The 57671-nt window shown below is 44.9% G+C and carries 50 protein-coding genes and 1 pseudogene (1 of these 51 only partly in view); 31 read left to right on the forward strand and 20 right to left on the reverse strand.

The annotated features are described in order from the left end of the window. Nucleotides 1–62, forward strand: partial view of an ACP phosphodiesterase gene (locus tag CIK04_RS18565; protein ID WP_039466508.1) — the 3' portion only. 532 nt of this gene lie to the left of the window's left edge; the window shows 62 of its 594 coding nt (coding positions 533–594); its start codon lies off the left edge, out of view; the stop codon is at nt 60–62. A gap of 55 nt (nt 63–117) precedes the next feature. Then, a complete protein-coding gene (locus CIK04_RS18570; RefSeq protein WP_039466506.1) occupies nt 118–1374 on the forward strand; it encodes a DEAD/DEAH box helicase in 1257 nt (418 codons plus the stop codon). A gap of 100 nt (nt 1375–1474) precedes the next feature. Here CIK04_RS18570 and CIK04_RS18575 read toward each other — a convergent pair whose 3' ends face one another. Further along, the gene (locus tag CIK04_RS18575) at nt 1475–2278 is read right to left on the reverse strand and encodes an EAL domain-containing protein (RefSeq protein WP_011081203.1); all 804 of its coding nucleotides are present in this window, start codon (nt 2276–2278) and stop codon (nt 1475–1477) included. 295 nt (nt 2279–2573) lie between these two features. Further along, nucleotides 2574–3205, reverse strand: a pseudogene (locus CIK04_RS18580) (hypothetical protein). A 361-nt stretch (nt 3206–3566) separates the two neighbouring features. Between CIK04_RS18580 and CIK04_RS18585 the strand changes: the two are divergent. Continuing rightward, on the forward strand, nt 3567–4106 hold the full coding sequence (locus CIK04_RS18585) for a cytochrome b (protein WP_017422875.1): 540 nt from the start codon (nt 3567–3569) through the stop codon (nt 4104–4106). Then, nucleotides 4103–4672, forward strand: coding sequence for a YceI family protein (locus CIK04_RS18590; protein ID WP_038941020.1), 570 nt, complete (start codon nt 4103–4105; stop codon nt 4670–4672). The genes CIK04_RS18585 and CIK04_RS18590 overlap by 4 nt, the downstream gene beginning before the upstream one ends. Nucleotides 4673–4776: 104 nt before the next feature. Here the strand turns inward: CIK04_RS18590 and focA are convergent, their stop codons facing one another. After that, complete coding sequence (gene focA / locus CIK04_RS18595; protein ID WP_017422873.1) at nt 4777–6228, reverse strand: formate transporter FocA; 1452 nt, start codon at nt 6226–6228, stop codon at nt 4777–4779. Nucleotides 6229–6479: 251 nt separating this feature from the next. Between focA and CIK04_RS18600 the strand changes: the two genes are divergently transcribed. Next, a complete protein-coding gene (locus tag CIK04_RS18600) occupies nt 6480–7385 on the forward strand; it encodes a LysR substrate-binding domain-containing protein (protein ID WP_011081208.1) in 906 nt (301 codons plus the stop codon). 196 nt (nt 7386–7581) lie between these two features. Then, nucleotides 7582–8055, forward strand: a complete 474-nt coding sequence (locus CIK04_RS18605) for a DUF1097 domain-containing protein (RefSeq protein ID WP_026050850.1) — start codon at nt 7582–7584, stop codon at nt 8053–8055. Nucleotides 8056–8257: 202 nt separating this feature from the next. Here the strand turns inward: CIK04_RS18605 and CIK04_RS18610 are convergent, their stop codons facing one another. Continuing rightward, entirely contained in the window at nt 8258–9889 is a 1632-nt protein-coding gene (locus tag CIK04_RS18610) for an ATP-dependent endonuclease (RefSeq protein ID WP_097352650.1), read from the reverse strand. Nucleotides 9890–10127: 238 nt separating this feature from the next. On the opposite strand from CIK04_RS18610, the gene CIK04_RS18615 reads away from it, so the two are divergent. The 6 genes from CIK04_RS18615 (at nt 10128) to CIK04_RS18640 (ending at nt 16730) form a co-directional block, all read left to right on the forward strand. Then, the gene (locus CIK04_RS18615; protein WP_176463372.1) at nt 10128–11873 is read left to right on the forward strand and encodes a bifunctional UDP-sugar hydrolase/5'-nucleotidase; all 1746 of its coding nucleotides are present in this window, start codon (nt 10128–10130) and stop codon (nt 11871–11873) included. Nucleotides 11874–12398: 525 nt separating this feature from the next. Then, the gene (locus CIK04_RS18620; protein WP_097352652.1) at nt 12399–13421 is read left to right on the forward strand and encodes a TerC/Alx family metal homeostasis membrane protein; all 1023 of its coding nucleotides are present in this window, start codon (nt 12399–12401) and stop codon (nt 13419–13421) included. 274 nt (nt 13422–13695) lie between these two features. Beyond that, complete coding sequence (locus tag CIK04_RS18625) at nt 13696–13887, forward strand: hypothetical protein (RefSeq protein WP_038941024.1); 192 nt, start codon at nt 13696–13698, stop codon at nt 13885–13887. 153 nt (nt 13888–14040) lie between these two features. Beyond that, complete coding sequence (locus tag CIK04_RS18630; protein WP_039538014.1) at nt 14041–14937, forward strand: DMT family transporter; 897 nt, start codon at nt 14041–14043, stop codon at nt 14935–14937. A gap of 260 nt (nt 14938–15197) precedes the next feature. Next, nucleotides 15198–16331 carry an arginase family protein gene (locus CIK04_RS18635; RefSeq protein WP_097352669.1) on the forward strand — a complete coding sequence of 378 codons (1134 nt, stop codon included), beginning with the start codon at nt 15198–15200 and terminating at the stop codon, nt 16329–16331. A 33-nt stretch (nt 16332–16364) separates the two neighbouring features. Continuing rightward, nucleotides 16365–16730, forward strand: a complete 366-nt coding sequence (locus tag CIK04_RS18640) for a nuclear transport factor 2 family protein (protein WP_097352653.1) — start codon at nt 16365–16367, stop codon at nt 16728–16730. 51 nt (nt 16731–16781) lie between these two features. On the opposite strand, the gene CIK04_RS18645 is transcribed toward CIK04_RS18640, so the two are convergent. The 3 genes from CIK04_RS18645 to CIK04_RS18655 all read right to left on the reverse strand — a co-directional run bounded on the left by CIK04_RS18645 (nt 16782) and on the right by CIK04_RS18655 (nt 21231). Continuing rightward, nucleotides 16782–17339, reverse strand: a complete 558-nt coding sequence (locus tag CIK04_RS18645; RefSeq protein WP_017422863.1) for a PhnA domain-containing protein — start codon at nt 17337–17339, stop codon at nt 16782–16784. Between the two features lie 183 nt (nt 17340–17522). Then, entirely contained in the window at nt 17523–19961 is a 2439-nt protein-coding gene (locus CIK04_RS18650; RefSeq protein WP_097352654.1) for a VolA/Pla-1 family phospholipase, read from the reverse strand. A 22-nt stretch (nt 19962–19983) separates the two neighbouring features. Then, nucleotides 19984–21231, reverse strand: a complete 1248-nt coding sequence (locus CIK04_RS18655) for a porin (protein ID WP_011081219.1) — start codon at nt 21229–21231, stop codon at nt 19984–19986. A gap of 375 nt (nt 21232–21606) precedes the next feature. Between CIK04_RS18655 and CIK04_RS18660 the strand changes: the two genes are divergently transcribed. Then, the gene (locus CIK04_RS18660) at nt 21607–22689 is read left to right on the forward strand and encodes a site-2 protease family protein (protein ID WP_038941029.1); all 1083 of its coding nucleotides are present in this window, start codon (nt 21607–21609) and stop codon (nt 22687–22689) included. Between the two features lie 71 nt (nt 22690–22760). Here the strand turns inward: CIK04_RS18660 and CIK04_RS18665 are convergent, their stop codons facing one another. Continuing rightward, complete coding sequence (locus tag CIK04_RS18665) at nt 22761–23564, reverse strand: M48 family metallopeptidase (RefSeq protein WP_017790897.1); 804 nt, start codon at nt 23562–23564, stop codon at nt 22761–22763. Between the two features lie 55 nt (nt 23565–23619). Here CIK04_RS18665 and CIK04_RS18670 point away from each other — a divergent pair, with 55 nt between their 5' ends. From CIK04_RS18670 to CIK04_RS18685, 4 genes are all read left to right on the forward strand, one after another. Further along, a complete protein-coding gene (locus CIK04_RS18670) occupies nt 23620–24054 on the forward strand; it encodes a hotdog fold thioesterase (protein ID WP_011081222.1) in 435 nt (144 codons plus the stop codon). Nucleotide 24055: 1 nt separating this feature from the next. After that, a complete protein-coding gene (locus CIK04_RS18675) occupies nt 24056–24292 on the forward strand; it encodes a DUF3389 domain-containing protein (RefSeq protein ID WP_026130863.1) in 237 nt (78 codons plus the stop codon). 73 nt (nt 24293–24365) lie between these two features. Next, nucleotides 24366–26057, forward strand: a complete 1692-nt coding sequence (locus CIK04_RS18680; protein ID WP_097352655.1) for an SgrR family transcriptional regulator — start codon at nt 24366–24368, stop codon at nt 26055–26057. Continuing rightward, nucleotides 26057–26308, forward strand: a complete 252-nt coding sequence (locus CIK04_RS18685) for a hypothetical protein (RefSeq protein ID WP_017790901.1) — start codon at nt 26057–26059, stop codon at nt 26306–26308. The genes CIK04_RS18680 and CIK04_RS18685 overlap by 1 nt, the downstream gene beginning before the upstream one ends. A 42-nt stretch (nt 26309–26350) precedes the next feature. Here the strand turns inward: CIK04_RS18685 and CIK04_RS18690 are convergent, their stop codons facing one another. Continuing rightward, a complete protein-coding gene (locus CIK04_RS18690) occupies nt 26351–27985 on the reverse strand; it encodes an alpha-glucosidase (RefSeq protein ID WP_097352656.1) in 1635 nt (544 codons plus the stop codon). A 217-nt stretch (nt 27986–28202) separates the two neighbouring features. Here CIK04_RS18690 and CIK04_RS18695 point away from each other — a divergent pair, with 217 nt between their 5' ends. Further along, a complete protein-coding gene (locus CIK04_RS18695; protein WP_097352657.1) occupies nt 28203–29117 on the forward strand; it encodes a LysR family transcriptional regulator in 915 nt (304 codons plus the stop codon). Beyond that, nucleotides 29110–29451, forward strand: coding sequence for a divalent-cation tolerance protein CutA (cutA, locus tag CIK04_RS18700; RefSeq protein WP_011152092.1), 342 nt, complete (start codon nt 29110–29112; stop codon nt 29449–29451). The genes CIK04_RS18695 and cutA overlap by 8 nt, the downstream gene beginning before the upstream one ends. Here cutA and CIK04_RS18705 read toward each other — a convergent pair. Next, complete coding sequence (locus tag CIK04_RS18705; RefSeq protein WP_176463373.1) at nt 29407–30003, reverse strand: DUF2238 domain-containing protein; 597 nt, start codon at nt 30001–30003, stop codon at nt 29407–29409. The two genes, cutA and CIK04_RS18705, sit on opposite strands and share 45 nt — an antisense overlap. Nucleotides 30004–30303: 300 nt before the next feature. Between CIK04_RS18705 and CIK04_RS18710 the strand changes: the two genes are divergently transcribed. After that, nucleotides 30304–31143 carry an isopenicillin N synthase family oxygenase gene (locus tag CIK04_RS18710; RefSeq protein ID WP_017422854.1) on the forward strand — a complete coding sequence of 280 codons (840 nt, stop codon included), beginning with the start codon at nt 30304–30306 and terminating at the stop codon, nt 31141–31143. A gap of 159 nt (nt 31144–31302) precedes the next feature. After that, entirely contained in the window at nt 31303–31917 is a 615-nt protein-coding gene (locus CIK04_RS18715; protein ID WP_038941035.1) for a DNA-J related domain-containing protein, read from the forward strand. A gap of 30 nt (nt 31918–31947) precedes the next feature. On the opposite strand, the gene CIK04_RS18720 is transcribed toward CIK04_RS18715, so the two are convergent. From CIK04_RS18720 to tesA, 5 genes are all read right to left on the reverse strand, one after another. Continuing rightward, the gene (locus CIK04_RS18720) at nt 31948–32505 is read right to left on the reverse strand and encodes a GNAT family N-acetyltransferase (protein WP_045613630.1); all 558 of its coding nucleotides are present in this window, start codon (nt 32503–32505) and stop codon (nt 31948–31950) included. A gap of 84 nt (nt 32506–32589) precedes the next feature. Continuing rightward, nucleotides 32590–34245, reverse strand: coding sequence for an ABC-ATPase domain-containing protein (locus tag CIK04_RS18725; RefSeq protein WP_097352659.1), 1656 nt, complete (start codon nt 34243–34245; stop codon nt 32590–32592). Nucleotides 34246–34363: 118 nt separating this feature from the next. Beyond that, the gene (locus CIK04_RS18730) at nt 34364–36280 is read right to left on the reverse strand and encodes an EAL domain-containing protein (protein ID WP_176463374.1); all 1917 of its coding nucleotides are present in this window, start codon (nt 36278–36280) and stop codon (nt 34364–34366) included. A gap of 172 nt (nt 36281–36452) precedes the next feature. Next, on the reverse strand, nt 36453–37655 hold the full coding sequence (gene fabV, locus CIK04_RS18735) for an enoyl-ACP reductase FabV (RefSeq protein ID WP_097352661.1): 1203 nt from the start codon (nt 37653–37655) through the stop codon (nt 36453–36455). Between the two features lie 78 nt (nt 37656–37733). Then, nucleotides 37734–38336, reverse strand: coding sequence for a multifunctional acyl-CoA thioesterase I/protease I/lysophospholipase L1 (tesA, locus tag CIK04_RS18740; protein WP_038941043.1), 603 nt, complete (start codon nt 38334–38336; stop codon nt 37734–37736). Between tesA and CIK04_RS18745 the strand changes: the two genes are divergently transcribed. The 3 genes from CIK04_RS18745 (at nt 38335) to CIK04_RS18755 (ending at nt 43220) form a co-directional block, all read left to right on the forward strand. Further along, nucleotides 38335–39012 carry an ABC transporter ATP-binding protein gene (locus tag CIK04_RS18745; RefSeq protein ID WP_020480158.1) on the forward strand — a complete coding sequence of 226 codons (678 nt, stop codon included), beginning with the start codon at nt 38335–38337 and terminating at the stop codon, nt 39010–39012. The genes tesA and CIK04_RS18745 overlap by 2 nt on opposite strands. A gap of 1 nt (nt 39013) precedes the next feature. Further along, on the forward strand, nt 39014–41455 hold the full coding sequence (locus CIK04_RS18750; RefSeq protein WP_176463375.1) for an ABC transporter permease: 2442 nt from the start codon (nt 39014–39016) through the stop codon (nt 41453–41455). A gap of 319 nt (nt 41456–41774) precedes the next feature. Beyond that, the gene (locus CIK04_RS18755) at nt 41775–43220 is read left to right on the forward strand and encodes an FAD-dependent oxidoreductase (protein WP_097352663.1); all 1446 of its coding nucleotides are present in this window, start codon (nt 41775–41777) and stop codon (nt 43218–43220) included. 13 nt (nt 43221–43233) lie between these two features. Here the strand turns inward: CIK04_RS18755 and CIK04_RS18760 are convergent, their stop codons facing one another. From CIK04_RS18760 to CIK04_RS18770, 3 genes are read right to left on the reverse strand one after another with little or no spacing between them, the layout of a single operon-like run. After that, entirely contained in the window at nt 43234–44169 is a 936-nt protein-coding gene (locus CIK04_RS18760; RefSeq protein ID WP_097352664.1) for a biotin-dependent carboxyltransferase family protein, read from the reverse strand. After that, nucleotides 44166–44849 carry an allophanate hydrolase subunit 1 gene (locus CIK04_RS18765; RefSeq protein WP_039449912.1) on the reverse strand — a complete coding sequence of 228 codons (684 nt, stop codon included), beginning with the start codon at nt 44847–44849 and terminating at the stop codon, nt 44166–44168. Before CIK04_RS18765 ends, CIK04_RS18760 begins: the two co-directional genes overlap by 4 nt. A gap of 9 nt (nt 44850–44858) precedes the next feature. Continuing rightward, the gene (locus CIK04_RS18770) at nt 44859–45617 is read right to left on the reverse strand and encodes a 5-oxoprolinase subunit PxpA (protein WP_045612635.1); all 759 of its coding nucleotides are present in this window, start codon (nt 45615–45617) and stop codon (nt 44859–44861) included. Between the two features lie 149 nt (nt 45618–45766). Here CIK04_RS18770 and CIK04_RS18775 point away from each other — a divergent pair, with 149 nt between their 5' ends. Both CIK04_RS18775 and CIK04_RS18780 read left to right on the forward strand, forming a co-directional pair. After that, nucleotides 45767–46354 carry a YfiR family protein gene (locus CIK04_RS18775; protein ID WP_017422841.1) on the forward strand — a complete coding sequence of 196 codons (588 nt, stop codon included), beginning with the start codon at nt 45767–45769 and terminating at the stop codon, nt 46352–46354. Continuing rightward, nucleotides 46342–48330, forward strand: coding sequence for a diguanylate cyclase (locus CIK04_RS18780; RefSeq protein ID WP_097352665.1), 1989 nt, complete (start codon nt 46342–46344; stop codon nt 48328–48330). Before CIK04_RS18775 ends, CIK04_RS18780 begins: the two co-directional genes overlap by 13 nt. 278 nt (nt 48331–48608) lie before the next feature. Here CIK04_RS18780 and CIK04_RS18785 read toward each other — a convergent pair whose 3' ends face one another. Continuing rightward, nucleotides 48609–50747 carry a TonB-dependent hemoglobin/transferrin/lactoferrin family receptor gene (locus CIK04_RS18785; RefSeq protein WP_097352666.1) on the reverse strand — a complete coding sequence of 713 codons (2139 nt, stop codon included), beginning with the start codon at nt 50745–50747 and terminating at the stop codon, nt 48609–48611. Nucleotides 50748–50975: 228 nt separating this feature from the next. Here CIK04_RS18785 and CIK04_RS18790 point away from each other — a divergent pair, with 228 nt between their 5' ends. Further along, complete coding sequence (locus tag CIK04_RS18790; RefSeq protein ID WP_039449923.1) at nt 50976–51863, forward strand: LysR family transcriptional regulator; 888 nt, start codon at nt 50976–50978, stop codon at nt 51861–51863. Nucleotides 51864–51911: 48 nt separating this feature from the next. Here CIK04_RS18790 and CIK04_RS18795 read toward each other — a convergent pair whose 3' ends face one another. Further along, a complete protein-coding gene (locus tag CIK04_RS18795) occupies nt 51912–54590 on the reverse strand; it encodes a bifunctional acetate--CoA ligase family protein/GNAT family N-acetyltransferase (RefSeq protein WP_095429826.1) in 2679 nt (892 codons plus the stop codon). A gap of 224 nt (nt 54591–54814) precedes the next feature. On the opposite strand from CIK04_RS18795, the gene CIK04_RS18800 reads away from it, so the two are divergent. From CIK04_RS18800 to yciH, 4 genes are all read left to right on the forward strand, one after another. After that, nucleotides 54815–55390, forward strand: coding sequence for an SPOR domain-containing protein (locus CIK04_RS18800; RefSeq protein WP_017422835.1), 576 nt, complete (start codon nt 54815–54817; stop codon nt 55388–55390). Between the two features lie 166 nt (nt 55391–55556). Next, nucleotides 55557–56552 carry a D-alanine--D-alanine ligase gene (locus CIK04_RS18805; RefSeq protein ID WP_097352667.1) on the forward strand — a complete coding sequence of 332 codons (996 nt, stop codon included), beginning with the start codon at nt 55557–55559 and terminating at the stop codon, nt 56550–56552. A 296-nt stretch (nt 56553–56848) separates the two neighbouring features. Then, on the forward strand, nt 56849–57223 hold the full coding sequence (locus tag CIK04_RS18810; protein WP_017790922.1) for a DUF3319 domain-containing protein: 375 nt from the start codon (nt 56849–56851) through the stop codon (nt 57221–57223). A 2-nt stretch (nt 57224–57225) separates the two neighbouring features. Next, nucleotides 57226–57537, forward strand: a complete 312-nt coding sequence (yciH, locus tag CIK04_RS18815) for a stress response translation initiation inhibitor YciH (protein ID WP_017422832.1) — start codon at nt 57226–57228, stop codon at nt 57535–57537. Nucleotides 57538–57671 lie beyond the last annotated feature (134 nt).

Here is a 57671-nt window from a genome sequence, read left to right on the forward strand (position 1 = left end):
AAACGCTTTATGCCGACACATTACAATTTAGCTGCAACCAACAGAAAGAGTTTGGCTTGTAGATAGAGATATTTATCTGCCTCTGCTACAATCCGCGCTCATTTTTTGGGGGCCGTAATGACAAATACTTTCATTGAGCTTGGACTTGACTCTTCGTTAAGCGATCATCTTTCTCAGCTAGGATTTAACACACCAACACCGATTCAACAGCAAGCGATTCCGCATCTTTTGCAAGGTAGAGATGTGCTGGCTGCTGCTCAAACAGGAACTGGAAAAACCGCCGCTTATGGCTTGCCTCTGATCCAAATGTTGTCACAACAGTCGCGAGAAGAAACGGCACCCAAACATCCTAGAGCACTGATCTTAGCGCCAACCCGAGAGCTGGCGCAGCAAGTGTTCGATAATTTGAAACAGTATGCGCAACATACTGATTTGGCAATCGTTACTGTATACGGTGGAACCAGCATCCGTGTTCAACAAGAACAATTGGCGAAAGGTGTTGATATCCTCATTGCGACGCCTGGGCGTCTATTGGATCATCTTTTTACCAAGAAAACCTCATTGAACCAGTTGCAAATACTGGTGTTAGACGAAGCCGATCGCATGTTGGATATGGGCTTTTTGCCCGACATTCAGCGCATTATGAAAAGAATGCCTGAAGAGCGTCAAACGCTGCTGTTTTCCGCTACGTTTGAGACGCGTGTTAAAGCACTGGCTTATCGTTTAATGAAAGAGCCTGTCGAAGTTCAGGTTGCCGCGGCCAACAGCACCGCCGACACCGTTAAGCAGATGGTGTATCCGGTCGACAAAAAACGCAAAAGTGAGTTGTTGGCGTATCTCATTGGCTCTCGTAATTGGCAGCAAGTGTTGGTGTTTACCAAAACTAAACAAGGCAGCGATGCTTTGGTGAATGAACTAAAGCTCGATGGCATCAAGGCTGCGTCCATCAATGGCGATAAATCGCAAGGTGCACGTCAGAAAGCACTGGATGATTTTAAATCGGGTAAAGTGCGCGCGTTAATCGCCACCGATGTCGCCGCGCGCGGTTTGGATATTGCGCAGCTAGAGCAAGTCGTAAACTTCGATATGCCTTATAAGGCGGAAGATTACGTGCACCGAATCGGCCGAACGGGGAGAGCAGGGCAAACGGGTCTCGCAGTGTCGTTTATGTCACGAGATGAAGAATACTTGCTGCAAGCGATTGAAAATCTTCTGGATACCCGTTTACCCCAAGAATGGTTAGCGGGATTTGAGCCCAGTGAAAAAGAGAACTACGTTGAAGATACCTCTAGCAAGCGTACCAGTCGTTCAGCAGAAAAACGTAAGCTTAAGCAAAAGTTAAAAATTCACCAAGGCCGTGGTAAAAAGCGCTGATTACCGTTCGGGCTCACCGCTTAAGTTAAAGCACAAAAGTTAGAGAACAAAGAGTTAGGTCGGAACGGGCACACCATTCCGACCTGTTTTATTACTAGCCCTAGCCAAAGGAGGCCAAAGAAAACGCGGGTTCTTCTTCAAGTGATTGCGGCATCGCCAAAAAGTAACCTTGGTACATATCCAGATTCAACAATTTCATTAGGCTAAGCTGCTGCTCGGTTTCAATCCCTTCAATCACGGTTAGCGATTCCATTTCTCGGGCAAAAGCCAATGCGCATAACAGCAAGTTGGTATCGCCTTCTTCGTAGCGCTGAAGCAAAGAGCGGTCAAGCTTAATGATGTTGGGCAGTATATTGCGTGTGCGCTCCTGAGTGGAGGCCGCAATGCCAAAGTCGTCAATGGCCCACCAAAAGCCGTTTTTACTCAAAGAGCGAGTCGCGCATTGAAGCTCTTGCTCACAGTTCACTTTGATTTCAATCAGTTCCATGACAATTTGCTCTGGGCAAAGATCGACTTCTCGGATGGTTTTTAGCAAAAAATGGTAGCTCAGCTCTTCTAATGCCAGTCTTTCAACCGCATGCGGTAACACATTGAGAAAGAGTTTCTTATCTCGATAACTGGATTGAGCAAAATTGCGTATGTGCATGATGCGGCTCAAACGTTCAACGTTGAGCTTATCGATTGGTGAGATCTCATCGGAATGAAAAAAATGGTCGGGACGGATAATACTTCCGTCATCACACTGGATTCGGACCAGTGCTTCAAGGCCCACAACAGTCAGGTCTTTTTTGTAAATTGGCTGAAAAACACTTCGAAGTGTCATTTCCTTATAGCGTGAAACAAACTGTCCACCCTGCTCAGAAAATATATACTCGTTCAGCTTCTCTGCAGTTAACGTGTTCATCTTACGGCTCGAATTAGTGGTAGAACAGCTCCTTGTTCCTACCATGCGAAAAACAGTGTTCTGTGCTGAGTCAAATCTTTGTCTAACTTTCTAATGGATGCACAGCCACATACTTTGGTTCAATGAACCTTTAGGTCAACTGACCCTAATTAATACTTCTAAAGTTAATATCTAACCCGCGCTTGTTTTGCTTATCAAGTAAAGTTGCATGCCAAACTTATAATTGTCGAAGCAGCTCAAATTTTGTGTTGCATAAGCGTTAAAACTTGGGGGTAATTTGCGCAGTTAGATCGATTTACCACTGGAGTACTGCGTAAAATTGAACATATTTACGCACCATCTGTTTGTTCCCTGAGCGCCTTAGCGGGTGGCCAAACTTTAGGTAACAAGGAGAAATGTTGAAACGGCTTTCCAATGATTGAGTCAGCTGTGAATCACTGGTGTAGAGCGAAATTCCTTGTTCACTGTACTCGTTGATTTGGTCCGGTAGCTCACCCATCCACCAATAAAGAAGTTCACGGCTTGTTTTACTACGGCTGATCCAGTGATCACCGATAAGGAACAATAAATCATTGGGTTGTATTGCAAACCCGTACTCACTTTGCCATTCAGTGACATCGGCCAATAAATTGTCTCGGCATGTTTTGCCCGCGCTGACCATATGGTGAGATAACACCCAAACCGTGCCGATTTCTGATGTTACCCGGTATTGGTGTGGCAACTCGCCCACATCCACTTTTCCAGCGGCTCAATCACGCTTTCATGAGCAAATTGCTTAAACGTGTTCTGCATGCGGCGCGCAAAAGCCAATCCTAAGTGGTGCTCACTCATACCTTGGTTATGTACGGCGGGATAGTGCTTTTCACACAGTTTTAAACAATCGTCCTGAAAGTTGTTGACGCTTTTAATCACAAGGTCGAGTAGCAAGATATGTCCTTATAGAAATCGAAACAGTCATCACGTTTTTGAGGTTAGCATGTTTAAAAACAGGCAACTAACATTCGCTTACAAGTTCTTGATCAAAACATCATATTTTTACCTTCCTCAATGCTGACTGATTGTTTCAATAACTGAATTGATTTGAGACAAGGCGCTAAAAGGGCAGATGGGTCAACGAAGAACAAATAATGAAAAGTTCCTTCAATTTTTTCGAACAAGTTGTTCCACCGCCGTAGGTAGCCCGTTTGTAAAACTTGGTAAATAATCTTACTCACTTTGTAGGGGAAAGGTTATATTGCGTACTGCTACCTATTCTCATTCTCTATTGTCTATAAGGTTGGATAAAACGATGGAAAATCATGTGACGCAGTACAACGCCATTGCTCGGCTGATTCATTGGGTATCGGCTGCGGTCATCGTTGGTATGTTTGCCGTCGGTTTGTGGATGGTGGATTTGTCGTATTACAGTGAGTGGTATCGCATTGCACCGAATTGGCATAAATCTGTCGGAGTCTTGCTACTTGCTTTGACTTTGTTTCGTTTGGTATGGAAGTTGGTGAAGCCATCACCGGCCATCGAAGGTAAAAAAGCCGAAGTCATCGCCGCAAAAGCAGCGCATCACACGATCTATTTATTACTGATGGTGCTGTTTATCTCTGGTTATTTAATTTCGACGTCTGATGGACGTGGAATAGAAGTATTTAATTGGTTTACCGTCCCAGCAGCCGGTGAGTTGTTCGCTAATCAGTCTGATATAGCGGGAGCGATTCACTTTTATGTTGCTTGGGCATTAATCGGCCTTGCTGCACTCCATGCACTTGCCGCTTTAAAACATCACTTTGTCGACAAGGACAATACATTAAGAAAAATGATAGGAGCTCGAACATGAGAAAGTCAGTTATTGCGACAGGTTTAGCGTTGATGATGGCAGTGCCGTTTGCTGCAAACGCTGCTGATTACGTTATTGATACCAAAGGGGCGCACGCGTCTATTAACTTTAAAGTGAGCCATCTTGGTTATAGCTTTATTAAAGGTCGTTTTAATACCTTCTCTGGTGACTTTTCTTACGATCAAAACAACATTGCTGCGTCAAAAGTAAACGTGGTAGTTGATACTCGTAGCTTGGATTCTAACCATGCTGAGCGTGATAAGCACATTCGTAGTGGCGATTTTATTGATGCAGGCAAATTCAATACCGCCACGTTTACTAGCACCAAAGTGATGGATAAAGGTGATGGTAAACTGGATGTGATGGGGGATTTGACGCTGCACGGTGTAACAAAGCCTATTACTATTGCTGCTGAGTTTGTTGGCGAGGGTCAAGACCCTTGGGGTGGTCAACGTGCGGGCTTTATCGGTACGACTCGCCTAGAGCTTGCTGATTTCAATATCCCAGTGATGGGGACTTCAAGCTACGTTGATATGGAATTGCACGTAGAAGGCATTAAGAAGTAATTTCTTCGCATGAGATTACGTTGCGAATGAAATAAGAAAGATCAATAAGAAAGCCTCCAATGGAGGCTTTCTGCTTATTTAAGCCATGTTGTTTATTGTTTTCGTTACGCCGTTTCTAACTGACGCGTTTCAACGAGATTCAGACGCTCACCATAAATTGGACGCAATGCGTTCAGTACTTCTTGACGAGACACAACACCTGCGAACTTGCCATTTTCTAGCACAGGCAGAACATGGGGCTTGTTCACTTTCATGCTTTTCGCGCGCTCTTCAAGTGACAGTGACGTCATGCGAGTAGCGATGCCCATGCTAGACGTTGGGTATAGCTGCTCTTTATCGATACACAAGAATTCCACCACGTCGACTAGTCGGTCGTTGACATCAATCGCCACCACGTCACGGCTCATCAAATCCACAACTTTTTGGCCAGTGCTTGGTAGGTAATCTTGGCACCAAAGATCAACCATGACATCGTGTGCAGAGAGGAAGCCGACAAGACGACCTTCAATATCAACCACTGGCGCACTGATAATATGATTGTCTAAAAGAGTATCAAGTGCGGTTGCGATTGGCATTTCTACGCCTAGTACCACTGGTTGTGCATCCATGATGTCTCTAACTACTGCTGCGTTTTTCATAGTAAATTCCTTAACTGACGTAATATGTGTTGTTTGTGTAATTGTGCTGATTTTTGCTGCTTTTAGTTCTGGGCGACGGTAGATACACCAGTTCGCTAAGCCGACTAATACAGCGCCGCCGACGATATTGCCCAAAGTCACGGGAATAAGGTTGGCAGTAATAAAGTGACCAACATTGAGATCCGCATATTGGCTTGCATTCACGCCGACTTGCGCCCAAAAAGCGTCAGGGGCAAAGTTGGCAATCACGATTCCTAGTGGCACCATAAACATGTTGGCGACACAGTGCTCAAAACCGCTGCTGACAAACATGGCGACCGGCAACATGGTCATTACGGCTTTCGTCATTGCGTTGGCTGAGCTGAACGTTAACCAAATAGCAAGACAAACCAACAAGTTACATAGCACCCCTAAAGAGAATGCTTGAATCGTCGTGTGGTGAAGTTTGTGTTGAGCGATGTTCAACGCATTCAAACCCCATTGACCGCCATCCATTTGGTATAAACCAGCACCTGTTACCAGAAGCAAAAGAAACATCGCGCCGATAAAGTTACCGATATAAACCTTGCCCCAGATTGACAGCATTTTCGTAAAGCTGATTTGTTTGTTTGCCCACGAAATACTCGACAATACTGAACTGGTAAACAGCTCCCCCCCGCAGATGACGATCAGAATTAAGCCCATACTGAAAGCCAAACCGCCAGCGAAGCGGCTAAGACCCCATCCCGCATTGGCACTACCCGTTGTCACCGTGATGTAGAAAAGAAACGCGAGACCGATAAAAGCGCCAGCCATAATCGCCAAACCTAACGTCATGGCGCTGGTTTTATTGGCTTTACTAAGGGCAAATTTCTCGGCTTCTGCCATCATTTCTTTGGGTGAAAAGTATTGTGTGTTTTCAGAGGTAGCCACTGACATGTTGACTCCTTTTATCTGAGTTCATTGATACTCCTTAATGTTGTTCTTGGTTATGTTGAAAGCCCTGACGTTGTTAGTGAGTGCGGTGTTCCCGAACCGCACAATCAGATTAAGCGTTTGAGTCTCTACAGGTAAAATTGATAATTTTTAGTTTTCTCATCAAATTATTTGATATGCCAAAAGAGAGGCGTAAAATGAAACCCATTGCTCATCAATTTGATGTATTGCTGTAGTAATTAGGGGAACAAAACTTGCGTTATTCGTTAAAACAGTTGGCCGTTTTTGATGCGGTCGCTGATACAGGAAGTGTGAGCCAAGCGGCTGACAAACTCGCTTTAACTCAATCGGCAACCAGTATGTCTCTTGCACAATTAGAGAAGATGTTGGGAAGGCCTTTGTTTGAGCGACAAGGAAAACAAATGGCTTTAACCCATTGGGGGATGTGGTTAAGGCCAAAAGCGAAGCGATTACTCCAAGATGCCCAACAAATAGAAATGGGCTTCTACGAGCAACATTTACTGAGCGGAGAGATTCGTCTAGGGGCGAGTCAGACTCCTGCAGAACACCTTGTGCCAGACCTCATCAGCATAATTGATAATGACTTTCCTGAGATGCGTATTTCTCTCGGGGTGAAGAGTACCAATGGGGTTATTGAAGGCGTGCTGGATTACCGCTATGACCTAGGGATTATAGAAGGGCGCTGTGATGACAACCGTCTACATCAAGAAGTCTGGTGCCGTGACCATTTAACCGTCGTTGCTTCAGCAAATCATCCTTTTGCCAAACGTGAAACCGTGAGTTTGGCGCAGCTCGAACAAGCGCGATGGGTATTACGAGAACATGGCTCAGGTACGCGCAAAATTTTTGATAGCTCGATTCACCACTTGGTCGAAGATCTTGATGTGTGGCGTGAATACGAGCACGTTCCGGTACTCAGAAGCCTGGTGGAAAATGGTTCCTATTTGACTTGCTTGCCTTATCTTGACGTAGAACGCCATATTGAGGCGGGGAGGTTGGTCGCACTGAATGTTCCGGACCTCCATATGGAGCGAACGCTCTCTTTTATATGGCGAGCAGATATGGCTGAAAACCCGCTAGTAGAATGCATTAAGCGTGAGGGATTGAGAATGATGAAAGGAAAACCATCAGTTTTATAAGTGAAAAGCGAAGTTGGGTTATTTTCTAAATCTGTTGATTTAACGGTTGCGTCATGTTTTACGTGCAACAGTTTAGTTATTGCAACTATATATGTGATCGCTGTCGTGTATGTGTGACGAAATTTCGCCTAGTATTCATTGCCTGATTGATCTGTGAGTAGGCACAGGCCGCTCCAACAAGTTTGGGTTGCAAACAATGAGTACATTAGTCGCTATATCACTAACCACTGGTATTTTGTCTGGATTATGGGGATGGATTGCCATCTCACTTGGCCTCTTATCATGGGCTGGCTTTCTGGGTTGTACCAGCTACTTCGCTTCACCTAATTCTGGGTTGAAAGGGCTAGCGGAAAGCTTGCTGACAAATATGTCTGGTGTTTTTTGGGCGATGGTGATCATTTACGGTTCTACCTATGCTGGCCTAGAAATTCTAGGTTATGTCATTACAGCCTTGGTGGCATTTGCGATGTGTATTCAAGCGAAACAAACGTGGTTGGCCTATATTCCAGGTACTTTCATCGGCTCTTGTGCAACGTTTGCAGCAGATGGCAATTGGCAGCTAGTTGTGCCATCTCTGTTATTAGGCGGTGTGTTTGGGTACTTGATGAAGGCCTCTGGTTTGTGGTTACACCAGAAATCATCCGCTGCACAGCTTGCTCGACAAGCATGAGGTAGCCCCCCGATCTTATTTGTATCTAGAATGCTGAGTTTGAATCCCGCTTTGTATTCGCTATCAAAATTTATGATATTTGGTACAAGCGCATCGTTTGATGCGCTTTTTTTATTTCCGCTTTTGTTTCAGCCACTCTCTCTATCACCGTTGTTGTGCCCTTGGTGTGTTGTTCGCTGATAACACACCGTCAAAGCATGGATTAGGTGTTGCCATTGGCCATGGTCACAATGCGCTTTAGTGTCCAGCGCAGTAATACAGGGATACACTCAATGCCGTTTTCTTCACAGTGGGAAACAATCGACAAGGCCAGATCGGGTTTAGCGTGTTTCTTAAGTACCTTGTTCACGACCTTTTTGGCAGGAATAGGATGTTCATAAGGAATTTTGATGAGATCCTTAAAGAATTTATCAAAGCCATGATTATATAAAAAATGTTCTATGTCGTGATCGGGCAACTCAGTAAGTCGATGACGTTCTTGATCGTGTCCGAGCATGCTTTTCACCGTTGCAGCGTATTTCTTGCCTGCTGCATCGCCATCTGTCACCACATGCCAATCGATTCCCATCGCTTTCGCCACTTTGATCAGTGAGCGTAATCCGGATTGTGCAAACTCGATAATTTGTACGCCTTCTGCCGCCAAGTTGTATCCACATTGGTTGGCCAGTTCATTGAACAGCCAAACTTCCGTTTCACCTTCTACTAACAACCAGCAACGAGCGAAAAGAGCCCCAGAACGATGGAAACGAATGTGGAAACCGATTCGACGCAACTCATCCACACTGAAACGCTGTGGTTGGATGCTTTTGGCAACCGTTTTATCGGACTGACGGATGAGACGGCGAATGGAGTAGAGTGGAACAGAACCCAGCAATGCGCCGCTGTTGGTGGTGAGGATTTTTTGCATGGGCAACATTTGCAACAAGCTCCATGCGCGAGCCAAGTGCGTTGGATGGAGTCGGCCTTCAGGATCTTCAATGATCAAGATAGGACGAGCGCAGCGACGTAAATCACTTGGGCCCTTGGCTTGCAAATAGGCATTTAACAATCCCATCAACAACAAACGTGTTTGCTTGTTGTTGGTTTCCTTAATGAATTGACTTAGATTTTTGTCTGCAGACGTCGCGTTATAAAACAGGCCATCGCGTGGCTTACGTGGGTCATTACGGGTCGGGCTTTTAAAAGAAAAATAGTGATCGACCAACGAATGCATGGAGTTTAAACTGCTGCGCATCTCGCCTTTGTTTACATGGCCCGGTATTGCTAACAAGCGACGACAGGTGTTATCAATCCGTTTTTCAATGCGGGCATTTTTACCATTTGAAGCATTGGTAATTTCGGGGAATCGACGTGAATCTCGCAAGCGAATGACCGGATGCAGAGACATGAGCTCTTGTGCGATCTTTTCGGAATGATGAAGCGCTTTGGTTGAACCGTCGTTATTTAAAAATGCATAGTGCGTCGTGATGTCGTAACCTTCTCGGGTCGCACTAATGCGGTAGAAAATTCGATGATCCCCATTGTCGTCTTGACACCAAATAGGCTTAAGGCGTCGGTAACGTCCTGCTTTTGTCTCATGTCTATCGGTAGAACGGAAGCAGAGCACAATTTGTAGATGCTGTGTTTGAGGATGTGAGATGGAATAATCGACGTGAAAATCAGACATCTTGAATTGGTATAACTCAGCGTCTGTCGGAAGAGCGACGGAAAGCGCGTCTAAAAGTGACGATTTGCCCCAAGTGTTTTCACCAATCAGGGTAGTGAGCTCATCAAAAGAAAGAGACAACCGCCGTATGCCACGAAAACCGGAGATTTCAATTCGTTCTAAAAGCATAACTCTCCTCCATGCGCGCCGTAATTATTTGAATGTAAAGTGAAAGGCGCTTATAGAAAGAATATGACAAAATTAAACAGACTGTTTGTTATGGTGTCACACTTTTCATTTGACTGATGATTTGTTGAGCAAATAGAGAAAGTTAGCTGTGATGCTTTACGCACTCGCGATGATTTCTTTGCATAAAAGTTTCATAAAATTCACGATTCTGTCATCATTCTGCTCTAAGTATAAAGGGATGAAGAAAGAGAAGGTGACTATGATAAAAACGAATAAGCCAGTCACGCTGAAACTGGCACACATCAATGACACTCATTCCTACTTTGAGCCAACGTCATTACAACTCAAAATCCAACTCCATGATGCGCAAATCGAGCCTTACGTCAGTGCTGGTGGTTTCGCCCGCATTGCGACCCGCGCGCAACAAATCAAGCAAGAAGCAGAGCGACAAAATAAAGGATTTCTATTTGTCCATGCGGGAGATTGTTTCCAAGGAACGCTCTACTTTTCTTTGTTCAAAGGAAAAGCCAATGCCGATCTGCTCAACTCAATGGGTATTGATGCCATGGCTTTGGGGAACCACGAGTTAGATATGGGCAATGAGCCTGTGGCGCAGTTTGTCCGTCGGATTGATTTCCCATTGCTAGCAGGAAACTGGAATCTCAGCGCGGAGAGTGATGAGAAAACGCTAAAAATCAGTGATGCCGACAATATTCGAAGCTTTGATACAGAAACGCGTGCGGCCAGCTATATCATCAAAGAAATTCACGGTGAGCCAGTCGCGCTGTTTGGCTTATCACTGGATAAAATGGCAGACATTGCTAACCCAGATCCTGACACGCCTTTTGAGAATGCGGTTGAAACCGCAACGGCCACTGTGCGCTTATTGCAATCACAAGGCATTAATAAAATCATTTTACTCAGTCACTTAGGCTATGAGGGTGACATAGAGCTTGCCAGCAAAGTATCGGGTATCGCTTTGATTGTTGGTGGACACAGTCATAGGTTACAGGGTGACTTTAGTGCGATTGGTCTGAGTAAAGACGACGACTATGGTTTAAAAATTAACGATACCTATGTTGTTCAGGCAGGGTTTCATGCACTCACCATGGGGCATTGTGAAATTGAGTTTGCCGCCGATGGCAGTGTAAAGCGCTTTGTTGGGCGCAATGAGTTGTTGATTGGTCGACGCATGTTCTTAGACCCCGGACTGAATCAGCAAAGTGATGAGGATTGGTATACTCAGGCCGCCGATTTTATTGATGGGCAATGTAATGTTGTCGTGTGCAAGAAAGATCCTGACATTCAGTATCTTATGCAGAATAAATACATTCCGCGAGTGCGCGAGCTGCAAAAGACGATTATCGCGCATACCGATCGCGCACTTCGCCACGTTCGTATTCCAGATGAAGTCGGCCCTAGTGAACTGGCGCCAATGGTCGCGGCGTCATTTGTTCATGCGTTAAACAAACGTCAACGTCAGGTTCAATTTGCCATTCATAACGCCGGAGGGGTAAGAAACTCACTAAACTCGGGCGATGTTTCGGTCGCCGATGTGGCTGGCAAATTACTGCCTTTTGCCGTTCCTATTGGTTGTTATGACGTTCAGGGGAAGACGATTGCCGCCGCATTAGAAGGAGCAATCAACAACGCGACCAATAATGGTGTAGAAGGAACCGGTTCGGGCAGTTACCCGTACACTTACGGATTAAGCTATCGCTATTGTCCACAAAACCCAGCAGGCAGCCGCATCGAAGCGTTGCAAATTTGTCTAGATGGGCGTTGGCAGCCTGTTACTCCGCTACAGTGGTATCGAGGTTGTTCATCTGCTTATACGATGAAAGGAAAAGAAGGCTACGAAGCGATACGCCAAATGAAAGGGGAAGGCTGGGTGAGTAATTTATCCATGGCAGACTGTTTCATCGAGTATCTATCAGATTTGCCGAACGTGTTAAATCAACAAGATCGTGCTCGCCACGTCTAGTTCATCAAACTTGGTATAAACTTTGCTCAGCTTCTTTGGCGTAACAGCGGGGGAGCGCTTATGTGGAAAGATTGGATGGATACCGCGGTGGTGGTTGGGTGGATCGCAATTTGGTCAACACTTGTTTATCTTGTGCCGCTAAATGGGGTGTGAGCCACCTAAGAAAGAGTCAAGGAGCGCTTTTGCGCTCCTTTCTTTTGTCAGGATAATGTCAAAATTACCCAAACTTGCGCTTGGCATTAGTCTTGGAAGTTTTGTGGGATTACAATATCGAACGTTTGGGGAGTAGTTAGCGTAAGTTTATTTGTCGTCATCTCGTTAGGCCAAAGCCTTTCCGGCAAATAAAGGTGAGTTATCCTCTCTTTGTTTCTTTGCCATCAATAGAAACAGAGAAAGCATTCCAGTTCACTTCAACGAGACCAACGCATTCATACACAGTACAGAATTAGGAACGATTCTGTGCCGATTTGTCATGTATGCGGAAGGGCTCGGACGATTGGGTTTTCTTCCGCATTGGAGGAAATTATGTCCCTATTCGACACCTCGTCATCTTTAATGTCCAATACTGATCTCATGTATGGCAGTTTTGCGCTGCTCACCATTGCGATGGTTTGCCTCGATATTTGGCAAACGCGTGGCGGTGCCATTTCAATGAAGAAAGCGGTGGGCTGGAGCCTATTCTGGTTTTTGCTCGCGTTTCTATTTGCGGCCACCATCTTCCATTTCTGGGATTTCTACGCGCCAGACAGCTTGTACACCCACCAAGAAGCAACGACGGCGTTCATTACTGGTTATTTGCTCGAAAAATCGTTGAGTGTGGATAACCTGTTCGTGTTTGCCATCATCTTTGCCCAATACAAAGTCCCCGAATCACTTAGACCCCGCGCTTTGCTCTGGGGGGTGATTGGCGCGTTAGTGTTACGTGCCCTGATGATTGCGGTAGGCGCTCAGTTGCTGGCTCAATACCATTGGATTCTTTACTTGTTTGCCGCTTTCCTCATCTGGACAGGGATTCAGCTCGCACGAGATAAAGAGGAAGAAGAAGCACTAAGTCCAATGCCAGAAAAGATGATCAGACGCTTTTTCAACGTCACAAACGATTACCACGGCAATGCGGTATTCGCCCGAGAAAACGGTCAGTGGTGGGCAACTCCGATGTTGATTGTAATCGGAGTGATTGCCGTTATGGATGTGATGTTTGCGCTAGACTCCATTCCCGCAATTTTTGCTGTCACTCGTGAGCCGTTTTTGGTGTTGGCTGCTAACGTGTTTGCGCTGTTGGGCTTACGTTCACTCTATTTTGTACTGCAAGCCATGATCGATAAGTTCATCTATTTAAAGCCAGCTTTGGCTGTGATTATGATGTTTATTGGGGTCAAAATGCTGCTGGTGGGCACGGCGTATGAAATTCCGACCATTTGGTCGCTCTCATTCTTACTTATTGTGATGACAACGGCCGTTGTTGCCTCTGTTATTGCCAACAAAAAGGACATCGCAATGAATGAGAAAAGCCTGAAAATATCTAATACAAATAATGCGGATTTATAAAGTCACTACCGCCAATGAAAATAAATTATGTAAACAAATTGTGACCCACGGTCTTGATTGAACGCTCCAAAATGATGAATATGCAAGCAGGGTGGTTTGGTTTTGCATAATTATGCATCATTGCGTATTGTTTACTATTTTAATTTGTTATGGCCTTGTTTCATTAGAAAATGTAATCCGAATGTAGAAAAATAGTCATTTTTTGAGCACAAAAAAAAGCACTAAGATTCATCCATCGAAACGAAGTACGTTGAAAGATTTAAGAGAGGCAATCATGGCACAAGCAATGCAAATGAGTTCTGTAGCTTTACCAACCTCTATGGATAAGAAAACCTATTCGGTTAACTTCAAAGGATTGATTGCTCACCTATTGGACATTCTTTTTGTAGACAACTCGACTCAGAGTAACTACTACGCAGATGAGCTACCAGTGCATCTACAAAAAGACATCGGTATGTACCGCTAAGTCTAATCAAAAGTTGAAAGCCGGCATTTATGCCGGCTTTTTGTTTACAAAAAAGAATTACATTCATACGTAATGCTAGGGCATCCCGCTCTTACTCGAAATTTCTCGCTGTGGTAGAGTGAGTGTTCCTGTTTCTCCCACATCTGTTTTCCTATGTTATCAAATTTGAAGTCAGCGTTTCCCCTTGGCGTCCGCTACATGATTCTATCGGCTTTGGGCTTCGCTCTAATGTCTGCCAGTGTTAAGTACGTGAGTGTGCACGGTATTCCTTTGTTTGAAATTGTCGCGGCCCGTGCCTTGGTTTCACTAATCATCAGCTATCTGGATGTTAAACGAAAAGGAATATCGGTTTGGGGGAACAACAAACGCTGGTTGTTTGCTCGTGGTGCGGTGGGCACGCTGGCATTGATGTGTGTCTATTATGCGGTGACGGCGTTGCCTTTAGCGGAAGCGACCATTCTTCAGTATGTACACCCTGTTTTCACTGCGCTATTGGCGGTACTGTTTTTGAAGGAGCGAGTACAGCCGGCAACCCTTGCTTGTATCGTGCTTTGCTTGTTAGGGGTATTCACCATGGTTTACCCAAGCTTTGATGCATCGGGTGTCGGTGAATTGCCGATGTTGAGTGTGGGTATTGCGCTATTGGGTGCGTTTGGCAGTTCGATTGCCTACGTGATTGTTAGGAAGCTGAGCCGTACAGAAGACAGCTCTGTAATCATTTTCTATTTTCCTTTAGTCGCACTGCCAGTGTCAGCCATGCTCATTGGTGATGACTTTGTCGTGCCCGATGTCGCCCTAATTTTGGTGCTGATTTTGGTGGGCATTTTCACTCAAATTGGCCAGTTTGGTCTCACCAAAGCGATGCAAACTCAAACAGCGGGTAATGCCTCTGCTTATTCTTACGTACAGATCGTTTTTTCCGCCTTGTTAGGTGTCGTATTGTTTAATGAGGTTCCCTCAATTTGGACGTTGTTGGGAGGTTCATTGATTGTAATAGGCGCTTTGATCAACGTATTTGGACCGAAATCCAAGTGGCTGTCGAATCGCTAGTTACTAGAAGCGAAAAAAGAATGCGCCATCCAGAACGGTCATATTTTTGCATCGCCTTTTAAACACGTGGGCAAGGTGGATCTGACTCTCATTGTTCTCCGATAAGAGAATGTTCTTGTCGACTCTTTTAGAGAATGTGCTACTAATTCAGTCTGTTAAAGGATGAAGGAAGGACAGGGTGGAGAATGATTTCATTACAGGGTCACATAATTGTTAATGAAGCCGACCTAGAGAAGGTGATACAGGCACTGCCTCTACACATGGAACTCACACGCAAGGAGGCGGGTTGCTTAACGTTTTGTGTAAGCCAAGATCCCGTGAATCTGTGCTTGTTTCACGTCGAGGAAACATTCACCTGTCAGTTTGCATTCGATGAGCATCAACGACGCACAGCCACTTCAGCTTGGGCCGAGGTGACACGCTCGGCAAAACGCTGTTATCAAGTTTCTTACCAAACACAAGTCACGCCAAGGGCACGTTGCTACGACATCATTGGTGCACCATTCAATCAACTTGGTTGTTTTGTTACCAATCAGAACCCTGTAGAGCAATTTCGCCAATGCGATGAAAAAACAGGGCAAGGCTTATCTCAGTGGATGGCAATTCGCAACGATCGCTGGGATGCGGATATCAAAGATTGCGGGGATGTTGTCGTCTCTTCCGATGTGCTCAACATGCTGGCATCCGGTAACAAAGAGCAAGCCTTGGCTCTGTATAGCAACGAATTACAACAGAGATTGATCGAAAGCTATCAGCAGGGTCGGGTACCGATTACGATTGGCGGCGATCACTCGATTGCGGTAGGTTCGGTTCAGGCTACGCTCAATTTCTATCAACACCAGCAAGAGAAGCGAGTTGCGGTGATTTGGGTTGACGCGCATGCCGATTGCAACAACCAATTGGCAAGTAATCTTCATGGCAAGCCCATCGCGCTACTGATGAACCAATATCCACATAATGGCTGGCAGATCGAAACATCATCCAGCTTATCGCCCAGCGATGTTTACTTGATTGGTGTAAGGGATTTAATGCCAGTGGAACAACAATTGATGACCCAATGGCAAATCTCCCACTATTCAATGGATATGATTGAGCAGAAGGGGATTCACACTATCGTTGATACGCTGCTCAGCCATCTTGATCGCCATTATGACCACATCTACTTGAGCTTTGATTATGATGCGTTGGACGGGGCGCAATTTCGAGCTTGTGCCACACCAAATGTCGGCGGGTTGTCCGCTCGAGAAGCGTTGTATCTGGTGAGAACCGTAGCGGCTCATCCAAAATTTGTTGGGGCGGACTTTGTTGAATATCTGCCTGAGCTGGATGAATCAGGGGTATCAAAAGAATTGATGATTAAATTGATCGACAGTGTTTGGGGTTTTAGGCAGTAGCGAACACATTGACAACGTTAGAAAGGACAACTGATGTACACAGAACAAGAACGGCAAACCATTGATATTGTTGAGCGACAGCTTGAAGCATACAACCACCGCGATATTGAGGCTTTTGCAGCCACGTATCACCCAGAGGTTGAAATTGCCCATTTTTCAAAAGGGTTGCTTTATTCCGGCAGGGAGACTTTGATCAAACGTTATGGCGAGAAGTTTGGTGGATTAACGTATTTACGCGCGACCTCGTTAAAACGCATTGTGCATGAGCAATATTTGGTCGACCATGAGTTGGCGGAATCTTCAGATTTGGCAAGTCAGGAAATAAATCGCAGCATTAAGGTGGTTGCAGTTTACGAAGTGGAAAACGGACTGATTAAACGCGTCACGTTCATGGGATAAAAAAATGGGTGTTCATTCGAACACCCAAGATCATTTAGCGTTAGCGAGACATTACTTTTTACGGCAGTATTCCGCAATAACGTACATCGATTGGCCGCCATTCACTTTACCTGAAACCAATTTAGGATCGTCACTTAGGCTAATGCCACGGATAACGGTACCTTGTTTGATAACTTGGTTAGTGCCTTTGATTGGCAGATCTTTGATAACCGTAACATCGTCGCCTTTTTTAAGTTCAGCGCCGTTACAGTCAACGGTTTTGTCGTCCGCAGACATTCCTTTCATAGCCCAAGTCTTGATCTCTTCTTCCATGTACATCATGTCAAGAGCGTCCAAAGCCCAGCTTTCAGAGTTTAGGCGAGTCAATTGGCGCCATGCAGTCACTTGTACCGCAGGAACCTGGCTCCACATGCTGTCAGTAAGGCAGCGCCAGTGATTAATGTCTTTTGGTTCATCGATTTCACCTAGGCACTTTTCACAAACCATGATAGCTGTGTCAACGGTCACGTGACCGTGAGGCGGCACTGCATAAGCAGTAAGCGAAGATTCAGAAGAACACAATTCACATTTAGACTGGCAACGATCCAGCAGAGTTGCTTCGATAGACATAAGAACTCACCTTAGTAGTATTAACTTGAGGCGGTATTATCCACTTTATCCTGAGAATTAAAAGGGTCTTAAGCTAATTCAACTGAGAATTTACAAAACTCCAACCGGAATAGCGCTCACTCACTCAATTAATAACAAAAAATGCCGACACTAGGTCGGCATTTTATATAGCAATTAAAGATTTTACTTCAACACGCTCGCATCGGTAACTGTGGAAAGTGCATCGTCTTTCAAGAAGTCAGCCGTTTGTTTTTGCATTTCCAAATGATGATTCAGATCGCTCTGCGTTGAGTTTGGAGTTACAAAAGATACATGGCCAGCACCAGAGTTAAACTGTACAAAACTTGTTGCCGTGCTCGCTGTCGGATTAGATGCGTCTACAACAGTTAAGTTAAGTTTCGTCGCAAGTGGAATTGTTCCTGCAAATTTTGCGTTAGCAACATTATTGGGTACGGTCTTGTCCCCATCAACCATTCCAAAATAGAAACTAGGCATAGTTGCGCCCGTGTAACTCAAACCTGCCACATTGGTAAATGGGTCGATTGTATCCAATACCGTTTGTGCTGCGTATGCAAAGCTGCTGAATACGCCCGACATCTTAAGTGCTTCACTACGGTTATCTACGTTATTAACAAACTTGTTATAACAAACCACGATTTCTTGTTCGTCAGTGATGCTGCCGCAAGATTCTTTGTAGCTAGGGAAGCTTGGATCTGTAGAAGCCAGCGTTAATTGGTGCTTAATAATCGGTCCAAACTTTTCTGAACCCAAAAGTAAATTAGCAATTTGACCACCGGAGTTTTGGATAGACGCTGCACTAAACGTATATAAAACGTCGGCAGTTGGGCTGCCAAGTGTTTGGTTCGCTGTAGCAACTGCAGAGGTACCGACAATACCGCCTAAAGAGTGCCCAAGCATACGTACTTTAGAACCAGCAGCAGGGTTAAATCCAGAAAGTGGGCTGCTAGCAAGCAAGCCACCTTTTGCAGAAATCACTAAACTTGCACGAAGACCAAGCACATCAAGGATGCTTTGACGGACGTTGTCACGTGCGACAGGTAAATTAGTGAGATTCAAATACGCCAGTACGTTAGCATTGGCAGAACGTTGGTCATCTAAGCTGCGAGTGCCGTGAATAGGTAAGTCGATAGCTAAAACTGCAACCCCTTCTTTGACTAAGTTAAAGACAAACGCATAAGCATTTTCTTTTGCAGTGGTAATACCATGCTGATAGATAACAACATCGCTCGGCGTTTGGGCGTTGGGTGTAAATAAAAGAAACTCAACCTCTTGCAACGATTTCACCTTTGGCACAGGAGAGTATCGAGTAATGATTCGCTCTGAGTCCAGTTGCGAGCCATCTAACAAAGTAATTTTTGAGCCAACCAATTTCAACTGTTCTGTTGGGCTTGTAGCTAAGTTGGCTAGATCAACAGGATCATTGGCAAAATCGCCTGTTGAAAGTTGCTGTTGAATGTTGGCGGCTTCAGCTGGGATTTTTAGCGCGGCACTCAGTTTTGCTAAGCTTGGCATGGCCGAAACAAAAGGTTGTGAATTCCAGTTAGCACCCGTTTCAAGATAATAAGGAAGCCTTGCTGTGCCAGAGGTGACGTCCACCTGAGCACCAGATTGGCCATACAAGAAGTTGATGCCACCTTTTAGTGTTGCAATTGCTGTTGCATCACCTTCGGCTATATATTTGTCAAAATCACCGTCTTCACTTAGTGCAGTAGAGAAATCTTTAGTGGCGCCAAATGTTAGTGTGTAGGCTGTAGTTAGGTCTACTGCCCCAGGATTTGAGTCATTTTTATAGACGGTGTTTAGCGTGTTTGGCCCTGTTGAAAAACCAGTTGCGGTTACGCCCTTTACGGCGGCTAAAGTATCGCCAATAGACTGTGTACTAAACCAAGATGAGTAGACGATATCCGATGGAATCACGCCTGCCATACCAAGAATGCCTTCTGTCGCTTTGGTAATTTTTTGTACGGAGGCTAAGCTGCCGGACTCATAAACAACCTGTGTTGATTTTGCCGTTGCATAACTTGTGGATGTACCAACCGAGTTACCATTTTTATCCAACACGGTGTCTGATACCGAGAAAACATACTCGCTCGACTCGTTAAGAGAATCTGTAAAGACAATGAACAACGAGTTTCCTTTGGTTTGAACAACGAAGTCTGTGTTGATCGCTAAAACCTTATCAATTGGATTCGACTGCCCATCCCAATCTGTTAACCGTTGATTGAGTTTTATAACACTTACACCAGATGTAAGTATTCCTTCATTAAATCCCGCTCCTTCAAATGGAAGAACAATGGGCATTGATGTTGACCAACCATCCATAGTGTTCATTGCCGCGCGTGGATTGGTTAAAGCGTCATCACCATTCGTTGGAATGCCAAGAGTGCCGTCTGTGGTGTCCATTAACACATAAGACGGTAGTGGAACCGAAGCCGAGGTGCCTTTTAGATTGAAGTTAATGCTTGTCTCGCGCCCCAACAATTCTTGAACGCTTGGTTCAAAAGTCACTGAACCTGTCGTGCCTGAGCTTTCTGTGTTGTCACCACAACCCGCAAGTAGGATTGCTGAACATAGTAGCGATAATTTAAAGGTATGTTTCATCGTTATACTCCATCAATCCTAATTACTTAAAGGTGTAGTTCATTTGAATCGCGCTGATGTAGGCCGTGCCTTCTGCTTCGAATTCAAGCACTTCATCTGCTGCGTTGGTTTCTTTGAATGAACCAGAACGGCTCTTAACCAGTGCAAAGCCCGCGTCGATCGTCATGTTATCGCTCATCAAGTAAGTTAGGCCTGCGCTGTACCAGAAACGGTCGCTGTCAGGAATGCTGAGGGTTGCTTCACCGGCTTGTTCATCAAATGCTAAGCCTGCGCGAAGAGTCCAGCTTTCGTTCATTTGATAGGTTGCACCAAGTGAATAACGATTGTTGTTTTCGTAATGCTCTGGTTTATAGAAACATTGACCAGCGGTACCATCGTTACACTGTGGAGACGTTGCCTTTAGCTCGGTGAATGTGCTCCATTCGGTTTGTTGCCAACCGGCGTGCATCGCCCATTGTTCGTTAAATTCATGGTATGCCGAGACTTCAATGATGGAAGGTAGGCTGATCTGTAAACGGCCATCGACTTTAGGGGCCGTGGCGATGCCTGAGTCGTAGCTGCTGAACTCACCATCATCGAAATCCAGATCGACTTTAGAACGATAACCCAAACCAAAGCGTGTTTTTTCACTGAGTTCGTAGAGTGCGCCAACGTTCCAGCCGTAACCAAAGGTCGTGCCAGTCATCCCGATCAGGTTTTCAGATTTATCGGTCGATCCAAACAGAGGCGCGAGAGAACCCTTGTGACGAGTCAACTCTGCGTGCGCATAAACAAAATTCACACCGGCGCCTACGCTCAACGCTTCATTAACGCGATAGGCGATATTGGGGTTGATCCCCACTGAAACCAATGCGGTATCACCAGCCATGTCGCCAGCCGAAATGTCGTCTGGGTAGTCAGTCGCCACACCGTAGTTGGTAAACATACCAATACCCCATGCCCACTTCTCATTGATAGGGCTGATGTAATAGGCCGCTGGAACAAGTTGCAAAGGCGCAACATCATCAGATTGTTCACCATTCGTTTTATCGTAGACATTGACCTCTGGATCAACGATAGACAGGGCACCAGAAAACTGTGCGTTTTCAAATAGTGTCATCGCGGCTGGGTTTCTCGCCAGTACCGAAGCGTTGTCAGCAACAGCCCCTTCACCGGAAAACGCTCGACCAAGACCAGACGCTGAATGTTCCGCTACTTGGAAACCAGCGGCGTTGGCATGGCAGGCAAACAATATCGATATTGTCAGCAGAGAGCAGTTCTTCTTGTTCATCCTTGACCCTCCTAGGGTGTGTGATTGTGGACAGATGTCCTTGTAATTGTTGTTTGTTATGCAACTCGACTTATTGAGTTGAGTATTAATTCTATTATGTAACATGGATGTTAATTTAATGTAAGCGAAAGTGTCAAAGTTAGTGTGCTTTTTAAACAGTAAATTTGATGCATAGATCAAGTCTGTATCTGTAAGGCGATGTATTATGGAGATATTTTTTCAATGAATGGTTTGACCAGAAACATTTTGATTATTTTATGGGAAAATTGCGTGCTATCTGTTCAAATTGTGCGCTGTTCAGAAGAAGGGCGCTTTTAACCCCCATTGTGCACAGGCATAATGGGGCCTTTGTCTATTTGGATAGCCGAGTAAACGTTGGAATTATTAAATATCGAATTTCTTGGGCGCTCGTTGAGACTTGAAGGCTCAATGGCAGGTTGGCAGCAGCTTTTTTGGGACAACACTCTGGTTTCTCAGCGTGATGCAACGCACGGACAACAAGGGCAGTTTGTTCATGAGTTTCACCTTATGGCGGGCGAAGAGACGCTAAACTGTCAGCTCAAAGGTCATTTAACGTGGCAACCATTTCAATTGGACTACCAATGCGGTGTCAATGATCAGCTTGTGGCGCAGGGGAGTCGAAACGAAAAAGACATCGAGCAGCAAGTGCCCGTGCAACCACGTCAAGAAGAGCGCCGTTTTAGCCTGATTGGCTTAATTTCTCTGGGTATGAAAGCACTTAAAAGTGCCAAGATCATCAAAGTTGCCCTTGCTTCAATGAGTTTGGCTGCTTATTCATGGCTGTTTTCATTCCAGTTTGCGCTGGCGTTGATTGCTTGTTTGGTGATTCACGAATATGGCCATGTTCGTGCAATGAAGTACTTTGGCATGCAAACCAAAGGGTTTTACCTAATTCCGTTTTTTGGCGGTATGGCGCTCAGCGACGATAAAATAAATACCCGTTGGCAGGATGTGGTAATTTCCATTATGGGGCCGTTCTTTGGTCTGATCCTCAGCGTAATTCTGGTGGTGACCTATTGGCTGACGGGCGAGGCTTTTTTCGCAGCGCTAGCGGTGTTTAACGCCTTATTAAACTTGTTTAACTTACTGCCCATTCTCCCATTAGATGGTGGGCATATTCTCAAAAGCATCACGTTTTCGATGAACAGTTGGGTGGGGCTCGTTGGCGGCGTACTCACCGCGGCTGCGGGTGTGTATCTTTCCTATGCATTAGGTTTAACTCTGTTTGGTTTTCTGCTCATTATGGGGATGTTAGAGATTGTGATGGAATGGCGTGGCCGACATCATAGCCATCTTCTTCCTCTGACGCGTTATGGTCAGTGCTTTGCGTTTGCTTGGTATCTTATGTCTGTGGCGGGTTTTGTTTCGATCATCTGGTATTTTGCGGCAACGGGCGATGATTTGATGCGTTTACCGCTATTGATTCTTGGCTCCTAGCCAATCCCTTGCCTCTAGAAAAAGTGTCGTATTTCCAATAATAAAGAGCTCCTTCACGGAGCTCTTTATGTTTAAGCTTTACAGCTCGGAGATTTACCTTGGTAAACGGGCAATTTACTGGCTTTGTCCTGCAAATCTTTGATGCGCGTACTGTGGGATGGGTGAGTTGAAAGTAGCTCGGGAGGTTGGTTTCCGCCTGAGGCTTTCGCCATGTTTTTCCACAGTTCTACACTCTGTTTTGGATCGAATCCTGCTTTTGCCATGTATTCTAGGCCGACAATATCGGCTTCGGATTCTTGGGTGCGGCCGTAAGGTAAAATTACCCCATATTGCACACCAACCCCCAGAGCCGCCATGGTAATTTGTTGATACTGCTTATACTCAGACGCACCGATGGCAACGTTGGCCAACTGCAATCCGGCATTGGCAAGCTGACTTTGAGAGAGACGTTCATTGCTGTGTTCTGCGAGTACGTGTGCCACTTCATGGCCAATGACCGTCGCCAGTTGGTCTTGGTTAACCGCAACATTCAACAAGCCAGTATAAACGCCAATTTTTCCCCCTGGCAGGGCAAAAGCGTTCACTTGGTCACTATCAAATACCACCACTTCCCACTCTTTGAAACCGGGCTGAGGGGGAATGGTGTCGGTAATCGCTTTCGCAACACATTGAACATATTGATTGGTCGCTTTGTTTTGGCTGATCGGAATCTCTTTTTTCATCTGCTCAAAAGAGTTCGCACCGAGCGTGGACATCTCACTATCTGAAAACATCAGCAGTTGATTACGCCCAGTAGGGGAAGAAGTGCAAGCAGTAAGCCCAGCAACGGCGATGAGTGCAGAAGCTTTCAACCACGATGACATAACAATCTCCATATCGATAATTTTGGGTATATACTAGCGCCAATTGTAACGAAAATCTGGCAAAAGAATGAGCATTTGGAAAAAACCGATCGATTTAGCGACCCTAAACGCAACCTCAAAAAATACGCTTATTGAACACTTACAAATCGAATACACCGGGTTTACCGAAAACTCTCTGACTGCAACCATGCCGGTTTGCAGTTTTACTCATCAACCACTCGGGATGTTACATGGTGGCGCATCGGTGGTGCTTGCTGAAACACTCGGCTCTTTAGCGGCCAATTTTTGCGTGGCTGCCGGTTCTTATTGTGTTGGGCTTGATATTAATGCCAACCATATTCGCCCGATGCGTAGTGGTTATGTGATTGGCACGGCGACACCAATCCATCTCGGTGTATCAACGCAAGTGTGGCAAATCACCATTACAGATGAACGTGAGAGATTGGTCTGCACCAGCCGTTTGACCATTGCTGTTAAACAGCACAAAGAGCGTGGCGTTTAACATGGTGATCGAATTTAGCCACGGTAAAATCATCGTCACGCCACATGAAGTCGTTGTGAGGTTGCAAGGTAGTCACAGTGTCACTTTAAACGCTCAGGTCGATGCTGTTCAACTGATTGGTCGTGGCGCCAATGTTTTGGTGGCGAACGGTGCGGAGTGCAAATGGTCAATCAAGTTAGATTCTGAATCTCAACTCATTGAAATTTCGCAGCAATTAGGCGTTGCAATCGATGCGTGAAAATCGTTTGCACTGTTAAGCAAAAATAAGGAAACTTAGGGCTACCGAATTCAACGACGAAATTTCCCGTTTTATGAGTAGCCCGCGTCTAAGAGTCCAATTTGAAACGCTTTTCCAACACTTCGACGGTAAAAACAGTGATGTTCAGCTTGAAGACATCACTGAAATTCTGTTCTGCACCCGTCGCAACGCTCGCATCGTTCTAAACAAACTTGAAGAAGAAGGCTGGATTGAGTGGCATCCCGCCGCGGGGCGCGGCAAGCTCTCCCAGCTTATTTTCAAGCGCAGCAAAGCAGACGTGAGTGAAAACCTTGCCAAGCGCTATTTGGAAGAAGGGAAAATTGGTCAAGCGCTCGAAGTATTAGACAGTGACGCGGCAAAACTCACGCAGGTGATCCAAGGCTATCTTGGTTTGCAGCACCGAGAAGGGGAACAGGTGGTTCGTTTACCTTATTACCGACCACTCTCTATGCTCAATCCGCATTTACAGATGCGCAGAACGGAAATTCATATTGCACGGCAAATCTTTAGTGGCTTAACCAAGCTCGATGATAACGACGTTTTGCAACCCGATCTGGCACATACATGGGAAATGCGCAGTGCCAAACACTGGCGTTTTTACCTGCGACCAGGTGTTCGCTTTCACAATGGTGAGCTACTGACCACCGACATGGTGATTGAAAGCTTGCTAGAGCTGCGCAGACTCAATCTTTTTTCTCATCTTCAATCTGTGACCACACCCAGCCCATGGGTGGTGGATATTCACCTGTTTAAAGACGATTTTCATCTGCCTTTGGCGCTGAGTGAATCTCAAGCCAAAATACTGCTGCCCGAAAGGCTGCGCAGTGAGGATTACCACATTCGCCCAGTCGGAACGGGCCCCTATATGATTCAATCGAACGACGATAAAAGGCTAATTCTTCGCGCATTTGACGGCTATTTTGGCTTTCGTCCGCTACTGGACCAAGTGGAAGTGTGGGTGATTGACGAAGCGTACTCGTCGATGGTCTACCCAAGCTTAAGCAAACCCATCATGGACGCTTCCTCGTTATCTGATGAAGTGGAACTCGACCCAGGTTGTACTTTTCTGTTGCTTAATAAACGTTGTGGTGTGGCAAAAGATCCTCGCTGGGCGGAATTTTTAGCTTCCGTTCTCAACGGTTATCAGCTGTTTAGCTACGTTCCTCAAGAGAAAGTGATCGAACTCGGGTTGCTGCAAGCGTTTGGCATCAAACCCGGCTGGATCGATCTTTACCCGAAGCCCAATATGGAGCCCCCGACAGAACTAGCAAGAATTTCAGTGGCGTATCAAGCTCAGCATCCGATGTTTCCCGTGATCGCGAAAACCATTAAGACCATTCTCAAGCGTTACCACATTGATGTGGAGTTCGTGAAATATGATGCGTCTTTGCAAGAACCTGAGAGTGTGGATGTTTGGATCAAAGCCATGGGCATTGCGACGAATCGGGATGACGCACTGGCGGGTTGGTTATTGGATTACAGCAATATTGAGTCGATGAGCACGGATGGTGACTTTGCTCGCTGGAGTCAACTCGTAGACCTGTGGCGAGAAGGAGGCTGCGAAGAGTTTCCCGCGCGTGAAATCGGTCGACAATTAGTGCGCAGTTGCCAAGTTATCCCGATGTTCCATTGTTGGTTAGGGGTCAACAAAGATCACAGTGGTGCGCTGCAAAACGCAAAATGCAATGCGCTAGGCTGGTTTGACTTCAGCCAAGTGTGGGTGAAACCGGAATTAGATAACTGATGGCCAAGCCAAACAAAAAAGCCCCCGAACGAACGGTTGAGATTATTTGCAGCAAATGTCGTGCCTTACTGTTTAAATATCGAAAAGGAGGAAAGGGCGCTTTAGTGAAATGCTTTAAAGAGCGTATCGTCGACAATTACTGTGAAAAAGCATGCCATTGCCCCAACTGTGATAGTGAGTTTGCGCGTGATAGCCTCATCAGAGGAACCCCCGCTTATAAAATTATTGGTGGGAAAGCCAAGCTGAAATAGAGTAAAAATAAGGGAAACCACGTGGTTTCCCTTTTTGATTCTTTATTTAAGTTTAAATGCGTAACACTGATACGGCTTTAGTGACAATGTCACACCGAGCGCGTCCAACAAATCGTAGTTATAAATCAAGCAGTTAACTTCTTTGTTTTGCAGATTATCCGGCAACTCTAATGAAACATCTTGATCGCTAAAGTTGTTGATGACCAGCAGTTGCTCATCTTGATGTGAGCGGACATAAGCAAACACACTATCGTGCTCTGCAAACAGTGGGGTGAAATCGCCATAGACGATCGCTGGGTGCTGTTTGCGCAGTTCAATCAGCTTTTGGTAGTGATAGAAAATGGAATCTGAATCTGCCAATGCTTGTTCCACGTTGATCTCTGGATAATTTGGATTCACTTCAATCCAAGGTTCCGCCTGACTAAATCCACCATTTGGGGATGCGGACCACTGCATTGGGGTGCGAGCATTGTCACGGCTGTTCTCATGTATCGCGTCCATCATATGTTGATGTGACACCCCTGATTCTGTTTTTACTTTGTAGAAGTTCAGCGTTTCAATGTCTTTGTATTGATCTAACGACTCAAACGCGACATTAGTCATACCGATCTCTTCACCTTGGTAGATGTAAGGCGTGCCTTTGAGGAAATGCAACGCCGTTGCCAGCATTTTCGCTGATTCAACACGATAGCGTTTGTCATCACCATATTTCGAGACCACACGAGGTAAATCATGGTTGTTCCAAAACAAGGAGTTCCAACCTTGGTTCGATAACTCGGTTTGCCACTTGGTCAGTACGTGTTTGAATTGTTTGAGATCAAGTGGAATAGGGTTCCATTTGTCACCGTGTTGCCAAGTGAGCGTGATGTGCTCAAATTGGAACACCATAGAGAGTTCATGACGCTCAGGATCGCTATACAATTTTGCAATTTCTGGGGTTGCTCCCCATGTCTCACCAACGGTTAGTAGATCTTTGTCGCCAAACGTCGCTCTGTTCATTTCCTGCAGTAGTGGATGCAGTCTTGGACCATTACCAGTAATGCCTTTGTCGATCTCTTTGCCAATCAAGTCAATCACGTCGAGCCTAAATCCACCGATACCTTGGTCAATCCACCAGTTCATCATCTTGTGTACTTCTTGCTGGACTTTAGGATTCTCCCAATTGAGATCCGGCTGTCGCTTAGAAAATAGGTGGAAGTAATACTGTTGTGTGGCTTCATCCCATTGCCAAGCACTGCCACCAAAAATCGAGCCTTGGTCATCGGGCACACTGCCATCAGGTTTCGCATCGCGCCAAATATAGTAGTCACGATAAGGGTTGTCTTTTGATTTCCGTGCTTCTACAAACCAAGGGTGTTCATCAGAGGTATGGTTGACAACCAGATCCATTACGACACGGATATCACGCGCTTTTGCTTGAACCAGTAAGTTTTGCATATCGGGCATGGTGCCAAATTCCGCAGCGATATCTTGATAATCAGAAATGTCGTAGCCGTTGTCGTCCATAGGCGATTTATACACGGGTGAGAGCCAAAGCACGTTCACACCAAGTGTTTTCAGGTAATCGAGTTTGCCGATAATGCCATTTAAATCGCCGATGCCGTCGTTGTTTGAATCGCAAAAACTACGCGGGTAGATTTGATAGACGACCGCATCGTGCCACCATTTGTTTTCCATTCGCTAAAACCTCTTTAAGCTTTTTGTTAGCATCAATGTAGTCTTTCTGAGTTCACAATAAAAATAGATTACATTTGGTTTGATATAGGTTTTTTTTATATCATCAGCAACGCATGCTGTGCTAAGTTCAATTGAGGATAAATTAGCCAGCAGAAATGTGATCTTTACCGTTTAACGCCGTGCGATCCGATGATGTGTGCTGTGCGAGAGATGAACCATGAACAAAAACTATCGTTATTTTTTAACCGTCGCTCATGAACTGAATATCAAACAAGCGGCGGAAAAACTGCATATTAGCCAACCAACGCTGACCGCCGCCATCAAAAAGCTCGAGAGTGATATTGGTGTCTCTCTATTTCATCGCCGCTCCAAAGGTGTCGAGTTGACAGAATATGGCCGGATGTTTAAATCCTATGCCCAAGAGCAGCAAGAAAAACATGCTCAGTTGATGCACCGTTTTACCGATATGCAACAACGTCATTTTGGTAAATTAAAAGTTGGTACTGGTGAGGCTTGGTGGGAGCTATTTGTCAAACAGAGTGTAGAAAGCTACCAAGAACGTATTCCCAATACCTCGTTACACCTTGAATTTGGTAACAACTTGTCGCTTATGCATCATCTGGTTCAAGGGGAGTTGGATCTTTTTGTTGGCCATGAAGTCCAAGGCCTCCACGAGCGTTGTAAGGTACATTTCATCCCATTATTTCAAGACAACGAGGCTTACTTTGTGCGCCGTGAGCACCCGTTACTGAAAATTCGCTCAAAAGAGTGTGAAAAGCGCCTAGAACAACAGAAAGGCTACCCGCTGCTGCGAGTCACGCCCGATCATGCCCGTCACCGTTCAGTTCTTGCTGACCACATGACATCGCCGTTTGAACTGTCAGCATCCAGGCTAGAAGACAGAGCAATCTATGATGTTGACTCATTGTTCGCAAGTTTAGACCTATTAAAGTGCAGCGATGCGATCATGCCCTATAGTGATCGTATGTGCGAATGGATGGCCGCAAGGGAAATCGAAACGTTGGTGATCAATCGCCAGCAACTCGGTAATGTCGGAATCTATACCGCAAAAGGGGAGCTTGATGAAAAAACAACGCAGTTTATCCAGTTATTGAGAGAGCATTATGAGTGATTCAAACCATGACTTTTGTGTGGTGTTGACCACCACCAATGATGATGAGAACAAACATGCCATCATTAAGGCGCTATTGAGCAAACAACTTGCGGCGTGTATTCAAGAAATACCGATGACTAGCCATTATGTTTGGCAAGAAGAGGTTTGCCACGACAGTGAAACGCTGCTGGTGATAAAAAGCAAAAAATCGCTTTATACGCTGGTGGAAGAATCGATACGTGAGTTGCACAACTACGAAGTGCCGCAAATTGTACAACTCGACATTGCTGCAGGCTTTCAGCCCTATTTAAGCTGGATTGCGGCCAACACCTTGGAGACGCAAAAGCATTAATGAGGTAAGCGCTCCCAAGGTGTCGCACAGCATGTCTTTCTGTGCGTCCCAGATATCACCTTGAGAGCCGAGAAAAGCGATGCCTTCGTCACCACCGGCGAGGGCGGCATACCACCATTCAATAATTTCATAGGCAGCGGCTAAGCTCATAATCGCAAACAGAGCAAACAACGAAGCAAAAGTGAACGACTGTTTATGCTGTTTTACTAAGTACTCTGCAATGGGATAAGCGTAAAGGCCAATAGAAAAGTGGGCCAAACGATCATAGTTGTTTCTTTCCGAGCCAATCATTTGATTGAACCAATCAAATGGCACTTCGGCGAAGGTGTATTTTGCGCCAATGGTGTGTAGACAAAGCCAAACAAACATCAGTAGATACGCGGTACGACTAAAGGTAAAGCGTCGACTGAGCCAAATGATCGTCGCAAGAATGGCAACAGCTGGAATGATTTCAGCAATCCACACGGCGTGAGAGGTCGGCGATACCGCAGAGAAAACGAAGATGACAGCATAGCCGAGCGTCAAGAGCAGCAGAGGATTTTGTTTTGCCATTAAGTTTTCTTTCTTCATCGTGATTCTATTCCCTTAGTTTTCGCATCAATCGCGTGAAATGATGACAGCTTATTGAACGTTGTTCAATTAATTTGTGTACGCGACATCCGCCCTGATGGTACGTGAGATGTAATTAGAGAGAGTAAGCGGGTATGTCGATTACGAAATATGTTGATAGCTTGCGCATCGGCACAACATTTAACCGTTTGCGGCAATACATTTCATTAAAGTTTGATTTACATTTGCTTGTGCTACTAGAATCCGGACTCTAATTCAAAAAAACAAAAAGAAAGTGAAGTCATGAAACTGGAAACTGTCGATTATCTTGCTGATGATGCAGCAGAACAATTTGTCACATCGCTGCGCGAAACTGGGTTTGGCGTTTTGAAAAATCACCCAATTCCGAAAGAGTTGGTGGAATCGATTTATAAGAACTGGTACGAGTTTTTCTCAACGGAACAAAAACACGATTTCCATTTTAATGTTGAAACACAAGATGGTTACTTCCCACCGTCGGTTTCTGAAGTGGCGAAAGGGCATAGCGTTAAAGACATCAAGGAATACTTCCACGTTTATCCTTGGGGGCAAATGCCAGAGCAGCTCAAAGCAGAAATCATGGAATATTATGAGCGTGCAAATGCCTTTGCTTCCGAACTGCTAGGCTGGGTTGAAGCCCACGCACCGAAAGAGGTTCAGGAAAGATTTTCTGTTGCTCTGTCTGAGATGATCAATGGCAGTGACAAAACCTTATTGCGTGTGTTGCACTATCCACCAATGACGGGTGATGAAGAGCCGGGCGCTATTCGCGCGGCTGCGCATGAAGACATCAACTTGTTGACCGTATTACCAGCGGCAAATGAGCCCGGCCTACAAGTGAAAGCGAAAGATGGCAGCTGGATTGATGTGCCGTGTGACTTTGGCAACTTAATTATTAACATCGGCGACATGCTGCAAGAGGCGTCAGGTGGTTACTTCCCGTCAACCACACATCGCGTGATCAACCCAACGGGTGAACGTCAAACGCAGTCGCGCATTTCACTGCCATTGTTTCTTCATCCTAAACCTGACGTAGTTCTTTCTGAGCGTTACACCGCGCATAGCTATCTGATGGAGCGTTTAAGAGAGCTTGGTGTGATTTAAGCCTTATTTCACATCACAGACTGTGAGAGACAGCCAATGTGCTGTCTCTTTTTTTCAACACTGCTTCACGAACTGACAGTCAAAATGAAATCTTGCTCGACAAATTGGCTATCCTGACTTTGAATAAAAGGAGCAAGCAAATTCAGATAGGCGAATAGGATGCAGCAAACGAATTTGGCGGCCACTTTCCAAACCTACATGGAAAACCCGTTGTTATGGCCGATTTTAGAAGTATTACGTCAGCAGCCAAGTGGCTGGAAGGTACACACTCTCGCTTCACATTTAGGTGAGCTGGGATTGATTCACCAACTTGATCCTTCTCCCGACAAAGATCTTTTTAAGCGCAACTTTCTGATCATGAATGCGCTTTATCAGTTACAAGAAACGCTTTACCCAGACCATTGGCTTCAAGTTGAGGCGATGAATATCGTTTTGATGTCGAGTCATGCTTGCGCGGGTCACACCATAGACGTTGATGATCCTTTAAGAGAATACTACGTCCAGTGGCAAAACTACGAAGCGAATGAAGGGGAAGTTAAACGTCTTTTGAACGAGTTCTGGACGCGTTATCGTCGTTTTGTTGGGCATCATGAAGGGGAGCCCATCGACAGAGAAAAAGCGTTGCAGTTGTTTGAACTCGATCCACACGCAACGGCCGTTGATATCCGTAAGCGTTGGAGAAGGCTCGCATTGCGTTGGCATCCAGATCGTGACAACGGCAATGCAGAGAAATTTCGCGTGCTGTGCGAAGCGTGGAACGTTTTACGCCACTGACATCCAATAGTCGCAGAGAGCCAATGACGTCTATTGGTCATCTTTGAACAATTCGGGGGACCACTGCGATCTTCGAACTGCTAACACCACCGTGTTCCACCAAGTCTCTTTAAAGAAGCGGTTTTCTATGAATTCCGCTTCCTGTGTCATGCCAAGTTGACGGCATAACTTAATCGCTGGGCGATTTTTCGAAATGGTTTCCGCGTAAACCCGATGGACATTCAGTTGGTTAAAAGCGAAATCGAGTAGGGCAGACATCGCTTCTACCGCTAAACCACTGTGATGGAAAGTGCGTTTTAAACCGCAACCACTTGAGGCTTGTTGATCATTTTCCAACCTTAGCCCTGCAATGCCCATGTACTCGCCGGTAAAGCGATCTGTGACAGCAAGATGATAGGCTTGCCGAGGGGATTGCTGTGCTTGCTCATAGAATAAGTTCACTAAGAATGCACATTTCTCTGCCGAGCAATCTTCATCGGAATAGAAACGTTGGTATTTTGGGTCTTGGCACTGTTGAAAATACGCTTCAACATCGTGAGGCGTGAAATCACGCAGAATCAATCGCTCGGTTGTAATGGTAAAAGTCACAGATGGCCCATCTCACTGATAGTTAAGAATAACTAAAGAAAAAGCGCAGTATAAACTGCGCTTTTTATGGACACACGTTATCGTTTAATGGTTGTTACGAAACTGTGACTTTCGCATGCGATTTAACGCCGCCATCACATCAATTGGACGCGGTTTGGCGAGATCACCATGCTGAGGCATATTCTGGAACCAAGCATCGCCCAATAATTCGTTGATCTGTTTAGCGGGGTTTGAGTTCCATCCCGTGTGTTGGGCAAGCTGATACCAAACCCAACCAATCGCGTTGACTTCATCGCTTGATTCTAACTGCTCAAGTGCAGAAAGGTCTGTAAACTCTTTACCAAAGCGAAGGCTGTCTTTACCTTTCGCCGATACACGGAACTTTCCATCCGTTAGAATGTTCATCAACGCAGAACAATGGAGTGCGCGAGGAGGGAATGTCACCAAAGGTGCTTCAGATTCGTTGTGACGTTGAGTAGGGTGCAACTGAATCACCTCTTTTGCTTTCTCGGTCACATCCAATGCCTGATAGTCGTGCATCTGGATAACGTTATCGGCAACATCCAGATAATCGCCTGACCCACCCATGACGATGATGGTGGAGATCTCCAATTCATCGCGTAATTGACCGATACGATCCACCAGCGGTGTGATTGGCTCATCACCTTTTGCGACAAGCGCTTGCATGCGCTCGTCGCGAATCATGAAGTTCGTGGCTGATGTGTCTTCATCAATCAATAGCGTTGAAGCGCCCGCTTCGACAGATTCTTGTAACCACGCAGCCTGAGAGGTAGAACCTGATGCGTCTTGCGTGGTGAAGTCTGCCGTATCTTTGCCCATTGGCAAATGATTAATGTAGTTGGAAAGATTCAAATGATGAACGCAGCGGCCTTCCTCAGCACGAATTTTCATTGCTGACCCATCGGTGACAATGTATTCACGGCCATCACCAGGAATGTGATTGTAAATCGAACGTTCAATGGCATTCAGCAGGGTTGATTTGCCATGAAAGCCACCACCGACAATCAAAGTGATCCCTTTCGGAATCCCCAAACCAGTGACATAGCCACGATTTGGCGCATGTAACGTAACTTGCAGTGATTCTGGCGCCGTGAACTCAACAGCATCTTTCATTGGAAGATCGCAGTTACCTGCCACTCGAGGCAAGATGCTACCATTGGCAACAAATGACACGAGGCCACTGGCTTCTAGTTGTTCGCGCAATGCCTCTTGGTCTTCGACAACCTGACAGTGCGTCAATAGTGCGTCTTTATCAAGTTCACGTTCGATCGTGCAACGACGGATAAACTTCGGTAAGTGGAAGGTAATGATATTAATCGCTTTCTTTGCCAGAATGTCACGGCCTTCAGCGGGTAGATTGACTCGAAAACGCAGTTCAATCCCTTCTTCCTTAAATAATACAGAAGTGCTATCTAAAACGGTTTGTCCATGCAAAGAAATGGCAATGGCGTTTTCTTGTTTGGCGAATTCGGCAAAGCTACGAGCGATGAAATCTCTTGCGCCAAGTTGGAACGCCGCAGACTCCTCTTTTAACCAAGAAAGCCCAGTTAAGGACCAAGCACGAAAAGCGCGGAAGCGTGAAGCAGAAGCGTAGGGGTCAGATTGGATATGATCAATAAACAGATCAAAATCGGTAAAATTGTACTGCCCTTTGATTTGCTGGTATGCACGATAATTTTGCTTTTCAAGCTTTTTGAGTTTTGCAATCAACTGGTCCATAACAAACAGCCTTTTAGAAACAGAAAAGCGGCGATTATAGAAATCGCCGACGTAAGAGTAAAGCAACTATATGGTGTGTGGCGTCTGCTTGTCGAAATTATCCCTAAAAGCGATGCAATTATGTGTGATATGCGAAGCGAGGGGTGCCTAAAAAGTTCTGACTGTATAAACCTTGAACAAATTCACTGCCGGGCATTGGCTTGCCATACAGAAATCCTTGGCCAATATCGCATCCTTCGCGGATCAAGAAATCCTCTTGTAGGTCGGATTCGATGCCTTCCATCACCACCTCTAAATCGAGCTTTTTAGCCACATGGATAATTGAACGGATGATCTCTTTGTCTTCTTCCGACTTATCAATATGCTGAACAAAACTCTTATCAATTTTGATCGCATCGAACGGATACTTTTTCAAATAACTGAAAGAGGCGTAGCCAGTGCCAAAGTCATCAAGTGACAATGTCACTCCTAGTTCATGCAACCGCTCTAAGGTAGCACGTGCCACCACTTCATCACTGATCAAACCGCTTTCTGTTACCTCAAGTTCAAGATATTGCGCCGGAAGTTGATAGGCGATGAGCAGTTCCTGAACTTGCTCTGCAAAAAGGGGATTTTTAAGCTGAATCGCGCTCACATTCACCGCCACTCGGAAATGTTCCACGATCGCTGACCATTCTTTTGCTTTTTCGATAGCAGAGCGTAGTACAAACGCACCTACTTCAAAGATCAGCCCATTCTGTTCAGCCATATGAATCAAGGCTTCATTGGAAATGTCTCCCAAAACAGGGTGACTCCAGCGTAACAATGCCTCTGCGCCGATCCACTTATGCGTTTGAGGGCAAACTTTCGGCTGAAAATAGAGTGTTAAATCGTCGTTTCTTACCGCTTGCAGTAAATAGCTTTCGATTTGATTGTGGTGAAGTAAGGCATCAGCGTGAGTTGCGGAAAAATACGCGTACTGCTGGCCGGAATCTTTGCTCAAAACCATTGCCTGATTGGCATGCCTTAATAGCTGTTGGGCACTTTCGGTTGTTGTGTCCGCCACCGCTAAACCAATGAAGGAGTGCAAATGCGCTTCGCTTTCGCCCACTTTAAAGCCTCGTTGTCCCGCATTGATGATCCGGTTAAGCAGGTTGTCGAGGATATCTGTAACGTCATCAGCACGAATCGCGATCACAAGATCGTGCGAGCTTGGGCGGCCAGTAATAGAGTCCACAGATTCAATGACGCCAATTTGGTTACGGTAGATTTTCAGCAAATCATCCAACAAGGCAAACCCGTATTTCGTTTGAATTGAACGGGCATTGGTGAATCCGATATGGATCACCACCAGACTGGAATCCCCAAGACGCCATTCGTCTAACATCCCTTGTAAATGCTGCTCTAATGCGCATCGATTCAGAAAGCCAGTACCATGGTCATGATGTTTCTGATAGTGCGCTTGCTGCTCTGCGGCTTTTCTTCGGTCTATTTCTTGGTTTAAGCTAAAGCTAAGTTGCGCAAGATTGGTTGTACGCTTATCTACACGTTCCTTTAGCTGCTCATTGAGGCGCAGTAATTTTTGATGTTGGTAAACCACTGACAGTTGCGCTTCTATCGAAGTTTGAAAACCAGCGAGCAACTCTCGATATGTTTGACCAAAGTTGTTTTCTTTGTCATCGAGCATACAAATGGTGCCAAACACCTCGCCATTTGGCCACAGCAAGGGCAAACCGCAGTAGGCGATCATACCCAATTTAATATCGGGATTGTGATCCCACTCCTTGTCGTTCAGAGCATTGGGCACCAGCAGTTCTTTGTTGTCTTCAATCACGGTTTCACAGTAAAGACCATGTCCTAACGATTCACTATCTCCATGATGATAAGGGTTTAACGAACTTTGACTGGAAGAAAACACCTCAATGTGTTCGGGTTGGATACGCATAATCAATGCGGCGGGTACATCAACGATATACGCCAACAGGTTGACAATTCTCTGCCAACTTTCTTGCATTGCTTCTGGAATCTCATAATCCAACGTTCTGTATTTTGCCATTGAGCAAACATCCTTGTTTGAATGAGCTTTGAGCTCATGTTTTAAAATTATAATGACGGCAAACATCCTTGTTAGTATAGGGGCTAGAGTTGGCGTTACCCAAAAAAAAGTCCCGAAATCGTTCGGGACGGGTAAATAAAAGATTGAATCTCAATAATGGAACACTGTGTGGCTAAGGCGTTAATTTCAAAATTGTTTGTAAGTCAATATCTTGTGAATAGTCAACTTCGTCAAATCCGAAACCATTGAGCTGTAAAAACTCGTTTTTAAACCCTTGGTAATCACCGATTACTTGGAAATTATTGGCATCCATTTCTTCTAGAATCTGGTTCACTTTATTTTGAATATGAGGCGCCAGTTCCCAATCATCCATCCGAATCAATCGTTCGCCATCAACACTGACGTGGTCTTGTCCGTAAAGTTTCGTTGCGAATAAGCGCTGCATTTGCTCAATGCATCCTTCGTGACATTTTTCGTCTTTCATCACACGGTAGAGCGCAAGTAGATAAGGCGAGAGTGCAGGAATAAATACGCTGGCTTTCGTCACCAATGCCTTACACACTGTGGCGTAAGCACCACCATTGAAATTGGCGAGTTTGAGATTAAGAGAGTGACTGGTTTGGTGAAGATCAATCTTTGCTCTACCTAAAGTGCCATCGCGATAGATCGGGTGGGTCGTTTCTGGTCCGACATAAGAAAAAGCGACGGTTTGGCAACCATCTGCAATCGATTCTGCGTTGATCAAAGTATCAATCCAGCTTTCCCAATCTTCACCGCCCATGACTTTAATGGTGTGCAATGCTTCTTCTTCTGTAGCCGATTCGAGCGTGGTGTCAATCCAGCGATCATGCTCTAAATCGAGCGATGCTCCCGTCACTGTTTGGCCAAAAGGTTTAATCACACTTCGCCAAAATTCACCCGGTTGATTTGGTATCGGCCGCATGCCTGTTGCAAGGCTGTAGATCACGAGGTCGACTTCACCTTCGAAATAGGTTTCTATCACCTCAATCACTTGGGTACGAGTTTCGGAAGCAAAGGCATCGCCAACAATATTAATTGCAATGCGACCTTCTTTTTCAGCTTCACGTTTGAAAAAGACATTGTTGTACCAGCCCGCGCTGCCAGTTCCTTTTTCAGAGGGGCCTCGTTCAAATGAAACACCGATGGTGTCTGCTTGTGCACCACCAAAAGCGAGGGCTATCCGAGCGGCAAGGCCAAAACCAGAAGACGCACCGAGAATAAGGACACGTTTAGGTCCTTGTGAAATCTGTGGTGCTTTTTTAACAAATGCTATCTGTTTTTTTATTGCTGCTTCACAACCAAAAGGATGGGCAGAACGAGCAACAACGCCTTGAATAATCGGTTCTATACGCATGCACTATTCCTGATTCGGGGAGAATTGCATTAGGCTAACGTAAAGAAACGTAAAATGATTTGAGCTAGACCATTAAAATCAGAGATGTTTGTAAAACGTTTTTGCAACAAATTGAGCGATCCAAGGCTGAGCTTCGGGCATTGGGTGTAAGCCATCAGGCATCATCCATTCCGGTTTCACGATCACTTCTTCTAAGAAAAAGGGGAACAACGGGACTTGGTGGTGTTCAGCAAGCGTAGGGTAGAGTTCGACAAATGCATCGGTGTAGCGCTTGCCATAGTTAGGCGGTACACGAATTTGCATCAGTGCGACTTTAGCGTCTGAGGCTTTACTGAGTTGAATCATTCGCGAAAGGTTTGAAGAGATCACTTTATGCGGGAAACCTCGCAAGCCATCATTGGCACCCAACTCAATAAGCACCCAGTCTGGTGAGTGCGTTTTTAACAACTCAGGCAGACGAGATAGTCCATTGCCGGTTGTGTCTCCAGAGATACTGGCATTGATCACTTCTACGTTTTTTCCGTATGTATTCAATGCTTCTGGTAACAAATTAGGCCAAGCCTGCTCTGCAGACATGTTGTATCCTGCACTTAGGCTGTCGCCAAGAATTAACACTTTCTCGGTTGCGTGTGCGACGTTAGAAAGGAAAAACATTATAAGTAAGGAAAACAATCTGACCATGCCATCTCCAGTAATTAAAGCGGAATCCGTTAGTAAACAAGTCTCTACTAATAATGAGCAGTTAACAATCCTTAAAAATGTAAATCTTGTCATTGAAGAAGGCGAAAGCGTTGCGATTGTCGGAACCTCTGGCGCCGGGAAGTCTACGCTAATGACGCTTCTGGCTGGTTTGGATGTAGCAACCTCAGGTGACGTGTCGCTGTTAGGGCAAGCATTATCTCAGCTCGATGATGAGCAACGAGCGCAAATCCGTAGCGAGCATATCGGTTTTGTGTTCCAGAGTTTTCTCTTAATTCCTAGCTTAACGGCACTGCAAAATGTCACGTTGCCGTGTTTGCTAAAAGGTGAGGAAGAAGATCACGAGCGGGCCAAAGCACTGTTGACCTCGGTAGGTCTAGCTTCTCGCATTCAACATCTCCCCAGCCAGCTGTCGGGAGGCGAGCAACAGCGCGTTGCCCTAGCGCGTGCATTCATGACTCAACCCAAAATCTTGTTTGCAGATGAACCAACCGGCAACTTAGACCAACACACAGCAGAAAAAATCATCGATCTGTTATTTGAACTGAATCAACAACATGGTACGACGTTAGTGCTTGTGACGCACGACGACAATCTGGCCAGTCGTTGTCAGAAGGTCATTAAAATGGATTCAGGCCATCTTGTTGGAGAGGGGTAATATGACTAAGTACTCTCTCAATCGTCGGTTAACCCTTTGGAGCCTCGAAGAGATTCGGCACGGTAATTTGTGGCCAATAAGCGTGGCGTTGATTCTCATCATCTCGTCCGTTTTTGCGCTGTCCGCGCTGGCTACTCGCATGGAACAAGTGATTGTTAAGCAGGGCAAAGATGCCCTAACAGCGGACACCGTTTTCGTTTCTGCCAATCCAATACCGCAAACGCTCGATCTCGCCATTGCAGCGCAAGATGTGCAAGCCTCGAAAATGACTCGTTTCGCGACCATGGCGTTTAGTGACAACGAAATGCAGTTAGTCATGGTAAAAGCAGTTGAAGAAAGTTATCCACTGCTCGGAGAGTTGGTTTTATCTCAAGGCGACGTGAAACAAGAGCACGTCAAACCAGGAGAACTTTGGCTTGATGGTCGAGTTATGGAAAGATTGTCGGTTAAAGTAGGTGACATTGTCACTATTGGTGATGCCGATTTTCCGGTCACTGGCGTGATAGAGTCGGAACCTGGATTAAGCTTTAACCCGTTTCAACAGATGCCTGCGGTTTATATTCATCAGTCAGACGTTGATAAAACAGGCGCGATTCAAGTAGGCAGCCGAGTTCAATATCGCGTCTATCTGGTTGGTGAAAAGCCGCTGTTAACCACGATTAAGTCCGCTGTAGAGCTCAGCCCGAGCGATCGTTGGCGAGACCAAGAAAACGCGGATCGCTCTAGCGAAGTGTTTGAGCGCACCAGTCAATATCTCTCTCTAACGGTCGCGATTGTCATCATTATGGCAGCCACGACTTTGGTGCTGACCTGTCAAAATTACGTTGTTACGCGAAAGCAAACCATCGCGATGTTGAAAAGTATTGGCGCGCAACGCGGTTGGATTATTCGCTGGCTGGTCATTCAACTCTCATTGCTGTTTCTTTTTGCCGCGTTGGTTGGTTTGCTCATCGGGCTGGGGCTCGAACAGCTATTGAGAATTCCGCTCAAAGACCTGCTGCCAGAACCGTTGCCTAGCTTTGGTGTTGAGCCGTTCTTGGTGTCATTAGCGACGGCTTTTTGTATTGCTGTACCGTCGTTGGGGATCCCGCTTTCATCATTATTGAAAACTTCGGCTGTTAGCGTGATGCAACCCGATGACGGATCGCAACAAAATATAGGTAAAAGTGGGTGGCTGGTTTTGGTTCCTGTGGTGCCGATGTTAGTCAATTACTACAACAACGTAATGGTATGGGTTGTTTTAGCGGCAATTTTGATCCTATTTGTGGTACTCGCTGCCTTTGGACTGTTGGTGAGTAGGGGGCTGATGCGTTTTCCTTTGGCCACACCGATTAAGCTCGCATTAAGCCGGATAAATCGCTCAGCATTGGCGAGTGGCTTGCAATTGGGGGCATTTGCACTTTCTTTGATGTTGCTGGCGATCATTTGGCTAGTACGGACTGATTTGTTGCTTGATTGGCAACGTACATTACCTGCAGATGCGCCCAACGTCTTTGCTCTCAATATCGCTGACTATGAAAAAGAGAGCTACTTAAACGCACTGGATGAAAATCAAGTGTTACGCTCTGACGCGTATCCCATTATTCGTGGTCGTTTTACTGAAATTAACGGTGTAAACGTCAAACAAGAGCAGCAACAAGGTCGCCAAGAGCGAAATGATGCTATCAGCCGTGAGCTCAACCTGACGTGGTCTGATCAACTACCAAACTATAACCAAGTATTGCAAGGTGAATGGCAAGCCAAAAATGCAGTCTCAGTAGAATCCGAAGTCGCCAGTGAGATGGGCATCAAAATCGGCGATGTATTGACGTTTGTGATCAACAGTCAGCCCATTAAGGCAACCGTCAATACGATTCGGAAAGTCGAATGGCGGGATATGAAGCCAAACTTCTATTTCATCTTCTCAAATGATGTGATGGCAAACATGCCAGGTTCATACTTAGTGAGTTATCGAATTGAAGAAAATCAGGGTGGGATTCTTAACCAGCTCTCTCGTCAGCACCCGACGGTCAGCGTGCTTGATATTCGGACTATGGCGACGAAAATTCAAAGCCTGATCGAGCAAATTGTTTGGTCTATCTCGATACTCGCCATTTTGGGTGTTATTGCCGGCGTTATGCTGATCTTTACTTTACTCAGGTTGAGTTTATCGCAGCGCCAACAAGAAATTCGTTTGTATCGTACGTTAGGTGCCTCGAAAAAGCGGGTGACTCAGACAATCTGGGCTGAGTTTGGCTTGATGGCCATCATTGCAAGCTTGGTGGCAACGCTCGGAGCAGAGGTAGCTGTCGCAGGCGTTATGCACTTTGGCTTCGAGCTCTCCACCCAAATTCATCCGCAATTATGGGTAATGCTACCGCTACTGGCATTACTGACTTTGTTCGCGGTTGTCTTAAGTTTAATCAAGCAGTTATTGACGCCTGTTAACAACAGTTACGCCTAATTGCACACTTCACTTATCCCAGTTATCCACAAAATCAGTGGATAACTTTTGGGATAAGTGAATGCCCAAAATAGTGCAATCTTTGCCGAGTCGTTGAGACATCTGAGTTAGCGAAGAGGGGTTATTCACAAATCAAATTTATTTAAGAATCAACATAATCTCGTCAAGCTTTTTTTGCGAAAAATCTTTTGTCTTCTTCGCTAAAAAATAAAGCGAACAAAAAAGCGTCAAGCGCCAGTAACCTCAGGGAATTTGTGATTTTATTCACGCTCGAACAGGGGTAGAATCTGACGTCAGAATTCATAGTGATAGTTTATAAATGAATAAGTTAAATACGCCAAATTGCGATACCCATATCGCAGTCGTCGGTGGTGGTGTAGCGGGTGCTACAGCGGCAATACACTTTTCTGAACTCGGCTATAAAGTCACGTTGCTCGAAAAAGGGCCATCGTTGGTTAATGGCCCTCCTATCTGCCATTTGCACGCAGGTGGTAATTTGTATCGTGAAATTTCGACCGAACAATGTATTGAACTGCTCCGGCAGTCCATTGAAAGCGTAAGACTTTTTCCTCATAGCATCAATATTCGTCCTACGGTCATTGCGATTCCGCATTCCGATGACGGCGAGCCAAACGATCTTCTTCCTCGTTTGGCAGCGGTTGCCACCGAATACAAAGCACTTGTTGAACAAGATCGTCGTAACCAAGTACTCGGTAAGCCTGAAGACTATTACAAACTCTACTCACGTGAACAATTGACAACATTAGCGTCAATGACTCAACCAACGAATCCGCGTTCGATGGATGAGTGGATGATTCCGTTTGCAAAACACGCAGACTTAAACAGCCTCAAGTATCCCGTGGTTATGGTGCAAGAGTACGGGTGGAGTGTCTTTAGGTTGTCAGCCATTGCAAGTCTAGCTCTCGACAAGTTTCCTGCCACCGAGGTGCGATGCAATAGCGAGTTGCAAACATGTCAATGGAACGGCAAACAGTGGCAACTGACTTTATCCAATACCTCTCAGCCGCTCACGGTGGATTACTTGGTGAATGCCTGTGGATTTGAAACAGGGACGCTGGATGATCATGTTGGCGTGAAAACACAACGCTTAGTGGAATTTAAGGCGGCTTATGTCACCCAATGGTCCAAGTGCAACGAAGAATGGCCAGAAGTGATTTTTCATGGCCCAAGGGGCACGCCACAGGGGATGGCCCAATTGACACCTTACGGCGACGGTTATTTTCAGTTGCATGGCATGACGCAAGACATCACCTTGTTTAAAGACGGTTTAGTCCGCAGTGAAGAGGGGTCATCTCAACCTCGTTTGCCACTGCCATATGTGAAAAAAATTCAGCAAGGTTGGAAGAAAGAGATTCTCATCTCACGAACCCAAGGCGCGATTGAACACATGAGTCAATTTGTACCTGCATTTTCAGATGCACAAGCTGCAGGCAAGGCCTTGTTTGGTGCTCAGCAAATCCCAGGAAATGACGTCACTTTGCGTGCTGCCGATGTCTCGTTTTCAGCAAACAACTATGCGTGCATAGAGATAGTGAAAGCATCGTCAACGTTACAGGCAGCGCAGAAAACCGCCCAACATTGGTTTGGTGTAACACCGTCACTTGATATTGAGGGGCAACACCCAGTGACACTGACACTGAGTCCACAAGAAATTGAAGAGAAAGCCATTGAACTGGCTCAATTACGTGGTTATCCCGTCGCTCTTGCGAAAACGACGGGAGAAGCGCTTTATAAAAACCTGTAACTTAGAGGCCAGATTAATAGCCAAAAAATCTGGCCCATTGGCACCAAACGTCTTGTAATCCTTCACGATCACCTTTAATAAAACGGACTTCTTGGCCTGGTTTGGCTTGAGCCAGACGGGGAAGATCAATACGAGCTACACAGCCAATTTTCGGATAGCCCCCAATGGTTTGATGATCATTCAACAAGATGATTGGATGTCCATTGGGGGGAACTTGAATCGCGCCCAGGGTAATACCTTCAGATAAAATCCCGCTGTAGGGCGGCGTAATTTTCCCGTCAGCCAATCGGTAGCCCATTCGGTTGGAGTTTGTGTCCACTTCAAATCGGGTTTGATACAAACGATCTCGCTCATGATCATCAAAATCATTCACTTGGAAACCTTCAATCACTCTTAGCTTAAGGGGCAGGTTGTAATCCGGTTTAAAACGAAAGGTGAGTGCACGAGATTTTTGCGTTGGCAGAGCATGGGGATTGAACGTTAAGTAATCGTCCGCTTTGAGCGCTTCGCCATTGGCCGACAAACCACCAAGGTGATCGCGAAGGACCGTACTGCTGCTGCCAAGATGGGGCGCAATATCAAAGCCTCCTTTGATAGAAAGGTAACTTCTTAGGCCATTTTTGGGTAAGCCAAACGTCAGAATTTCCCCTTTACGTGCAATGAAGTCGCTCCAATTGTTAAGCGGCTGGCCATTCAGCGTGGCTGACAAATCGCCTCCGCAAATTGCCAAATGGCAATCCCTCATCACTTCAAACGCAGTCTGGCCAAAGGTGATTTCGACGGAGCTACAATTGACCGAGTTACCGAGCAAATAATTTGACCAACTGTAAGCGTAATCATCCACCGGTCCGCCTTGTGTCACGCCAGAATGCGCTAAGCCAAAACGGCCAAAGTCTTGAATTAAACTTAGTGGACCAGCTTTAATGACTCTTAATCCTGTTTCGCTCATAGCATCCCTCCTAAATTCAAAAACTCTTTCTCAGAGATAGCTTTAAACGCGACAGTGTCACCAATATTAAAAGGGGTAATCGGAATGTTGTTAGGTTGATAAACTTCCAGTGGCGTTCGACCAATGATGTTCCAACCACCAGGCGTCGCGCTTGGGTAAATGGCGGTTTTGTTGTCTGCAATGGCAACGCTCCCTTTTGGCACTTGTAGGCGTGGAGAGCTTAAGCGCGGAAGTGAAATGCGCTCATCCACATCCGAGAGGAATGCAAACCCAGGAGTAAAACCAATCGCAGAGACGGAATAACAAGGAGCGGTATGCAGTGAAATTAGGTGTTCCAAGTGAACGCCTTTTTCGACAAACCGAGGCAGATCTAACGCAGTTTCTTCACTATAAAGGACGGGAATAACATGGTGTTGTGAAGACGTGGCAACCTTCTTGTCGGCCATCTCATTGAGTAATGTTTCTATCGCTAAAATGATGGAGACTTCATCAAGTCGAAAAGGCAAATATTCCACCAGAATCGTATGGTAGGCTGGGACAACATTCATTACTGCCATTTGAAGGTGCTGGCCAATGGCTCCAGCATAGAAACCTATTTGTTGCTCGGAAATCGCATCATCAAAATGAAGCATCAATGCACATTCGGCAACTGGGGAAATTGTGAACCATTTATTATTCAAATTTTCTCCTTACATTTTGGCTATCGCTTGGCTAATTCGTTGCACTAAGGCAATGGATTCTGGATTGTCGCCATGCACGCAAATGGTATCGGCCTCCAAAGACAATCGAGTGCCATTGGCGGTATTCACACTGCCGTATGTCGCGATTTGTAGCGCCTGATTATAAATGTCTTCGGGTTGATGATAGACCGCATTAGCTTGGCTTCGAGGAGTGAGTTTTCCATCCTCTTGATACTGACGATCGGCGAATGCTTCGAATAGCAAAGGCACATCATAAATGTCAGCGATATCGAGGTAACGCTGGTTGTCACTCGTGGCAAGAATCATCAGAGGGATGCCAAAGATCGATACCGCTTCGCAAATCGCGCGAAAAATGGTTTCACTCTCCATCATATCGTTGTAAAGCGCCCCGTGTGGTTTTACGTAATGAAGAGGTACATCGTGGTATTGGCAAACCGCTTTTAAAGCTCCTACTTGGTAAAGCACGATCTCGCTGATTTGAGCTGGTGTATGTGGAATAGAGCGTCGACCAAACCCAACCAAATCTTGATATCCAGGATGAGCGCCTATTTTGACCTTATAGTGTTTTGCCAATGCGACGGTTTTCGACATCACACTCGGATCAGAAGCGTGAAACCCACAAGCGATATTGGCCATGTCAACCCAAGGCATCACTAATTCATCGGATCCCATCTTCCAATTTCCAAAGCTTTCGCCCATGTCGCAATTTAACGTTACTCTTTGCTTATTCACTATTAATTGAACCATCCTTGCTATTAATTTACTTAAGTTGGCTGAAAACGCGCTTAATGGCAATGATCAACCTCATCCTTTATCAATTGAACAGTGGTATTAGGGGGATGTCGAAGCGTTTCGCACCTATTTGTAACCTATAGAGCAAAAGTTGATAGATATCTATGAAAGCCAATTTATTGATTAATCACCTTACTCGCCATCCTAAATATCATTATTTGTTGATTTCTCGTTCATTTTTTCATTTTTACGTTGCTTTGCTCACGCTAGCATTATTGCTCTGTTTTCAAAAAGTATTTGCTTCTGAAATTCCATCCGAATCACAACTCAAAGCAGCTGCAATTTATCAAACCTCTCACTTTGTTCATTGGCCAGATAGATCACCAGACGAGCCGATACGTTTTTGTATTAAAGGCGATAAGAAAGTGCAACACGCATTAGAAACGGTCCTAGAAAACAAGCAGAACACATCTCGTCAGTTCCTCATAAGCAACAACCTAAAACAGTGTGATTTTATCTACTTTGATGAAAAAACGCGTTTTCAGATATTGAAATCGCAGACCAATAGCACGGTGACGATAAGCGGCAAGAAAGACTTTTTGAAGATTGGTGGCGTGGTTGAACTGACAATAGCACAGGGGCGTGCCGCGATAGGAATATGCAAAACGACATTACAGGAGAAACATTTTACGCTCGATGCTTCGCTCATGAGAATCGCGGATGTAAAGGAGGCTGAAAGATGTGTTCGCTAAAAAGCCTTTCCATCAAAAATAAATTATTGTTGCCCATTTTGCTGTTCGGCACGCTGATTTTTCTGATCGCGCAAGGTTTTCACTTTTGGGCGAGTTACGAAAAAGACCAACAGTTACAAAATCATAGAATCTCTATTCTTGCATATGGCGCCGCACAAAACTTACAAGCTGCCGTATTATTCAACGACCAAAAAGTGATGCAAGAGATTCTAGATTCGTTCTCTATCGATCCGAGCATATTGATTGTTGAACTTCGTTCTTTAGAAGGTAACGTCCTTTCTCGTTATCAGCGTGACATGCCTGTTAACGCTGATAACCACGTTTTGCCTCTTCCGTATCCTTTCGAAAATTTTATTACCTATAGCCAACGAATAGACGTTGAACAAAACGCGATAGCGACTCTCAGTATTTCTGCATCCACTCAAACGCTTGAACAAATGCTCACGCGCCTACTTGAAAGTAGCGTGGTATTTTTGGCCGTATTACTGCTTTCGGGCAGCACGCTTTATTTGATTGTTCAAAAAGTAGTGATTGACCCTGTGTATAAACTCAATGAGTCAATGCAAGATTTGGTTGAGGGACGAATAAAGGGTAGGTCGCTAGTATCTCATACCAGCGATGAGATGGGAGAGTTGGTGAACGCCTTTAATGCAATGAGTCAGCGCCTTGCTCTTCGTGACAGCCAACTGCATCACACGCTCGATCGATTGGAACACGAAAAAGCATTTGCAACGGATGTGATTGAAGCCGTTCAAACCGCGTTGTTGGTTGTCAATGAACATGGCGATGTATTGCACCACAATGCCGCTGCACGGACGCTATTTCAAGCAGACGCACAACGTATTGCGCAACACAAACTTTCCGAACTCATGCTTTGCAAAGAGCCTTCGTTCGTTACCAATGCGTTGACCAGTAAGAATCCATTAGAGGAACGGTTAGTTGAATGCAGGCTTCCAACAGGCTCCAAATTGCTTGTGAAAATATCAACACGGATATTAAGCATGAGAGGGGCGACCCTATTTTCAATTCAAGATGTAACGGAAATTGAAACCGCATTGAATCGCCAGCGTATCGCTGCTGGTGTATTTGAAAACAGTGAAGATGGACTTGTGGTACTTGATCATAACGGACTCATCACCATGACAAACCCAGCAGTGACACGAATGCTGGGCTATCCGCAGGAAATTCTCATTGGGAAATCATTATTAAAAGCGTTTGACTGGCAACAAATTCAAACCATTATGCCAACCATCCAAGAATCGCTGGAGCATTATGGCCAGTGGCAAGGTGAGGTTCTGGAAAAACACTACAATGGCAATTTGATACCAATGTTCGCGAAAGTGAGCCGAATTTCTAAAAAAGTCGGTGTTCAAGAAGTGTTTGACATGGTGATTATCCTCTCGGATCTGTCCGGCGTAAAAGAAATGGAGAGACTGGAGTATTTAGCCCACCATGATGCGTTAACGGGCCTTGCTAATCGTGCCAAATTGCATCGTACGCTCGAAGATGAATTGAAGTTGTGTAACTTTACCCACAGCGAATTTGCTCTATTTTATATGGACTTAGATGGATTTAAGTTCATCAATGATACCTTTGGTCATGACGCTGGCGATCATGTGTTAAAGGTTGTATCAGAACGGTTACTTAACGAAGTTCGTAGTGGTGATTTAGTCGCGCGATTATCGGGCGATGAGTTCGTTCTTTTGATTAAGCGAGCAGACAATCATTCCGTCACTTTACTGAGTGAACGTATTTTAGAAAGCTTGCGCGAACCCATAGAGTATTTGAATCAAACGATGCAAGTTGGCTGTAGCATTGGCGTTAAATTGGTCGGTCCACAAGAAAAGGATATGGAAAGGATCTTAAAAAGCGCTGACACCGCGATGTACAAGGCGAAGAAGTCTGGCAAAGGGCAGGCGATTTTGATTGGAGCCGAAGTCGGAGAGGCATGTTTAAGCAACGTTACTTCGGAATAAACTTTGATCTAAATCGGAAATACCGCAACTTTTGCGCAAATTACTCGCATCTTGTTGATGAACTGTTACAATTAGATGGAATTTAATTTGTGATAAAAAATTTGTTTCTCCTTGAGGATCCTATGGAACTTGCTCTAATTGTTGCTTTTATCGTTGCTTCTGTTGTGATGGTAAAAAAAGAAATGTCAAAACAATAAGTTATCATTCATCAACTTTTTCTCTTTGTACATTTTTGAATGAGACTTAAAAAGCCAGCAAATGCTGGCTTTTGTTTTTGGTTAGAAGTTGTATTTCACACTGATGTTGTAGCTTCTCTCTGCTTGAGTTAAATCACGACTAAGTTCTTGTTCCCCTCGAATATCGTTCCAAAGGTAATATTTTTCGTTGGTCAAGTTCATAATTCCTGCTCTTACAGTAATATCTTGTGTGGGTTTAAAGTAAGCCGTTAAGTCAATTACGGTTGCAGATGGTAGCTCTACTTGATTTGCCGTTCCGCCATTATTTCCGTCTAAATTAATGTCACTATTGGACTTCTTAGCAGTGTAATTCACTTTAATGCTTGTACCCCATAGATTGTTGGGAGCATCATAATTTAGGGCACCCACTGCATTCCAAGGATTGACACTATTCAAGGGATTCCCTTCGCCATCTTCACCTACAGTGTATGCTGCTACAAAACGGGTCGTCATACCTAAAGGTAGATTAGCGATTCTGTTCAAATCCAAAGTGTTGGAGACTTCAATTCCTTTAATGGTCGCTTCACTGATATTGACATAGGTATATTCCGTCAAACCACCAACTCTTGTTGAAGTTTGCTCAATGAAATCAGTGTAGTCGCTATAGTATAGAGCGATTTCACTGGCAGATGCGATGGTATTATGACGATAACCTAGCTCATATGAGAGACTTTTTTCAGACTCGAGATCAGGGTTAGGGCGGTTGGTGTAACCATGTCCCGGATTATCATAGGTGTAGTACAACTCATTGAATGAAGGCGCGCGAAAACCTTGGCTAATTTGTGTAAACAGTGTGCCTTCTTGCGTTACCTTGTAAGTGGCACCTAGTCGACCTGTGAATGCTGAGTCACTGAATTTTATGAAACTTTCATCTACAGTGTCTGACGGATCTGTAGAGAAATAGTCATAACGAACACCAGGAGTTAAAACTAACTTGTCGTTCAATACAGAGATTTCATCTTGGAGGAATAGACCAAAACTCATTTCCTTCGCATCAGGCGTGTACACATAGATTCTATCCGGAGTGTTAGGATCAGAGTTAAATTCACGATTCGTATTACTGATACGACTTGTCTTATAAGACAAACCATAAACTAAATAGTGAGTTTCTAACTCTTTGTCGAACTGAGTCTCTAACTCAATCTTGTTTTCCGTATATTGATAATCTTTTTTCTGCTGATTATCTCCATTCGGTGGAACCCTAGGTGGAACTCCTGCACTTGCTTCTTTGAAACGGTTTGTTAGTCCGTTTTCTTCTTTATCTGTCCAAGTTAGTCTAGATGTGATGGAATCAGTGATGGTTGTATCAACAAGCCAAATATGCTTTAGACCAAGACGATTTTGCTTGGTTGTATCCTCTGCGTTAAAGTTTTTGTAAGAGGAGCTTGCAATATCTGAGTCATTTTGGTTGTAAATCACTTCTCCAAGAAGTTCTAAACGATGGTCATCGCTCAGCTGAGATTGCAATTTGATCAACAGATCATTCTTAACGTAGTCTTGAGACTCAACTGAATAGTCGTCATACGGTGCTTTTGAAAAGTTTTGGAGTTCTTTGCCATCTCTGCGAGTGTAGGCGACCAAGGCTTCAACGTTATCAAAACGTTTTGCTACGGCTACATGTTCACTAAACGATTTATCTTCGGATGAGTATGATAGTTTGGCCTGTCCCCCGAATTCTTTGCCATTTTTAAGAAAGTCTGCTGGATCTTTCGTTTCAAATGCCACAACACCGCCAATCGCATCGCTTCCATGCAAGCTAGATGCTGCGCCTTTTACGATCTCGACACTTTTAAGCATATCCGGATCAACCGTGACTGCGCTTGAATTGATAAAAGAGTAAGGACCGCCATCAAACACGCCTGGCTGAGATGCTCCGTCAACCAAAATTTTAACTCTTTTACCCTCCATTCCCCTAATGTTGATACTTTGAACACCTTGGCGCTGTGTACTATTGATAGTTACCCCTGGTGTATATTCAAAAACATCATTGAGATCTTTGGCCATCTTACTTTCAAGATCTTTGTCAGAGATAACAGTTACTGATGCAGCGACTGAGTCCATAGTTTGATTCGTACGTGTTGCTGAAACAACGACTTCATCAAATAAACCAGCATCTTGAGCTTGTACTGGCGCAGCGAGAGCGAATAGTATTGAGGCTGAAAGGAACGTTCTGTTGTACATTTTTACTACCTTAAATCCATAGTAGGCGAATAATCGTCGCCATAATATTGGATGCTAATGATAATTACTATCATTCGTAAAAATATTTTTAACCATAGCTCTTATGTCGTTCCGTGTTTCTTAAAATGAAAAATTACATAATATCAATACGATATACTGAGAATGATGAATTTATAACGCCACTTTACAAAATTCACATCTGTGATCTTGATCACCAAAGGAGTTGAAGTGCAAAGCCCCATAACCTTGGAAGCATTACATATCTTAGATGCCATCGATAGAAGAGGGAGCTTCGCTTCCGCTGCCAATGAGCTTGATCGCGCTCCTTCGTCTTTGAGTTATCAAATTCAAAAGCTTGAGCAAGATCTAGACATCATGATTTTTGATCGTTCTGGCCACAAAGCGAATTTCACAGACGCAGGTCGACTTATCTTAGAACGTGGCCGCACGATTCTCGCCGCAACAGAAAAACTTGTTAACGACGCAACACTGCTAGCCAATGGTTGGGAACTGGATATTTCCATCGCATATGATGGCATTATTGGTATTCACCATTTTTTTTCGCTTGTAGACGCGTTAGGGAACGTGAGTAAAACCAGAGTCAGATTACAGGAAGAAATTCTCGCAGGCTGCTGGGAATCTCTTCAATCCGGCAGAGCAGATTTGCTTGTGTGTCCAAAATTAGAAGTCCTGCCACATGACGTGAAAGCCGACACCATTGGAAAGATGAGTATGACTTGGGTGGCAGCGCCAAATCACTACGTTCACAAACGAAGTGGTGAGTTTAATGATTCAGCAAGGGAGAAGTACCGCATTATCGCTATCGCCGATACTGCACGTGAGCAACCGGCTATTACGGTCAATATCATCCAGAAACAACCGAGATTAACCGTCACTAATCTTCAAGCTAAGGTGGATGCCCTTGTCACTGGCCTCGGAATCGGCACACTACCCACAGATATCGCAATCCCATTGATCGAAGCAGGCAAGCTCAAGGAAATCGAAGGAGCAGAGCAGCAACATCTAGAGATCATTTTGGCTTGGAAGCGCAACCAAATGGGAGAAGCGAAATCCTGGTGTATTCAATATCTGAAGAAAAATTGGAAGCTAAAATAAGAGTTGATCTGGAGAAAGCGGCTTTGACAGCCGCTTTCGTTGGTTCGCTTACGGGTTCAGTGGCAACACCATATCTGCAACGCCATCTTCAAATTGGATATCTAGGCTAAAACCAAGTTTTTGAGCAAGCGTTAACATGCCACGGTTTGTTGGCATGGTCATGCCAGTCATCTTCTTCGTGCCTTTCTGACGACAATAATCAATGATCTTATTCATCAGGACTTTTCCTAAGCCTTTGCCTTTTAGATCAGAACGAATCAATATCGCAAACTCCGCCTCCGTGTTTTCAGGATTAATCAAGGCTCTCGCAACGCCAATGATTTTTGCCTCACCGGATGAAAACGATACGGCGACAAAGGCCATTTCTCGGTCGTAATCTATTTGGGTTAGGTTCGCTAAAGCCTCGTGATTAAATTCACCGACATCACTGAAAAATCGTTTATAGAGATCCTCTTTGGAAACATTATTGATGAACTCGGCATGCGAAGGTTCATCCTCTGGCAATATCGGCCTTAGTAGAATAGGTTCTCCATCTTTCAGTTGCATGGTTTCTACAAACTCAGCGGGGAAAGGGCGTATAGCAAGACGTTCTTGACCGTGGCCTTGGTAATTCTCTAAGGTCAGATCCGCGTCCAGGATGGTAAAATGCTCACCATTTGCCAGAACTGGGTGAATATCCAGTTCTTTAATCTGCGGCAGCTCGACCACCATTTGAGAAATGCGAACCAAAAACTTTGCCAGCCCAAGAACATCCATCGGTTCAGGCAGTTTTTGTAGGCGTATATGGCCTTCTTTTATCGCGCGTACAATCTGATAGCGTGCCAGCGTCATATTTAGAGGTGGTAATGCTGCCGTTGCGTCACGAGCTTCGCTCCATTCCGAACCGCCTTGACCAAGTAGAATTACTGGACCAAACACTTTGTCCGTAATGACTTTTACACGAATTTCTTCCCCTCCGGCAAGCTTTGCCATGCCTTGGACCAATAACCCATGTATGTGGGCGCTAGGGTAGGCAAGTTTTGTGCGATCAAGAATCGCGTCAGCCGCTGACGCTACTTCTTGGCTATTACGCAGGTTCAGCATGACGCCTTGGACATCAGACTTATGTGCAATGTCAGGAGAGCGCAGTTTCACCGCGACGGGATAACCGATTTGCTCGGCAATATGCACGGCCTCAGGGGTATCACTTGCAATCCAGGTCGGCAAAACATCAAAGTGGAACAGCTTTAACAAACTGCCCAATTGGTGAGTATCAAGCTGGGCGATTTCCTTATCCATCAAATGCTCTGAAACCCACGCCTTTGCAGCGTTGACGTCGGAAACGTGCAATGGCTCTGCGGTTGTCGGGGTTTCCATAAGTTGTTTCTGATTGCGGCGGTATTCTACTAAATGCATGAAAGCCACAACCGCGCTTTCTGGTGTTCTATAAGTTGGGATTCCCGCTTTAGTGAGTATCATGCGGGCTGGCTTTGCAGTTTGCTCACCAGACCAATTCGTTAATATATTGAAACGCTTATGTCGCGGATGACTCTGTATTGCATCGACGATCGCTTGCGCTGTGTCTACGGAGTCTGATACCGCAGAAGGGCTATGCATAATCAAGATTGCGTCTGCACAATCACTATCAAGAATGGCGTTAATAGTTGCAACGTAACGTTTTTTATCCGCATCGCCGACAATATCAATAGGATTATTATGGGACCAACTACTTGGTAGATTCTGAGAAAGCGCCTCTACCGTTTCCACAGACAAATTGGCTAACTGCCCACCTCGTTCAAACAGCGTATCGACGGCCATCAATGCAGGACCTGCACCATTAGTGATTATGGCAAGTCTCTCGCCTCGCAATGGCACTGAATGGGTAAGAGTCTCTACTGCTGCAAATAGCTCGTGTGTGTTGTTAACTCGAAGCATTCCCGAGCGTCGGATGGCTGAGTCATAAACGATATCAAGTGTATCCGAACCCGATTTATTTAATGCCCTGCGGCCAAGAATCGAACGTCCGCCTTTCAAAACGAGAATGCGTCGGTTACGCGAGGCTGCGCGCGCTGCAGAAATAAATCGTCGTGCATCAGTGATTGAGTCAACATACAGCAAGATGGCGTCGGTTTTACTGTCTGTCGAAAGGTAGTCCAGTAGTTCGTCAAAATCGATGTCGAGACCGTTACCAATCGAAACAAAAGCGGAAAAACCAATTTCTTTGTCATTGGCCCAATCCAAAATTGTTGTACACACCGCGGCAGACTGAGAAATAAATGCTATCTTCCCCGGCTTTGCCGTTACAGGAGAGAACGAAGCGTTAAACTTTTGCCAAGGTAGGATCAAACCAAGGCTGTTTGGTCCGAGTACTCGCATATTGCTTTCGCGCGCAATGCGCAAACACGCTTCAGCGACAGACTGATCATCTTGATGGAGATAGTCTGTATCTGACGCCAACACTATGACAAATTCAGTACCAATTTCTGACAGTTGTTTAAACAGCACTACATTGCGCTCTGAGCGAGTACACAGAATAGCAATATCGGGGACAAGCGGCAGTTCAGAAACAGAGGGGTAGGCGAGAACACCAGCGACAGATTTGTATCTTGGTGTAACGGGCACAATCGTGCCATCAAACCCACTTTGAAGCAGGTTTTTCATTACTATATTACCTGCGCTTAAGTGACGTTGTGACGCACCAATAACTGCGATTGAAGTAGGTTTAAACAGTTTCTGTAGTTTATGCACTTGGCTTTCTCCCTGCTTCGCCGTATGACCTTGTGGAGTTCATCATAAACAAAATCGTCGATAGTGAAATGTTTATAAATAGAACTATGCTTACAAAAACAGCACGCCGTATGTAGATTGTGTAATAAGTCACATGTTCTAAGCGGATTATTGAGATCTAGGCTTGATTCTCAGCATCGCTATCGGCATGATTTAAGATAAATTTTTTAAGAGTTAGTCATTCCATGAAAAAAGTTGCCATTATCACTCTTTCTGTTTTGCTGTCTGCTTGTGCGTCGGATAACTACGTTGCTAACGTAACGACCGAGAGCCACCGCGAAGAATTTAAAATTGAACCTATTCCTGAGCCTTTGATGGCACAAGAAGAAACCGTTCAAGAGGTGAGTATTCCACAGCAAGTAGTTAAAATGGAGCCACAAACGGAAGAGAAAAAAGTCGTTAAACTCAGCCCTCAATCCGAAACAACAAAAGCAGTTAAGATAGTTCCGCCGAGCAAAAAGCAACAAGAAAAAATGCAGCGCTTCGGTTATACGGTTCAAGTCGTCGCTGTCGGTTCTCAAGCAAAAGTTGACTATTTTGCTTCTAAACTGCCTAAAGACGGCCAGCCTATTTGGGAAAACTATAAGATTGTCAATGGTACTAAATGGTTCACAGTATTATATGGTGACTTCGCAACAAGCACTGAGGCAAAGAAAGCCATTGCACAATTGCCCCAAGAGTTCAAAGAATTGCAACCTTTCGTAAAAAGCATTGATGCAATCAAAAACTCTGAATACCCAACACTCAACAAACTAAACTAAATGACAACGACATAAAAACGAAAGGAGCCTAGCGCTCCTTTCGTTTTTGTACAACAAGTAGTCATTCAGTGGGTAAAAGCCATTTTTTACCAATAAATGACTGTACGAATAGCAAGGTATCGCTATCATTGAGACAGCGTGTCTTCTATCACGGAAAGATTTAACAATGATGAGAAATGTTCTACTTTTATGCGGCGGTGGTTCTTCAGAACACGAAATTTCGCTGCTTTCTTCTGAATACCTTCAGCAACAGCTTGGCTTAATTGGTAATGTAAATGTCCTAAAAGTTGAGATTAAAAACGAAGGTTGGTTTGACCAAAAAGATAGACTTGTCTATCTCGATATCCATACGAAAAGCGTGAAAAGTGATGAGTTTAATGAATCGATAGACATCGACTTCATTGTGCCTTGTATCCATGGTTTTCCTGGTGAAACAGGGGATATCCAGTCACTTTTTGAGCTAGCCGGTATTCCTTATCTGGGCTGTGGGCCTGAGGCTAGCAGTAACAGCTTCAATAAAATTACGTCGAAACTATGGTATGACGCGATTGGCATTCCTAACACACCGTATCTTTTCCTAACGGAGAACAATGAAGAGTCTCACCAGGTGAGTAGAGAGGCATTCGACAAATGGGGCAAGCTGTTTGTCAAAGCGGCTAGACAGGGATCATCGGTTGGCTGTTACAGTGTAATCAAAGTAGAGCAACTTTCTGATGCCATTGATAAGGCGTTCGGATTCTCTCATCAGGTATTGGTTGAAAAGGCCGTAAAACCAAGAGAATTAGAAGTTTCCGCTTATGAGATGAACGGTCAACTTCATATTTCAAAGCCAGGTGAAATTATTGCTCCTGACGGTGCTTTTTACTCCTACGATGAGAAATACAGCGCAGGTAGCCATTCAATCACAGAAGTAGAAGCGAAAAACTTAACCGAACAGCAGTTAGCGACGATTCAACAGTGCAGCGAGAAAGTCTTTCGTCAAATGAACCTTCGTCATTTGTCTCGAATCGATTTCTTCTTAACCAGTGAAGGAGAGATCTACCTTAATGAAGTGAATACCTTTCCTGGAATGACGAAGATTTCCATGTTTCCAAAAATGCTCCAACACAATGGACATAAGTTTCATGAATTCCTAGCGGACTGCATTGAACGCTCACTTTAAGCATTAAAGAAATGCGGCGCTTTTGATATTGTTTTTCGACAAAAGGCGCCGTTTTATAATCAATAAGTCATGAGAATTCAATTATCTAATCAGTCATTCTTTTTACGAAATAGCACCTTAAAAACCAGACAATACACCTACTAATATGTGATTGATTGAAGAGTATCTTCATGGTGGAAAAGGTTTTTTTTCATTTCATTGCACCAAAGCACGCTATTATAAGAATTTTATACTTGCTAAGCGTCTGATTACTATTATGATTATAGTAAGACTTAATTAATAGATGATTCAGTTACATGGCTATATCTCATTACCGTGGTTTTAACTTACAGTCTGCACCAAATGATACGAACATCTGGCAAGTAAAGATTAAGAATCGAGTGCTTCAAGGAAGCTTAAGTGCAGTGAAAAAGAGCATTGATTGGTGGTGCGATACAGCATCGATCATTGATCCTAGAGAGTTTTCTTCGCTTGACAGAAAGCAAGAAGCGGCAGGATCTACTCAGGCAGAAAACTTTAATGGTTTTGCCATTAAAAACGATACAGGTGAACCGAACGCTTGGTATTGTTTCTTTAATGGCAAACTCATTAAAGGTTCCAAAGCGGCTATTCAGCGACATATAGAAGCCTATTTGATCGCGAAACAAAAAGCCGAACAACAGAAGAAATAGTAATGACTCTTGTATATTCAACAGAAACAGGCCGAATCAAACCAGAAGAACCTAAAGCTTCGCGCCCAAAAGGTGATGGTATTGTTCGAATTCAACGAGAAACCAAAGGCCGAAAAGGCAAAGGGGTTTGCGTTGTCACTGGCTTGGATCTCGATGATGCACCTTTGAAGCTTCTTGCCGCAGAGTTGAAGAAAGTCTGTGGTTGTGGTGGTAGTGTTAAAGACGGAAACATAGAGATTCAAGGTGATGTTCGTGACAAAATCAAAGCGCATCTTGAAAAAAAAGGCATGAAAGTAAAACTTGCCGGCGGTTAATTTCAAAGGAGCTTTCAACGCTCCTTTTTTGATCTCGTCCAAAGTGAACACGTCACATTAATCTGCACAACGAATCTGCTCTCGAACCCTTAATCGTATAACCAATATAGAACCTTAAATCTTTGATTAATAAG

This window comes from Vibrio sp. 03_296 (assembly GCF_002265885.1).

Coding starts and splice junctions, on each gene's coding strand:
- CIK04_RS18570 (WP_039466506.1), top strand. CDS start 118: ATGACAAATACTTTCATTGAGCTTGGACTTGACTCTTCGTTAAGCGAT.
- CIK04_RS18575 (WP_011081203.1), bottom strand. CDS start 2,278: ATGAACACGTTAACTGCAGAGAAGCTGAACGAGTATATATTTTCTGAG.
- CIK04_RS18585 (WP_017422875.1), top strand. CDS start 3,567: ATGGAAAATCATGTGACGCAGTACAACGCCATTGCTCGGCTGATTCAT.
- CIK04_RS18590 (WP_038941020.1), top strand. CDS start 4,103: ATGAGAAAGTCAGTTATTGCGACAGGTTTAGCGTTGATGATGGCAGTG.
- focA (WP_017422873.1), bottom strand. CDS start 6,228: ATGTCAGTGGCTACCTCTGAAAACACACAATACTTTTCACCCAAAGAA.
- CIK04_RS18605 (WP_026050850.1), top strand. CDS start 7,582: ATGAGTACATTAGTCGCTATATCACTAACCACTGGTATTTTGTCTGGA.
- CIK04_RS18610 (WP_097352650.1), bottom strand. CDS start 9,889: ATGCTTTTAGAACGAATTGAAATCTCCGGTTTTCGTGGCATACGGCGG.
- CIK04_RS18615 (WP_176463372.1), top strand. CDS start 10,128: ATGAAGAAAGAGAAGGTGACTATGATAAAAACGAATAAGCCAGTCACG.
- CIK04_RS18620 (WP_097352652.1), top strand. CDS start 12,399: ATGTCCCTATTCGACACCTCGTCATCTTTAATGTCCAATACTGATCTC.
- CIK04_RS18625 (WP_038941024.1), top strand. CDS start 13,696: ATGGCACAAGCAATGCAAATGAGTTCTGTAGCTTTACCAACCTCTATG.
- CIK04_RS18630 (WP_039538014.1), top strand. CDS start 14,041: ATGTTATCAAATTTGAAGTCAGCGTTTCCCCTTGGCGTCCGCTACATG.
- CIK04_RS18635 (WP_097352669.1), top strand. CDS start 15,198: ATGGAACTCACACGCAAGGAGGCGGGTTGCTTAACGTTTTGTGTAAGC.
- CIK04_RS18640 (WP_097352653.1), top strand. CDS start 16,365: ATGTACACAGAACAAGAACGGCAAACCATTGATATTGTTGAGCGACAG.
- CIK04_RS18645 (WP_017422863.1), bottom strand. CDS start 17,339: ATGTCTATCGAAGCAACTCTGCTGGATCGTTGCCAGTCTAAATGTGAA.
- CIK04_RS18650 (WP_097352654.1), bottom strand. CDS start 19,961: ATGAAACATACCTTTAAATTATCGCTACTATGTTCAGCAATCCTACTT.
- CIK04_RS18655 (WP_011081219.1), bottom strand. CDS start 21,231: ATGAACAAGAAGAACTGCTCTCTGCTGACAATATCGATATTGTTTGCC.
- CIK04_RS18665 (WP_017790897.1), bottom strand. CDS start 23,564: ATGGAGATTGTTATGTCATCGTGGTTGAAAGCTTCTGCACTCATCGCC.
- CIK04_RS18670 (WP_011081222.1), top strand. CDS start 23,620: ATGAGCATTTGGAAAAAACCGATCGATTTAGCGACCCTAAACGCAACC.
- CIK04_RS18675 (WP_026130863.1), top strand. CDS start 24,056: ATGGTGATCGAATTTAGCCACGGTAAAATCATCGTCACGCCACATGAA.
- CIK04_RS18680 (WP_097352655.1), top strand. CDS start 24,366: ATGAGTAGCCCGCGTCTAAGAGTCCAATTTGAAACGCTTTTCCAACAC.
- CIK04_RS18685 (WP_017790901.1), top strand. CDS start 26,057: ATGGCCAAGCCAAACAAAAAAGCCCCCGAACGAACGGTTGAGATTATT.
- CIK04_RS18690 (WP_097352656.1), bottom strand. CDS start 27,985: ATGGAAAACAAATGGTGGCACGATGCGGTCGTCTATCAAATCTACCCG.
- CIK04_RS18695 (WP_097352657.1), top strand. CDS start 28,203: ATGAACAAAAACTATCGTTATTTTTTAACCGTCGCTCATGAACTGAAT.
- cutA (WP_011152092.1), top strand. CDS start 29,110: ATGAGTGATTCAAACCATGACTTTTGTGTGGTGTTGACCACCACCAAT.
- CIK04_RS18705 (WP_176463373.1), bottom strand. CDS start 30,003: ATGGCAAAACAAAATCCTCTGCTGCTCTTGACGCTCGGCTATGCTGTC.
- CIK04_RS18710 (WP_017422854.1), top strand. CDS start 30,304: ATGAAACTGGAAACTGTCGATTATCTTGCTGATGATGCAGCAGAACAA.
- CIK04_RS18715 (WP_038941035.1), top strand. CDS start 31,303: ATGCAGCAAACGAATTTGGCGGCCACTTTCCAAACCTACATGGAAAAC.
- CIK04_RS18725 (WP_097352659.1), bottom strand. CDS start 34,245: ATGGACCAGTTGATTGCAAAACTCAAAAAGCTTGAAAAGCAAAATTAT.
- CIK04_RS18730 (WP_176463374.1), bottom strand. CDS start 36,280: ATGGCAAAATACAGAACGTTGGATTATGAGATTCCAGAAGCAATGCAA.
- fabV (WP_097352661.1), bottom strand. CDS start 37,655: ATGCGTATAGAACCGATTATTCAAGGCGTTGTTGCTCGTTCTGCCCAT.
- CIK04_RS18745 (WP_020480158.1), top strand. CDS start 38,335: ATGCCATCTCCAGTAATTAAAGCGGAATCCGTTAGTAAACAAGTCTCT.
- tesA (WP_038941043.1), bottom strand. CDS start 38,336: ATGGTCAGATTGTTTTCCTTACTTATAATGTTTTTCCTTTCTAACGTC.
- CIK04_RS18750 (WP_176463375.1), top strand. CDS start 39,014: ATGACTAAGTACTCTCTCAATCGTCGGTTAACCCTTTGGAGCCTCGAA.
- CIK04_RS18755 (WP_097352663.1), top strand. CDS start 41,775: ATGAATAAGTTAAATACGCCAAATTGCGATACCCATATCGCAGTCGTC.
- CIK04_RS18760 (WP_097352664.1), bottom strand. CDS start 44,169: ATGAGCGAAACAGGATTAAGAGTCATTAAAGCTGGTCCACTAAGTTTA.
- CIK04_RS18770 (WP_045612635.1), bottom strand. CDS start 45,617: ATGGTTCAATTAATAGTGAATAAGCAAAGAGTAACGTTAAATTGCGAC.
- CIK04_RS18775 (WP_017422841.1), top strand. CDS start 45,767: ATGAAAGCCAATTTATTGATTAATCACCTTACTCGCCATCCTAAATAT.
- CIK04_RS18780 (WP_097352665.1), top strand. CDS start 46,342: ATGTGTTCGCTAAAAAGCCTTTCCATCAAAAATAAATTATTGTTGCCC.
- CIK04_RS18785 (WP_097352666.1), bottom strand. CDS start 50,747: ATGTACAACAGAACGTTCCTTTCAGCCTCAATACTATTCGCTCTCGCT.
- CIK04_RS18800 (WP_017422835.1), top strand. CDS start 54,815: ATGAAAAAAGTTGCCATTATCACTCTTTCTGTTTTGCTGTCTGCTTGT.
- CIK04_RS18805 (WP_097352667.1), top strand. CDS start 55,557: ATGATGAGAAATGTTCTACTTTTATGCGGCGGTGGTTCTTCAGAACAC.
- CIK04_RS18810 (WP_017790922.1), top strand. CDS start 56,849: ATGGCTATATCTCATTACCGTGGTTTTAACTTACAGTCTGCACCAAAT.
- yciH (WP_017422832.1), top strand. CDS start 57,226: ATGACTCTTGTATATTCAACAGAAACAGGCCGAATCAAACCAGAAGAA.